The following is a 56,108-nucleotide window of genomic DNA, read 5'->3' as shown; positions in this document are numbered from 1 at the left end:
GGCATCGAACCGCCTGAACGAGCCGACCGCGGCGCTGTGCTCGGCGCTTCATCCTCAAGGCGCGACGCAACTGGCTCAGGCCAGCCCGGCACCGGTTCACCTGAGCCATGCCGATGCCTTCGGCGCCTGCGGTTATTGCCATCTGCTCGAGCATCACGTGGCGCTACCTGGCGTCGCATCGTTCGCGCCCGTTGCTTCGTTCGAGATCGCCCGCGCCGCGCCGTCCACCCTCTCCACACGCTTCACGCCGCTCGGTGCGTTTCCGTCCGGGCGTCCAAGAGATCCCCCCGCTATTTCCTGATTGCTGCTGATTCCGGTCGCGATGCCAGATGCGCTGATTAACTGCGCGCGCGATCGTTCGTTCAACGCATCAAGGAAATGCTCATGTTCAACTTCGCATGGCGAAGGCTGTCCGTGGCCGCCTGCGCCAACGCGCGCCGCCGCGCGCATCACGTCACACTCGGCCTGTTGCCGCTCTCTTTCATTCCATCGATCACACATGCGGACGACGTCATCGCCGACACGACGCTGCCCACGGTCACCGTCAGCGCCGCGGCGAGCGGTGGTGGCGGCGCGGCACAGCCCGCCGTCGATCCCAATCTGCCGGGCTCGGTTGAGACCGTCACCCGCGCGCAGTTCGAAAACTGGAACGTCGCCAACACGGAAGACGTGCTGAAGTACATGCCGAATCTTGCCGTGCGCAAACGCTTCATCGGCGACCTGAACTCAATCATCGCCGTGCGCGGCACCAGCAATACGCAAAGTGCGCGCGGGCTCGTCTATGCCGACGGTCTGCTGCTCAGCAACCTGCTTGGCAACAACTACTCGTTTCCACCGCGCTGGTCGATGGTGTTCCCCGACGAGATCCAGCAGGTCGACGTGATCTACGGTCCGTTTTCGGCGCTGTATCCGGGCAATTCGTTCGGCGCCACGGTGCTGATCAGCACGCGCATGCCGAAGAAATTCGAAGCCGACGCGGACGTCAAAGCGTTCACGCAGCATTTCAGTCTGTTCGGCGTGAACCAGAATTTCAACGGCAGTGAAGCGAGCGCGTCGATCGGCGACCGGATCGGTAAATTCTCGTATCTGCTTGGCGTGAATCATCTGGAAAACACGAGCCAGCCATTGCAGTTCGCGACGCTCGCGAAGTCCGGCACGCCCGCGAAGGCCGGCGATACGCCCGTCACCGGTGCATATTTCTACAACAACCAGACGAACGCGCCGACCGCCGTGCTCGGCGTGAATGGCGAGGGCATCGAGCATACGGTCCAGGACCAGTTCAAGCTGAAGATGCAGTACGACTTCACGCCGACGCTGCAAGCCGGTTTCACACTCGGCTACTGGCATCAGACGTACAGCAGCGCGACTTCGACGTTTTTACGCGACGCGAACGGCAATCCCGTCTACAGCGGCAAGGTCGACATCGGCGGCTACGAGTACACGATCCCCGCCGCCGCGCTTGCACCGAGCCTCGGACAGAGCGAGAACTGGCTGTATGGCGTCTCGCTGAAAACGCGCAACGAGACCGGCTGGAACGGCGAGGCCATCGCGTCGTACTACGACATCAGCAACAGCGTCGCACGCACCGCGAATTCGGGGGCTCCCGGCAACGACGACGGCACCGTGATTTTCGGCGACGGCACCGGCTGGAAGACGCTCGACCTCAGAACCACCTACACGCCCGCCGCCCGCCAGGCGGGGCTCGCGAATCACTGGCTGAGCTTCGGCTATCACTACGACGACTACTTTCTCGACAACGAGAGCTACAACACGTTGAACTGGCGCGACGGACCGGCCCCGACTTTTGCGAACGCGTTCAGGGGCAAGACGCAAACGCAGGCGGTGTACGCGCAGGACGCATGGCATTTCCTGCCGCGCTGGAAGTTCGTCTACGGCGTGCGCTATGAGGACTGGCAGGCGTATGACGGTTCGCAGGCATCCTCCGCCACGACGATCGCTTTAGCCGGTGTGAACCAGCATCACTTCTCGCCGAAGGCCTCGCTATCGTTCGATGTCACCGACGATCTGACCTTGCGCGCATCGGTCGGCCGCGCGTATCGCTTTCCCACCGTCAGCGAACTGTTTCAGGGGCAAATCAACGGTTCGTCGATCGTCAACAACAATCCCCATCTGAAGCCGGAAGACGATCTGTCAAAAGAACTGACGGCCGAATGGGCGCACTGGAACGGACTGTTCCGGTTCTCGCTGTTCCAGGACGACGTCAAAAACACGATTTTCAGTCAGACCGATACAACCGTGATCCCGAGCGTGACGAACTTCCAGAACATCGGCAAGGTGCGCTCGCGCGGCGTCGAGACCAGCTATCAGGGGCAGGACGTGTTCGTGCGCGGACTCGATCTGCTGGCGAGCGTCGCCTGGACCCAATCGAAGATCATCGAGAATGCGCAGAATCCGGCCAGCGTCGGCAAGTATTTTTATCGCATCCCGCTGTGGCGCGCGACCGTCGCCACGACGTATCACATCGACGAACGCTCGGCGATGACGCTCGCAGCGCGCTATTCAGGCCGTCAATACAACACGCTGACCAATACGGACACGAATCCGGACGTGTTCGGCGGCACGAGTTCGTACCTCGTCGCGGATGCGAAGTTCACCTTCAGGCCAACGAAGCTAAGCGAAATCGGCGTCGGCGTCGACAACCTGTTCGATGAGCGTTACTTCGTCTACCACCCGTATCCGGGCCGCACGTTCTACCTCGAAGCGAAGCTGCGCATGTGAACGCCTGCGCGGCTTCAGGTATCGGGTAGCCCCTTGCGCCGCGCTGCCCGAAATGAAAGATCAATGATTTGTACCCAGGAGGATTGAATGTCCACCACGACTGCTCAACACACTGCGTCATCCGCCGGCACGGCAGGCGCAGGCTACCGGACGCTATGGCGCTGGCACTTTTATGCGGGCCTTTTCGTGATGCCGTTTCTGGTGATCCTTGCGATCACCGGCACGCTGTATTGCTTCCAGCCGCAAATCGAGCCGCTGCTTTACCCTCACCGGCTGGTTGTCGAACCGCAGGCCACGCCGCGGCTTAGCCCTGACGCGTTGCTGACGAAGGCCCGCACGGCGATGCCGGCCGATGCGGTAGCCGTGACCGCCGCGATCGCGACGATGCCTGATCGCAGCGCCGAATTCGTCTTTCGCCTCCGTGATGGAGACAAGCAAAGCGTCTATGTGAACCCCTATAGCGGTGAAATTCTGGGCACGCTGAGTGTCGAGCATCGTTTCATGCAGGTGGACCGCATGCTGCATCGCAAGCTGCTGCTCGGCAAGCCCGGCGAGTTGCTGATGGAACTGGCCGCGTGCTGGACACTGGTGATGATCGGCACCGGCGTCGCGCTCTGGTGGCCACGCGAGAAGACAACCCTGCGCGCCGCGCTGCGGCCGCGTTTCACGCTGAAAGGGCGGCCGTTATGGAAGAACCTGCATGCGGTGATGGGCGCCTGGCTCGCGCTCGGCGCGGTGGCTTTCGTGCTGACCGGTCTGCCGTGGTCCGGCTCGTGGGGCAAACAGTTCAAGGCGCTTGCGACCAGCGCGAACCTGGGTGCACCTGCCGGCTCATGGGGCAGCTTGCCGTTGCGCTCCGCGCTGCCCGGCGCTCATGCGGAACACGCCGGGCACACACATGCAGCGCCCGACGCAGCGGAATCGAAGATGGGATCGATGCCCGGCATGGTGATGGACGACCTGCCGCTGCCGTCCACGCCGTGGGCTGTCGGCAACGTCAGGGTGCCGGAGTCCACCGGACGTAACAGGATGCAGGCGTTGTCGCTCGACCGAGTGATTACGCTGGTGGCATCGCTCGGCGTGACGGACGGCTACGACATCGCGCTGCCGACATCGCCCACCGGCGTCTATACGGTCTCGTACTTCCCGGCCGATCCGAAAGCCGAGCGCACCCTCTATATCGACCAGTACAGCGGAGCGGTGCTGAAAGACATCCGCTACGGCGACTACGGCGCGGTTTCGCAGACGGTGTCGTACGGCACATCGCTGCATATGGGGCGATATTTCGGTGTCGCCAACCAGATTCTGTGCGCGGCGATTTCGTTGGGGCTTGCCGGCATGGCGATAACCGGCTGCGTGATGTGGTGGATGCGTCGGCCGCAACGCTTGCCTGGTGCGCCGTCGCGTGAGCGCGCGGCGCCGCCGATGCGCGGCTGGAAAACCGGCCTCGTGTTGCTCGGCATGGTGTTTCCGTTGATGGGCGCGACGCTGCTGGCGGTCTGGCTCGCCGACCGGATGCTTTTCCGCGGCGAACAGGAATTCGCGTCCTGAGTCCGCGGATCCGGACACGGCCTTTTTGGGCCGTCTTACGCGCCGTTCGCGGCCGCCCGCTCCTCGCGCGCGTACTGCGCAGGCGGCCGGCCGACGTGCCGCGTGAAGGCGACGCTGAAGGTGCTGGCGGAGCTGTAGCCGACGCGCTGTGCAATCTCGGCGACACGGCCTGCGTTGCGGCGCAGCAGGTCCTTCGCGAGTGCCATGCGCCAGGTGAGCAGATATTCGATCGGTGCGACGCCGACCGCGCGGCTGAAGCGCTCGAAGAACGTCGAACGCGAAAGCGCGGCCTCCTTCGCGAGCTCGGCGACCGTCCAAGCGTGCGTCGGACGATCGTGCAAAGCACGGATCGCGGCCGCGAGCCGACCGTCCGCGAGCCCGCGCACCAGACCCGGCGACGCGTTCGTTCCTGCCGCGGACCGCAGCGCCTCGATGAGCAGTACCTCCAGCAGCCGTGCGAGCACGACCTCGCGCGCGGGCCGCTGCTCGCGTGATTCCTCTCGCACAAGTTGCACGAGCGTGGCCAGCCGCTGTTCGCCGCGCACATGCACGAGTTGCGGCAGCAGCGAGACCAGCAGGGACGCATCCGGCGAACCGAAGCTGCAGTGGCCCGCCATCATGCGCGCGTCGATCGGGTTGTCCGGGGCGCCGATTCTGAATTCACCGTTGCCCAGCGCGATGGGCGCCGGCGTCTCGACGCCCGGCGGCGGCGGCTCGAGACTGGACATCGCGACGCCGTAAGCCGCTGGAATCAGGACGAAGTCACCCGACAGAAGCTCGATTGGCTGGTGTCCGTCGATCGCGATGCGGCACCCGCCCTCGAGGATCACGCAATAGAACGGCTCGCCGGCATCCGAGCGACTGATGCGCCAGGGGCTGGCGCCGAGGACGAGTTTGGAGAACCGGGCACCCGGCTGCAGCAGCGTCACCACTTCGGCTAATGGATCGATCATCGCCGGACTCCTGCAAATGAAATTCGGATTCTGGATTGTAGCAAGTACGGCCTCGGCGATCTATCGTGTGGGTACACATCCCCATAGGACTTCCCATGAAAACCGTACTGATCACAGGTTGCTCGTCTGGCTTCGGCCTCGAGATCGCGCGCTACTTCCTGGCCCGTGACTGGCACGTCGTCGCCACGATGCGCACGCCGCGCAACGACGTGCTGCCGCCCTCCGATCGCCTGCGCGTGCTGGCGCTCGACGTTACCGATCCGGAAAGCATCCGCCAGGCCGTGGAGGCTGCAGGTGCGATCGACGCGCTCGTCAACAACGCGGGCTTCGGTGCGGCGTCCCCGGCCGAGATCACCCCCATATCGACGGTGCGCGAGGTCTTCGAGACCAACACCTTCGGCACGATGGCCATGACGCAGGCGGTGCTGCCTCAATTCCGGCAGCGCAAGGCCGGCGTCATCGTGAACGTCACGTCGAGCGTGACGCTAAAGGTGCTCCCCCTGATCAGCGCCTACCGGGCGAGCAAGGCGGCAGTGAACGCGTTCACCGAGTCCGTGGCGCTGGAACTCGAGCCGTTCGGCGTGCGCGTGCGCCTGGTGCTGCCGGGTCGCTCGCCTGAGACACGCTTCAGCGAGAATGCGCACGACCGCATGCATGGCCTCGACCACGCGGCCTATGCCGACTTCGTGCAAAAGGTCTTCGCGCGGTTGACGGACACATCGTTGCCGGTCACCCATGCGCGGGACGTCGCCGAAGCGGTGTGGCTCGCAGTGACCGACCCGTCGTCCCCCATGCGCATTCCGGCCGGCGCCGATGCCGAGGCGTGGGCGGCCGAGGCCCGCTGACTGGCGATGCTGCCGCTCCTGCGCAAGGCGATGGCAGCCCGCATCGTGAACGTGTCGAGTGGCGTTGGGTCGCTGACGACGAACTCGGACCCGGCTTTCCCCTATCGCGCGATCTTCGGGCCCGTCTACCCGGTGTCCAGGACGGCGTTCGGAGTAAGCGGGTCGATCAGGCGTCTAACCGGTGAACACTGACACTGACATTTGCTCAAGGCTGAACTGGCTAAACGCGAGGTGCGTTCACTGCCGTACCCGATGCGGATCGGCATGTCCGGCGCGGGTAAGGTAAAACGTGCGGCGCAATTCGAAGCCCAGACGTTCATACAATGCAATCGCAGAACGGTTGTTACCGAACACGTGCAGAAACGGCGTCGCCCCCCGGTGCTCAATTTCCCTGCGCAGGATTTTCACGAGCCGACGGGCAAGCCCTTTTCCACGCCAGTCGTCATCCACGCAAACGGCGCTTATCTCAACGAATTCATCGCGATCATCTGGATCAGTCACCATCATCTGATGCGGTTCGTCGGTCCACCGACGCTGGCAATGATATGGCTCAACTTCGTTCACCTCTTCCTGGTCTCGCTGCTGCCTTTCGCGACGGCGTGGGTCGCGACGACCCGGTTTGCGTCGTCGTCCGTCATGTTTTACGCAGGCCTTTTTATATGCATCGACACGGCGTACAACATTTTCGAATACCAGGTATTGGCCCATGCGGACGCCGCCATGGTGTCCGCGCGTATGCGGCGTACGGCGAGGTACCGGTCGCTCATCGTCCTTGCGGGTTTCACGACCGCCATGCTGGTTGCAATCGTCGCCCCGCACCTTGGGTTCGGTCTGATATGCGCGGCTCTGATGCTCCACCTGCGGCCGGATATCTCCGGGATTGGGGCGTGACGATTACGTACCGGTAGCACCTGTGAAAGAGCCGCTCACCTCAAAAAAGGGCGACCAGGTTCGCGCTCACAAATCGACGACGACGTCCCCGACCGGCTGCGCGCAGCAAACAAGAACGTTCCCTTGCGCAGGCATGTCGAGCGGCTCAGGACCATAGCTGACGGTCCCCGAAACCAGTCCGCTTTCACAGTTATGACAGACCCCGGTTCGACACGACCAGCGAACCGGCACGTCACACGCTTCGGCCATATCCAGAATGCCCGGATACACCGCCGCATTCCAGTGTGCCGCGACGCCGCTGCGCGCGAATGAAACGAGTGGCCCGGTGTCGGCATCTCCTTCCGGCGGGTGCGGCGCACGCGCCCGGGCGCCGACGATTCCAGGTGTCAGCGCCTCACCGCCGTTGAAGATTTCGGCGTGAATCCGCTCAGGCGCGACGCTCAGGGCGGCGAGCGCCATTCTCATGTCCGCCATGAAGCGTGTTGGGCCGCAGAGGTAAAAATCCGCCCCTCGCGGCACGCCTGCCTCGTCGAGCGCCGCCCGCGACAGGTGACCGGTCGCATCAAAATCCTCGCCGATGCGGTCGCGCGAATCCGGCCGGCTGTAGCAGACATAGCTGCGCCCGTGCGCCAGTGCGTGCACGAGACCGCGGGCTTCATCCGCGAATGCGTGGTACTGCCGGTCGCGAGCGCCGTGGAGCCACCACACCGGCCGCGTCGAGCCGGCTGCGGCCAGCGCGTGCAGCATGGCAAGAACAGGTGTCACGCCGATTCCCGCGCTGAGCAGCACCAGCGGACCTTCTCCGGGCTGCAGAACAAAGCTGCCGCGCGGCGCGCTGACGTCGAGTGCATCTCCGACGTGGACATGCTTATGCAGCCAGGTTCCCGCAGCCCCATTCAGCTCGATCTTGACGCTGATCCGATAGCGCTGCGTCGATGCGGCGCCCGAAAGCGAGTAGCTGCGAAAGAGCGGCGGGCCGCCGGTGGGCCGTGGCAGACGCAGCACCACGTACTGACCGGGTAGCGCCGTTTGCAGCGGTTGGCCGCTCGTGTCCTGCAACGTCAGTGAGCGCACATCGGCGGATACCTGTTCGATCGCCGTCACCGTGAGCGGCCGGAATCCGGGTGCGACCGGATGTGCGGCGGCTGCCGGCGCAAGTCCTGCGTTCCCGCTCGCCGTACCCGTCGTCTGGTCCCGCAGCAGCGCCTCGAATGACCCGCGCCACCCGGGCGACAGTGCATCGATGCGTAACGCCTGCTCCAGCCGGTCGCGCGGATGATGAGGCGAATACAGGAGCGCGTTGATCCCGGCGACGCTCACGCGCTCGTCTGCCTCGCCGACTTTCACGATGTCGTCGCCAGCGCCGACGGCGCCCTCCTGCAGGACGCGGAAATAGAACCCGGGCCGTCCGCTGGATGTCAGCAAGGCAGGCATCCGGGGCTCGTTCGTCCGGATACCGACGCGGTAGCAGGTCACCCGAGGTTGCGTCACCTCGAACACGGCGGTGCCGATCCGGTAGCGGTCACCGATGCACACCGCGGAGTCCGGCATGCCTTCGATCGTGAAGTTCTCGCCGAACTGTCCGTAGACGAAGTCGGTCCGCTTCAGTTGCGCCTGCCAATGGCGATACGATTCGATCTGGTAGACGAACACGGCCCGCTGCTCACCCCCGTGCCCAGCCAGATCGCCCTGACCGTCTCCCGCCAGATTCAACCGCCCGGCCCAGCAGCGCCCATGCACCGGCTCCTTCCAGATTCCGGTGTGGACCGTGCGACCTTTCCAGTCGATGTCGCGCGGCAGTCCGACATTCACCGATAGCAGTCGAGCCATGTTTGTCTCCCTGAATCGCGAGAGCGCGGCCGTGATGGCCGCAGTATCTGCATTCGAACTGACAGGCGACGCAAATGCGTTGCTACCCCTGCTGGCGGCCGCCGCGGTCGCCTATGTCAGTGGGGGCGGCCATTGCCGGATTGCGACCTGAGACAGTAAGCGAGGGGCATAACTGAAGTGCCCGCGTTTGCTGGCGCACATACCTGCCATGTGAATGATGCGGTACTGCGCCCATTCTATCCTCGACACTTCGTCTCGCAGGAGTGCCCAGACATGTCACGGAAAGCATCGATCGCAGGCGTGTTGCTCTTCACGTTGCTGGCGCCGTGTTCAGCGACCCGTGCCGACTCCGGGAAGATCGTGGACATCGCATTCTCAAACGGGATGCGAACCAACTTGCAGGGAGCCGTCGATCATCTGGTACGTCTTGTCGCCGACGTCCGCGATGGCGGCAGGCGCCCCAATGCCGGGCGCAATGTCATTCTTCTCTATCATGTTGGCGCGACGGGGAAGAATCTGCAGGAAGTGGCGCTTCAAAAAGTTCTGGAAACCAGGGATCCGGAAGCGGTTGCCGCCATTACCCGTGCGCATTTTGAACTGCTTCTGGAGAAGCCGGATTTTTTGAGCCCCTACGTGAAGGAACTGGCGACGGCGGCTGCCGATCCGGTGGAGGATCTCCGGATTCGCACGATTAATCTGCTCGACCCGCCGCAAACCGTGCTGATGGAAACGCTTGATGATGCGAAGAAGCTTCACGACGCCCTCCAGACTGGCGCGGACCTTCTGCTGGTTTCGCATTCACAAGGCAATCTTTACTCCAACATGGCGGTTTCGGCGCTCCAGAAAAACCTTGGCGACACGCAACGCGCGCGCTTGCATGTGGTTGGAGTCGCAGTTCCCGCAGCCTGGATCGTCATGCCGAACGGATCGAAAGCGCAAACCAACTACATGACAAGCTGGTTTGACGGAATCATCGGCGGACTACGGGGCTACATCAAGGCGAACAATCCCGCCATGGATGTCAGGAATTTCGACCCGCCGCTCAAGCCGAACATGGTGGCCGCGTTCGACTTCCTGGGTGGGCACGACTTCGAATCCATCTATCTGTCCTCCGGCAGCGAGAGCAACAAGATCTTCCTCTCGCTCGTCGACTGCGTGCTCAGGACGGCAAACGGCACCTGCAATCTGGACAATCCGGTGACTTCTTCACCCCCTCCTCCGAAGAAGATCGCGAGCCAGTATTTTCGCAAGCGTCCGGAGAATCCGCCAAACGATGCACCGCCGCCGCCCGTCTCCATGGCTCAAGAGTCGTATCCTGCGAGCGTTATCGAGAAGATTCTCGTCAAATATCCCGAGGGCATGAGACCCGAAGTGCGGCAATTCGCGGAGCGCCTGTGGGCGTTCTGGGTGACGGCAGCGAAGGCAGGTAACTTCGATCAAATCCGGTCCGAAGAGTACGAGATGGCTGCAAGCGAGATCCAGCTGCTGGCCGACATGCAAATTCGATTTCCGGCATTATCCCGCGATGAACTGCTTCGGGACATCCAGGCCGCGTTGTGCCAGGACGCACAGGTTTTTAGCAGCTATGTCCGTGCGGACAGACTGGTAAGCGGCCACCCACTCGAAATCCGGATCGAAAAGTACGTGCGCGATTTCATGAAGCTGTAGCCGGGCAATCCCCCGACGTCATCAACACGCAAAATCGATCGCTGACAGCGCGGCATGGATTCGGGCACCTGCCACGTCTACAGCGTCCGCCTGGTTGTTACACTATGAATGAAAGGCCACTGGCACTGATGCAGTGCGGCTCATTGAAACGCCAGCGACGTAACTTCGCAAAACACAGGACGAGCACTTAAATGACACTTTTGAAGAGAAAATTTGGTCGTACCGGCTGGAATGTGTCGGAAATCGGTTTTGGAGCATGGGCGATTGGCGGCTCGTGGGGCGGCGTCGCCGAAGACGACGCCAAGGCCGCGCTAAACGCCGCGCTCGATAACGGCGTTACGTTCATTGATACGGCAGACGTCTACGGTGACGGTCGTTCGGAACGGATTATCCGGGACGTGTTGCGGCAACGAGGCGGCGAGCGTCCCATCGTGGCGACCAAGCTTGGGCGTCGACTCGACCCGCATGTAACCAGTGGCTATACGAACAGGCGTGAGCTCGCGGGTTTCATCGACCGGAGCCTTTCGAACCTGGGCGTCGATACGCTCGACCTGGTGCAATTGCATTGCCCGCCGACGGAGGTTTATTACCATCCCGAAGTGTTCGACGCGATGGACAGCTTTGTCGCTGCCGGCAAGATCCGCTTCTACGGCGTGTCGGTCGAAAAGGTCGAGGAAGCGCTGAAGGCGATCGAGTATCCCAATGTGGTGTCGGTGCAGATTATCTACAACATGTTCCGTCAACGCCCTGCCGATTTGTTCTTCAGGCAGGCGCAAAAGAAGAACGTTGCAGTCATTGCGCGAGTGCCTCTGGCGAGCGGGATGCTGACAGGCAAGATGTCCGCGAATTCGGTTTTCCCGTCTGATGACCATCGTGCTTTCAACCGCCATGGCGAAGCGTTCGACGTCGGCGAAACGTTCTCCGGGGTGCCTTATGACATCGCGTTGAAAGCGGTCGACGAGCTGCGCGGCCTCGTATCGGTAGACGCCTCCATGGCGCAACTGGCGCTTCGCTGGATTCTCATGGAGGATGCCGTCTCCGTCATCATCCCGGGCAGTAAAAACGCGGTCCAGGCGGCGTCGAACGTCTCGGCTGCGAGTCTCGCGCCGCTGTCCGATGAGGCCATGCAGCGCGTCCGCGAAGTCTATGAGCGCCATATAGCGCCTCAGGTCCACCAGCGCTGGTAAAAAATTTCCAGCCAGTGGAGGGGCGCCGCGTCGCTGTCATTCGACGGGCCCCCTCGGTCGGCGCTGCTCCGTTCCATCATTTGCCGGACGCTCATGGGTTTGCCGGCCGCTTATCGCAGGTGTACGCTTTCCGTGTACCTGGAATCAATAGCCTCTGACCGCCTGGCTGCGATGTGCGGGGTGCGCCGGTAGCGCTCTGCAAGCACTGAGTTTCGACCCGGCCTGCTATGAGTGAAGGCTACAGGTTGTGTTAGTGAATCGTTTGCAGAACTTCCATGTGCGTTGACCAACACCCAGCGCCAGACGTTCGTCAACAGGACGTGCCGATTCCATGAACGCAAAATTTAACCGCATCAGCCTGCACACTTTCCTGGCAGGCTCATTCTTTATGTTCGCTGCAACAGTTCAAGCAGTCGACATCAAGGTCATGAGCGATAGCCCACTCGAGCCTGCGCTAACCAGGGTCGTCGATCTTTATCGCCAGCAGACACATAATCAGGTCAGCCTGGTTTTCGACCCATCGCCTGTTGTGAAGAAAAGGATTGAAGACGGCGAAGCGGCCGACGTTGTTATCGTTCAGCCGGACTTTGCTGAGGACCTTACGAAATCGGGCAAAGCAAGTGCTGGAGACAGACCGGTAATCGCACACGTTGGCGTCGGCCTCGGTAACCGCAAGGACGGCCCGGCGTACGATATTTCAACTGTTGAAAAGCTCAGGAGCACGTTGCTCGGTGCAGACCTCCTTGTCTTTAACAGTGTTAAATCGGGGCAGGCCTTTGCAAGCACCCTTGAGCGGCTGGGAATCGCAGAAACACTCAAGCCGAAGATTGTCCGCACGACGCCCAACGGGATTTTTGAACCTGTGCTAAAAGGCAACGGCAATGATATGGTGGCCGGTACGATACCGCTCATCGCGACGACACCCGGCATAAAGCTTCTTGGCCCGCTTCCGGGTGATCTCCAGAGCACTCTCACGTATACCGCCGTGCTCATGGCGAACACCTCACAACGCGATACAGCTGAAGCTTTCATCAAGTTCCTGGCATCGCCAGAGGCAAAGGAGACTTTCGCCGCGAACGGTGCCAGGTGAATTAACAGACCGCCGAAAAACTCAGCGACCGGGGTTGGCTCGATCTTGTCGCGGCGAGAGGTGGAGAGCGTTTGGGCACACCCTCGCTTGCGAATGGTTCCGGATCATGAGTCCGGGCGGGACGCCATGCAGTATTTCTCTTGAGGAAGACGCGCGACTGCGGCGACAGCAGGAGCTGGGCGCAGGCCGGTAACCGTGCTCGACGTTCCACGAAGATAGCCCTGAAGTGAAGGTCGTCGAGAAATGTCGCTGTCCGGCCATGAGCCGTCCGTCGCGTATGGCCGCTTTGGGCGGACGTAGCTTCTATGTGCCGATTGCAACACCGAAGCTCATATGCTCTCCCCGCCAACCACTTCGTCGAAGAAAGTCTTCCCAGGTCAGTGCGGTCGGATCATTTCGTCGGCTCCATGCCAGGTCCCGGTCGGGTGCGTAGTACCCGTATTCGACCGCGTAGGTAACCATTCCCACGAGCTCGCGTACCAGCCACTCGTCGGCACCGAATGCGGGGAAGTTCTTTAGCAAATCCTCGCGTGTGTATGCAGACGTGTAGTGCGCACGCACCCCCGAAACGCGCACGAAAGTTTCCACAAGTTCGCGCGCAGTCAGTACCTCACCGATGACAGGTAATGTTCGGCCGGAATACGACTCCGGATTGTCGAAGTGCGCCATCACCGCCGGACCGGTCGCGGTCAGCGGATCAACGAACGGCACGGGCGTGTCGGGCGGTAGGTAAACCGGGAAACTCAAGCCGCCGTCAGTTTGGGGGCGGGGCAGATAGTGCTCAAGAAAGTTGCTGTAGAAAAAGGCAAGTTGGATGAATGAACTGTGAAGCGGCAGTGTGCGCAGGTAAGCTTCCACTAGGGCCTTCTCGGTGAAGTGTGGCGCCCACAGAGTGCCGCCAGTGCGATCGTCGACATTTTCGAGACTACTCCAGACGACATGCTCCACGCCCGCGGCGAGCGCCGCGTCAGCCAGCTCCATGCCCAGCGCTAATTCGGGACGGCCCGGCGGCGGTACGGGCGCAATTGGCGGCGTCATCAAAAAAGCGCCGTGCGAGCCTCGCAAAGCCGCGGCAAACTGCGCTTTGCGCCCCGCTTCCAGCGGTGCGACGACGACCTCGGCGCCGCGCCGGGCCAGTTCGCGCATCGGTTCGCTATCGACGCTTCGCGCCAAAGCGCGCACTCGATAGCGACCGCTATCCAGCAGCGTGCTGGCCACGCTGCGGCCTTGCTTGCTGGAGGCACCAGCTACGGTAATCAGAGGCATTGATGATAAATGGGACATGCGATTTCTCCGGACAGGCACGCAACACGCGCGCCGACATGTGCAGTGTGGGCAGAACCTCGCACGGAGTGAAATCGTCGGTCTTCTGGTCTACTATCCATGCAATGGATACCAACCGGTTGGACCTGAATTTACTTGTCACCCTAGAAACCTTGCTGGCAGAGCAGAACGTGACGCGCGCCGCGCGCCGCTTGCATCTGAGCCAACCGGCAGTGAGCGCACAGCTCGCGCGCCTGCGCGATCTGTTCGACGATCCGTTGCTGATTCCGGCGCAGCGTGGCATGACTTCCACAGCAAAGGCCGATGAACTTCTGGCGCCTCTACGTGATGCTTTAGACCAAGTGCGCGCCACGGTGGGCCGTCATGTGCACTTCGATCCTGCGCAGGCCCGCCTGACTGTGGCTATCGCCTGCACGGACTATCTGGAGGCTGCATTGGTGCAGCCGCTGGTATTGCAGTTGCGCCAACAAGCGCCCGGCGTGAGGGTTGCGGTGCGTTTCCTGGACATGCCGCAACTAGCAGCGCAGATGGCCCGCGGGGAGGTAGACCTCGCGTTGATGACGCCCCGCGACGCCCCGACCAACCTGCGCAGCCGTCACCTGTTCGACGAGCGCTACGTGCTGATAGGCCGTCTCGGCCACCCGCGTCTGCGCCGCAAGCTCACGGCGGCACAATTTGCACAGCTGGAGCACATCATCGTGTCGCTGCGCGGCGGCGATTTCTCCACGCCCGTGGATGATATGTTGGCGAGCCTAGGTCTCCAGCGCAACGTGGTGCTGTCCGCGGCCTCGTTCCTGGTTGTGCCTGACATCGTGGCCCGCTCCGACCTCGTCGCTCTAGTACCGCAACGACTCGTGCGCGATCGGGTCGACGCGTTGATGATCGTTGACTGCCCTATTCCCGTGCCGAGCTTCGAGGTGAGCATGCTTTGGCATGAGCGAAGCCACGGACATGCCTCCCAGCGCTGGGTGCGCGAGTCGCTGAGGGCACTGGTCGCCAGCTGGGGCGAACCCGCGAAGATAACGCGACGATAGACCGGTAGTCCCGGGCGGCAGCGCGCGGTGCAACGACTAAGTCGAAGCCAGACCGCCCCTTTGAACGACCGCTTCCCGGTGACCAATCTGGGAATCCGAATGGCGAATATGGGTCGACTGCGGCTAGTCGCAATCCACCCCTGTTTCGCCGATGTTTCAGGATTCGAGCTTGCGCATTTCGAACTCAGCAGCCAGGCTATTAGAGACAGTCAATGCCAGATGTCTCGATGGCATGAGCGTCAGGATGCTGCCCTCAAAGCCGGTTGACGGCACGTGTTTCTGAAAGGAGATTGCGATGGCTGAGCTCGTAACATGCTTGTGGTTCGATCAAGGTAAAGCGCGCGAGGCGGCGGAGTTTTACGCCGCCACCTTTCCCGACAGCCGTGTCGACGCAGGTCATGTATCCCCTATACCGGGCATTGGGCAGGGTCCTGAGCTGACGGTCGAGTTCACCGTGCTCGGCCGGCGCTTCGTAGGGTTGAACGGCGGGCCCAGTTTCAAGGCGAATGAGGCGGTAAGTTTGATGGTCCAGACGGATAGCCAGGAAGAGACCGACCGTTATTGGAACGCCATTACCGGCAGTGGCGGAGAGGAGGCACCTTGCGGCTGGTGCAGGGACCGCTGGGGCTTTTCGTGGCAGATCACGCCGAGGCGGCTGCTCGAGCTCGTCAACGGACCCGATCACGATCCCGCCAGGCGTGCGATGGACGCGATGATGAAAATGAAGAAGATCGATATAACCGCGATAGAGCGCGCAGCGGCTACTGCCAATTAACACGCAGACGCGGCGGTTCGGCCAGTCAATCGATGTTGCTGGCCATGAAGCCTTGACGATTTCAGACTGGCGACAATCCGGCGGTTCACCGCGAAGTCTGGGTGCGATGCATCCATGGTCCGGCGACGCGCAATTGCGCAATGCCAGTTGCGCGCGCCGGACACCGCACCATCAAGGTCAGTGGTTAGCCCACCACTCGGTCGCTTTCTGCTTGTCCCAGGCGGGCAGCACGTCACGTTCGATTGATGCGCTGCTCAGCGCCGGGAAGTCTTTCCTGAACGCCGACACGTCGTCGTCGAACTGGTCCGACACGGTGATGTCCCACGTCCCGCCACTAAAGCCCGTTGCCGCCTGATCGATCAGGGGGATGAGCGGCCCTGCACGGAACTCGCCGTCTTTGCGTTCGACGACCGTGGCGTCGATGTGTCCAAGGTACATGATGGAATTCGGCTTGATTTCGACGACCTCGTGAAGCGGTGTGAAGAACATGCCGTGGAACGGGAATATGCCACTTTGCCCCGTGATTCCGCGCATCACATACTTTCCGGGAGCGAGAGGAAGTCGAATGAAATAGTGGTTACCGGAGTCGCCCGTCGTGGTTGCCTGATCGTCAAACCTGAAATTCAGCCGGTCTTCGCGACTGTCCGCCGCTCCGCGCTCCATGTTCACCACGATGGGGCTCGGCTGATAGCTCGTATGGTACGCATTCTTGAGTGTCACCGTCATCAACGCATACGAGTTCTTCGTCGTATCAACGGAACTCGTTGTCGTCGTCGGTGACATGGTGGAAACGGTCGCGCAGCCGGAAGTCAGCAGCGTGCCTGCGATAGCGAAAATTGCTATGTACTTTCTCATTGCAGACCGGATTGGGAGTAGTGGTTAAAGCCTGGGCCAGAATCTGGATTTCCCGGATGAGGGAATCGCCGCTGTCGATAACGCGGCGTGAATGATGTGCCACCCGGCACATGTCATGTAAACGACAGGCGAGAAAAAAACTTGAGTGTGCCGTTGACCTGGGTACCTGGAATTACGGCCGTCAATCCAGTTGACAGCAGCACTCGGTTCAGCCGCAAAGGAGCGCTCGACGGGACTGTCTACATCGTCGAAAATTGAACTTCATTTCACGGACGATATCGTGCCCATGCTGAGAAGAAGAGCATTCGCCACATTTCTATGCACCGCCTTGTTCGCGGGCGGTGCAGCTTCGGAACAGCTACAGAGACCACCAGGACCGGTGATGATGGTCCATTTCGATTACTACCCCAGGGACCGCGCGCGGATTCACATTCTGGAACATCGGCTGGAAAGCGCGATTAAACATGCGGGTGTTGGCGAACTCGGCGAGACCGAGTTTCATATTGACGGCAACGATGGCTATTTGTATATGTATGGCCCCGATCCCGATCGACTGTATGTCGTGGCAAGTCCAATCCTGAAATCGTCCAGACTGATGGCCGGCGCCGAAGTCACGAAGCACTACGGTTCACGCACGGAAAGTTTCGTGATGCACCGGGACGATATGCGATAGCGATATCTACCCCAGCGTGACAGTCGACATTCACGGTATGCAGGAGACCGTGCTATCTGCTGCCTTCATCGTCAGCGCGAATTCTTCAGCGACACCCTCCCCGCAGACTCACCCCTCACCCCATCCGCGAAAAATCCCTTCTGTGATGCCGCGATTGCGCGCGCCGCCTGCGTCCACGCTGGCTGGCGGGACGCAGATCGGCGGTATGCCGCGGCGCCCGTTCGTCATCGTCCGTACAGTACGTCGCGACTTCGTTGTCCGCTGCCGCGCGGGAAGGCTCGGCGGCAAGACACGACCGGAGAAAATCAGATAACAGCTTATGCATGTTCAATCCCGGAATGGTGAGCCGGATCATCCAGCCGTGGCGACCGGTTCCAGGCGTTGCGCGCCCCGCCGGCGCGATGCGTCGCGCGTGCCGGACGTATCGACGACGCTATGGATCAACGGGTCCATCTCCTTGATGATGTCGGCGAGCACGGTGGTGATCACCGCGAACTCCCTGCCGGACTGCCCTGCCCGGAAACGTCTTCGTAGCGTGTTTGTGTCTGCTGTTTCATGTAGGAAGCGTGAGAAGACCCGGATCAGGAAGCCCGTCGGCGGACCACACACTGGCTTTTCGCCAGCGCAAAAAAAAGCGCCCCGAAACGTGCGCGCCTCCGATTGCTCGTTCAGCGCGAATCACGTTTCGGGACGCCGTTGTCCCTGATGACGGCCCGACGACAGGCAGTCAGCACATATTCGATGTATTGGAGTCGCCATTGACCCTGGCGTGAGACATGCAATTTTCATGCCCCAACACGCGCAGCACAGCGTCCGGGCGAGATTCGGGTGAGCGGAATCTGACCGTCGCGACTTTGCGCAATGTCCCGCGCAGGGAGGCTGCGGGCGCCTCTGCCAGGTCGCGCGGCACACGATTGTCGAGTGAAGAAGACACTCGCGGCCCGCTTGCGCGGGAACGCGCCATGCACTGCATTGAAGACTTAACGATTCACGAAATGAACCATATTGGTGCATTCATGCCGCATGACGCACCATCTTCGCCCATAAAGCGCGCGGCCGAAGCGCCACCGTTCACGACATCAAAGCTCGCAAACGATCTTCTTCGCGCGCAACACCGACGATGGGCTCATGCTCAATTCGCTGACGCCCAGGCTCACGAAAAGCGGAATCATCTCCGGCCTCGCGGCCGCCTCGCCGCACACGGCAACAGGGATACCCGCGTTTCTGGCCGCCTCGCACACCATGCCGATCGCGCGCAGCACGGCCGGATGATCCGTGCGATAGAGCGACGCCAGATCCGGATTCATCCGGTCGGCGGCCATCACGTATTGCGTCAGATCGTTCGTGCCGATCGAGAAGAAATCGACTTCCTGCGCGAGCAGATCGGCGGTAAGCGCGGCAGCCGGCGTCTCGACCATGATGCCGAGCTTCGGCTGCCCCCACGCGACGCCTTCGCGCGTCAGTGCTTCGGCGCAGATGGCGATCAGCGCTTTCACGCGACGCACCTCGTCGACGTCGTCGATCATCGGGATCATCACCTGCACGTTGCCGAGCGTCGCAGCCCGTAGCAACGCGCGCAACTGCGGCATGAACACGTCGGGCCGGTCGAGGCACATCCGCACGCCGCGCCAGCCGAGAAACGGATTGTCTTCCCTGGGGAAGACAATGCCGGGCACTGGCTTGTCGCCGCCCACGTCGAGCGTGCGGATCACGACCGGCCGTGGATGAAACGCCTGCGCGAGCTTCGTGTAGATCGCGGCCTGCTCGTCCTCGTCCGGCATCGTGCGTCGGTCCATGAACAGCAGTTCAGTGCGAAAGAGGCCAACGCCCATCGCGCCCGCCTCGCGCGCGGCGTCGATCTCGGCAAGCGAGCCGAGGTTCGCCGCAATCTCGACATGGCGACCGTCGCGCGTGACAGGCTCGACGTCGCGATACACGCTCAACGCCGCGTGACGGCTCTTTTCCTGCGCGATGCGCGTCGCGAATCCCGCCTCCACGTCCGGTGACGGATCGAACCACACGCTCCCCTGCGCACCGTCGAGCGCGACGCGTGTCGCGCTCCGCAGCACCGCTTCGTCGACCGGCAGGCCGAGCACCGCCGGAATGCCATGCGAGCGCGCCATGATCGCGAGATGCGACGTCGCACTGCCCTTCGTGCAGACAAGCCCGACGATATTCGCGACCTGGGCGCGCGCGAAATCCGGCGCGCTCAGTTCGGCAGCAAGCACGACGCACGGCCTCGACAGACTGGCAAGGCTCACGTCTTCCATGCCGAGCAGCCGCAATGCCACCTGACGCGTGATGCCGTGGATATCGTCGGCGCGACTGCGCAGGTATTCGTCTTCCATCGCGAGAAACGCCGCCGCGAGTTCCTCGCCCACCTGCAATGTGGCCGCCGCCGCATCCCAGCCCGACGCGATACGCTGCTTCACCGCGCCGGAAAACTCGTCGCTTTGCGCGACGTCGGCGAGCGCTTCGACGATATCTTCGTGACAGCCCATCGTCTTGAACTGCTGGTCGAGCGCAGCAATCGATTCGGCGAACGCAACGCTAAAGCGGTCAAGTTCCGTGGCGACTTCGTGCGGCTCGATGAACTGCCGCGTCGCACGAAGTGCTTCGGGCAGGTACACAAACGCTTCACCGCATGCAAGGCCTTCGCTGGCCGGCACGCCGCGCACATGCTGCACGGCGCCAGGCACGGCAGGTTCAGCCTGCGCAACGTGTGAACCGCTGACCGGCGCCGAAGCCTCTTCCGTATGCACCGGCTTTGCAGGCTGAACGCCCGCCGACGGCTCGGTCAGAAACGCCAGCAGCCGGTTCAGCGCCACGCTTTCATCGGAACCGTCGGCGCGCAGCAGGATCTGGTCGTCCTGCTTGATGCCGAGCAGCATCAGCTTCACGGCGCTCTTCGCGTCCGCGCTCGTCGTGCCGCGAAAAATCTGCAGCGAACAGGAAAACTCCTTCGCGAGTTTGGCGAACTGCGTCGCCGGCCGCGCGTGCAGACCTTCGCTTACCTTCACAACGATTTCGGTTTCCAGCATGGCAAGACCTTCCTGTCCAGTCATGTTTCAAAGCGCGTATCTCACAGCCCGTATTTCACAGTCCATGTTTCACACCACGCACGCATCGCGGCGAACTCACCGCGCTCACCGCGATGCGTCACAGATCCGCGATTTCAATCACCGCGCCGCTGCGAATGCTGGCGAGCAGCGCGGCCACATCGACCGGTTGCGCGCAGATTTCACCGGGGCGCTCGGCCGCAGGCGAGCCATTGAAGTTGATCACGACGTGGCCCAGTTCATTCACCTTGTTCCACGCCGTCGGCCCGACCGCCGTCACGAACGCGCTGACATCGCCGATACGCAGTTGCGAGCCGACCTGCGGCGCCTTTTCGTGCGCCGCTTCGACCCGATGCAGCACCGACACCTCAGCGAGTTCCGGCGGCGCGCCGTGTGCATACAGAATCAGCACGCCGCCTTCGAGCAGATCGCCCACTTCCGGACCCACCTCTGAAATCACAGTCTTGTAGTAATGCATGGTCATTCTCTTTCGTTCCCGGACAGCAGTTAGAGTGCAAAGCTCGCGGCCCACGCGATCAGAACCGATATCGGCCCCATGATCTGCCGGCTGATCAGCACAGCCGGCACGCCGATACGGATTGTCTCCGGTTTCGCTTCGCCAAGCGCCATCCCGACCGGCACGAAGTCGCAACCGACCTGCGTGTCGTACGCGAAGAGCGCGGGCAGCGCCATCTGCGGCGGAATCGTACCGTTGCCGATCGCGGGCCCGATGATCGCCGCGCCGATCACCTGCGCGATGACCGCGCCCGGGCCGAGCACCGGCGACAGGAACGGCAGCCCGCAGATCGCCGACAGCACGATCAGGCCGATGATGTTGCCGGCGAGCGGCGACAGCAGATGCGCGAGGCCCGTGCCGATCCCCGTCGAATTGATCACGCCGATCAGCATCGTGACGAACGCCATGAACGGCAGCACGTTGCGGATCACGGTGTCGATCGCCTTGCGGCCGCTGTTGAACAGCACGTTGACGACGCCGCCCATGCCGCGCCCGATCGACGTAATCAGGCCGACGACGCCGCGTGAGTGCTGCGCCGCTTCCTCCAGGACCACGGCCGCGCCGGCCGGCGCCCCGAACGGGGACGTCGCATGCGAGGGGCCGGTCGACGAAGCGGCGGAATCGCCGTCATCGATACTCGTCAGATGCTCAGGTGTCACGCCCGACACGTAGGTGTCTTCGGTGATGAACTGCGCGAGCGGGCCGGATTGCCCGACCGAAGTCAGATTGATCGTCGGAATTTTCTTGCGCGGGTACACGCCGCAGCGGGCGGTGCCGCCACAATCGATCACGACCGCGGCCATTTCCGATTCGGGCGGCGGCGTGCGAAAGCCGTCGACGAGCACGCCGCCCGTCATCTCGGCCAGCACCTTCGCCAGTTCGGGAATGTTGCCGCCGGTGACGGCGACGATCTTGTTGCGCTCCGGCGTCGGCCGGATCAGGAGCGGGCCGCCCCAGCCGTTCGGCCCGCGTTCGACCCGGACGGTTTTATATACGCGTGTGTCCATTTCAGATGCCCCTCTGTCTCGATGTTGTGATGTCCGGTTGCCCGTAACGGCAATGCCTCACAGCTTGATGTTTTCCCGATGCGCCAGCATGCGGGTCAGCGCCTCGGTGAGAATCCCCTTCAGCAGATTCACGAACAGACCGACGATCAGATAGAACAACGCGAGCTTGGGAATCGAAAACGGCGCGGCATGGCTTTCCGCGAGTTTCGCGATGCCGGCGGCCACGCCGAGCCAGACAAAGAGTTCACCCGGATTGCAGTGCGGGAAAAGCCCGGTGATCGGATGACACAGCGAAACGGCCGAGTCGTAGAATGCGGGCTTGTGCTTTTCTTCCAGAAACACGCCGAAGGTGTACGCCATCGGATTGGTGAGGAAGAACATCGCGAGCAGCGGCAGCAGCGTGTAGCGCGTAATGGCGTTCTTCGAGAAGAAGCGCGCGAGCCCCTGGATCCGGTGTTCGCCGACGAGCGCGATGATCGTGTACACCGCGGTCAGCAGCACGATCAGCGTGGGCAGGATGCCCGTGACGAAACCCACAAACGTTTTACCGCCGGCGTTGAAGATGCCGATAAATCCTTCAGCGAGATGCGTAAGCCAATCGAGCATGAACATGGCGAATCTCCCAGATAAACCGAAACGATCGCGAAAAACTCCACACGGCGGTCACCACGCGGAGCCGGACAGAATGCAAAAGCGATAGAGCGGAAAGACAGGAAGTCGTGAGGCCTGACCGCCCGGATCAGGCCGGCGCTTCGGCGGCCTGCGGCGCTTCCCCGGGAGGCGCTTCGGCCGCGCGGTGCGCGCGTTCGAGTGCATCGATGGCGGCCTTCACGATGCTGCCGCGCAGCTTCGCGCGATGCAGGCGCTCGACGAACGCTTCCATCGAAAGCTCTTCGAAGCCGGGGTGAGGTTGAAAGCGCGTGAAGACCGTGAAACCGGACATGCTGAGGAACTGGCAGACCCGCATATCGGCCGAGAGCACGACGATGGCAACCGCGCCACGTCCAAGCCTGACCTTGCAGGAGCCTACGCCAAGAAAGCCGCTATGCCAGCGACGCGCCGCATCCTGCACGGCCTCGCGATAGCGGCGCATCTGATACAGCGAACCCACCAGCTGCAACGCCCAGAATACGGCCAGGGCGAGCAGGGCACCGCGCACATAGTCCATCGTCGTCTCCTGATTCTTGACTGGAGCCTTCGCGCGCCCGACTGCTGCGGCACCGTTCCACGGCGGGCTCTCTACATCCACTTTCGGTGAACATCTTGTACTTTCGATAATACAATTGTTCATTTTCGTTTGCATTGGGGAAAACGCGGGTGATGCGCCCTCTTCCCTTTGCCATTCATCCATCCCGAAGCCGGCGTGCAAGGCACGGGTTGCGGGCACAACGAATTAAAGCAGCGTCATCCTACCGCGCCACGACGCATGACGCTCTCTCCCAATGCAGTCGCGACGTTTTCGGCAACGATTCTCGCGACCTCGTCCTGTGCCTCGACCTGCGGCAGATGGCCGGTGCCGGCAAAACGATGCACGGCGATCCGGCCGGGCAGGCCTTCGGCATGTCGCGCCGGCAGGATGCGATCCTGCAATCCCCACACGACGCGCACCGGTACGCCTGCACTCACCTGCTCCAGCGCGCCGCGTAGATCGAGGCTTTGCGTGCCGTCGGGGAAAAACACGTCGGCGAGGATCGCGAGGCGTTCGCGCACTTCCGCGCTTTCGAGCTGCTGCCGCGCGGTGGCGACAAACGCGTCGTCCATCCGCGAAGGGTCCGCGAAAAGCTGCTTGAGCCATGCAGCGAGACTCGCGCGCTGCGTCGACTGCGTCACGCCGCGAATGAACGCGCCGTTGCATTCCGGCCCGAGCCCCGCGGGTGCGATCAGCGTCAGCGATCTGACACGCACGTGCGCCTGCGATGCAGCGACGGCCAGCGCGATCGCGCCGCCAAACGAATGACCGACGAGGTGACATGCGCCGACACCCCCGGCAAGCAGCGTTTCCTCGACGGCCGACACGATCGCGGCGATCGAACCGGCCGCTTCGCCGGACGATTTGCCGTGCGCGGGCAGATCGACGGCCAGCATCCCAAGGCCCGGATCGGCGATGACGCCGAGACTCCGGCTAAACGGACGCCAGCTGTTCAATTCGGCGGCGAAGCCGTGCAGCAGCACGAGCGGCACGCCGCTTGCGTCCTTGCGCAGCCACAGCGTGTGAAGCGCACGCGCAGCTTGCGTCGCCGGGGTGCTGCCGGGCGTGGGTGGTTTGTCGGCGGGGGCACGCAACACATCCTGTGCGCCGATTCTCCCGTTAGGACCCGTGCCCGCGATGGCGACCAGCTGCAAGCCCCGTTCGCGCGCAACCCGTCGAGCCGCTGGCGTCGCGCGCAGGGTGTCGTCGGGGCGGGCGGGCGTCTGCGCGTCCGAAGACCCGGATGCCACTGCGGGCGTGTCTGCGGGCGAGGCTTCTTCCTGCGCCGACGATGAAACATCCGCCGCCCCGCCGTGCTCCTGAAGCGCTTCCCCGCTCGCGTAGATCCACGCGACCGCCGTGCCAACCGGCACCGTCTTGCCGACCGGCGCACTGATCTGGCGGATCAAGCCGCTCGCGGGCGCGTCGATTTCCATCGTCGCCTTGCTGGTCTCGATCTCGAAGATCAGCGTGCCTTCGCGCACCTCGTCGCCCTCGCTCACATGCCACGCCGCGATCATCCCTTCGGTCATGTCCATGTCGACACGCGGCAGGATCACTTCTGTCGGCATGTCAGGTCCTCCGGCCAGTCGCGCGCCGCGCCGCCGCGACGATGTCGTCGACCTGCGGCACCGCTGCCTTTTCCAGCTCGGGGTTGTACGGCAGCGGACAATCCGCGCCGCCAAGCCGGATCACCGGCGCATCGAGATAGTCGAACGCCTCGCTCTCGCACGCAATCGAAGCGATCTCGGCGCCGATGCCCAGTTGCTGCACGCCTTCGTACACGCAGATGAGCCGCGACGTCTTGCGGATACTCGTGATGATCGCGTCGCGATCGATCGGCCGCACGCTGCGCAGGTCGATCACTTCCGCGTCGATGCCTTCCTGTTCGAGCACCGCCGCGGCTTCGAGCGAGCGGATCGCCATCATCGATGTCGCGACGATCGTCACGTCGCGGCCCGCGCGCCGGATCGCGGCCTTGCCGATCGGCTCGGTGTAATAGCCTTCAGGAACGGGCCCTTTGCTTTTGTAGAGCAGCTTGTGCTCGAAGATCATCACCGGGTCCGGATCTTCCAGTGCGGCCAGCAGCAGGCCCTTGGCGTCGTGCGGCGTGCTCGGCTGGATCACCTTCAAACCCGGCACGTGGGCGAACCACGCTTCGAGACTCTGGCTGTGCTGCGCCGCCGCGCCCGTTCCCGAGCCCGCCGGAAAGCGCATGACGAGCGGCACCGACACTTCGCCGCCGAGCATGAAGCGCATCTTCGCGGCCTGATTGACGATCTGCTCCATCGCGAGCGTCGCGAAATCGGAGAACTGGAATTCGTAGATCGGGCGCGATCCGGTCATCGCCGCACCGACCGCGATGCCCGCGCCGCCGAGTTCCGAGATCGGCGTATCCATCACGCGGTCGGCGCCGAAGCGCTGGTACAGGTCGCCCGTGACCTGAAACGCGCCGCCATACACGCCGATGTCCTCGCCCATCAGGAATACGCGCTCGTCGCGCTCCATCGCGATCGCCATGCCTTCCTGGATCGCCTGCGCATACGTGAGTTCACGTACTTCTTCACGCACTTCGGTGCTCATGGCTGGCTCCCGGCAGCGGCCGTGCTGGTTTGCGGGCCCGCTTCGGAATAGACGTAGCGGGTCAGTTCGGAAAGCTTCGGCGAAGGGCTCGCCTGCGCGAATTCGAGTCCTTCCTGGATCTGCGCTTCGACTTCGTCGTAGAGCGCGGCGAGCGTCGCTTCGTCCGACATGCCGTGTTGCAGTAGCGTCTGCTGGAAGCGCGCGATCGGATCGCGCTCGCTCCACGCGTCGATTTCCTCGCGCGTGCGGTAGCGGTTGCGATCGCTTTTCGAGTGACCGCGCAGCCGGTACGTTTCGCATTCGAGCAGCGTCGGGCCTTCGCCCCGGCGCGCGCGCGCCACTGCCTGCTCGCTCGCTTCGAGGACGTCGACGAAACTGTTGCCGTCGACCGTGACGCCCGGAATGTCATAGGCGAGCGCGCGTTGCGCGATGTGCGGCACGGCCGTCGAGCGTTCGACCGACATCGACATGCCGTACCTGTTGTTCTCGCAGACGAAGATCACTGGCAGCTTCCAGATCGCCGCGAAGTTCAGCGATTCGTGGAACGCGCCTTCGTTGTTCGCGCCGTCGCCGAAAAAGCACATCACGACGGAATCCTTGTGCTGCCTTTTAACCGACAGCGCCGCGCCGACCGCGATCGGCATGCCGCCGCCCACGATGCCGTTCGCGCCGAGGTTGCCGCGCGTCACGTCGGCGATGTGCATCGAGCCGCCGCGGCCGCGGCAGTAGCCGGTTTCCTTGCCGAAGAACTCGGCGAACATCCGCTTCGGATCGGCGCCCTTGCCGATGCAGTGCCCGTGGCCGCGATGCGTCGAGGTGATGTAGTCCGCGTCGGTGAGTGGCAACGTCGCACCGATCGCGCTGGCTTCCTGGCCGATCGACAGATGCATCGTGCCGTGGATCAGTCCGCGCATATATGCCTGCTCGGCGCTTTCCTCGAAGCGGCGCACGAGGATCATCTTGCGCAACGCCGCGCGCAGCACTTCGGGTGCGTGATGGCGCAACACCGACGGCATCGCGGCGGACGGGCGCGACGGCGACTCTACGACCTCATTCATGTCTTTTCTCCTGTCGACCGGAGTTCGCGCTTTAGCTGTCGATCAGAGTTAGCGCTTTAGCGCTTACTCTGATCCCATGCAAAGCTCTTACTCCGGTCCCATGCAAGTCGCTTGCGGTCGACCGGAGTTCGCGCTTTAGCTGTCGATCAGAGTTAGCGCTTTAGCTGTCGACCGGAGTTGACGCTTTAGCGTCTTACTCCGGTCCCATGCAAAGCACTTACTCTGATCCCATGCAAAGCTCTTACTCCGGTCCCATGCAAGGCACCTGCTCCGGTCCCATGCAAAATGGCTGCTGCGTGATCGAAGCTCAGGCCGCGGCGGCGGCCTTGCCGAACACCATCTCATCCTGACGACGACGCAGCGCGACGATCTGCGACGTGGCATCAACCGCGCAGTTGCGATACGTGAGCAACTCGCCGCGACGGACCGGCTGCGTGACGCGGCCGTTCTCGATCAGCCCGCACGGCACCGCGTCCTGCGCGCGCGCATCGCCCACCGACATCGCCCACGCGCGATACGTGTATTCACCGATCGCATCGAGCCGCTCGCCCGGCTGCAGATCCTTCTTCGCGACCGCGCAGACCTCGACGACCGGCACCGGTAGCGGCTCCATGTCGGCGCGGCCGTAGAGCACGACGCGCGCGCACGTCAGCGGCACTTCGAGGCTCGTCAGGTGATACGGGCGATAGAACGTGTAGTACGGCCCCTCGCCGAGACGCAGGTCTTCCATGCGCTCGCGCAGCCGCGGATGCGCCATCTCGGCGACGACGAACACACCCGGCGCCACACCCTTGCCGATCGTGTAATCGACCACGCCCTTGCGCGAAAGAATGCCGCCGTCTTCCACCGGGCACAGCACCTTGTGCAGCTGGTCGAGCGTCGCGGACGGCCCGTGCATGCCCGGCACGTCCGGCGTGAGTCCGGTCGCGTTGCCGATCGCGGCCATCTCGACGGCCGTCTTCGAGCCGTCGACGAATTCCACGAGCATGCGCGGGTTCATGTTGCGGCGACGCGCCTCTTCCATGTAGGCGTCCGGCGTCGCTTCGATGTTGAGCGGATTGTTCTTGCCCTTGCCGGCCGCGACGATCGGATAGCCAAGCGCGCTCACGAACTGGATCAGCTCGATGGTCGAGCTGGGTTCGTCGCCGGCGCCCAGCGAATACACGACGCCAAGCCGCTCCGCCTCGCGACGCAGATACGCGCCGATCGTCACGTCCGCCTCGACGTTCATCATCACCAGATGCTTGCCGTGCTCCATCGCGACGAGACCGATCTGCGCGCCGACCGCGGGCTTGCCGGTCGCGTCGATGACGACGTCGATCTGCTCGCTCGTGCACACCGCATTCACGTCCTGGGTGATCGCGATGTGGCCGGCTTCGATCGCCTGCGTCAACGCGCTTTGCGTATCGACGACGCGATAGCCCTCGTCGGCGCCGTTCGCGACCTTCACCGCCGCGCACGCCGCCTCGGTACGCAACTCGGCGATCGCGCCGATTTCGAGGCCGTGCATCTGCCGGACCTGGGTCACGATATCCGTGCCCATCTCGCCGCTGCCGATCAGACCGATACGGATTGGGCGGCCAGACGCGGCGCGCTTTTCGAGGTCGGCGGCGAGGCCGCTGGGGGTGATGTTGTGCATGAGCATGTCTCCACAAATGCTGCGCGCGAAACGCGCGGGAAGTGTTCGAGGACTTTCGTCTGTTACAGCCACGACAGAACTTATGTATTTCAGAATAGCAGTATGTTCACTAAAAGGCCAAGTCCGGATTGAGTGGAAACGCAGTTTTTTGGGGTGGGACTTACCCTGGACCCGACGTAGAGGGACCAGGATGAAATGGGGGCGTGAGGGCACAGGGATGTGCCTGATGGGACAGCCGGCTGATGCCGATGGATGCGGGACGCGAGCGCCTCGCCGGCGGTTCATCCGCGCGGATGGGTGCGCTGGGCGGGCGTGTGCGCAGGTGCGCCGCGCGGGAATGGGAAGCTGATGGGGATGCGCCGCGTCAAGCGTGTCTGGAGGCGCGCTCCGCGCTATTTCCGCGCTGTGGAGCGGCAAGAAAGATGCGACCGGCCGGTTCGGGAAACGCAGGACCGTTCAACTGCGACGACCCTCCCGCATCCCAAGGCGCGAAAACGGTCCGGCGGGGCTCGACCCCAAGGCGTCGGCTCCAGAAGCCGGCCAGCCGGCAGCATGGCCAGCCGCCTGCACGGCCTTCAGATGCGAATCAGACGATTCCGCCCGGGCCTGCGAGCTTGAGTACGTCTTTTGCGGTGTACTCGTCGGTGATGAGCACCGTGGGTTTCAGCAGCTTCAGGGCGCCGGCCAGTGCCTGCACCTTGTTCGCGCCGCCCGCTGCCAGCACGCGCACCGGCACTTTCTTGATGATGTCGAGCGGCACCGACATCACGCGTTCGTTGATCGGATGGTCGACAAGCTCGCCGTTCGCGTCGAAAAAGTTGAACAGCAGGTCACCGACCGCGCCCGCCTTGATGACCGACGCGCGATCCGCATTGCTGATGAACTTCGACAGGTGCGCCGTCGCGTCCGGACCCGTCCCCGCCGCGCCAAGCACGACTGCATCCAGCGATTTCGCGAGCTCGAAGATATCGCCGAGCCCGCAGCGCTCGATCAGGGTTTCGCGCGTGGCCGCGCTGTCGACGACAAGCGGCGCGGTCATCAGGTAGCAGTCCGCCTGATACAGCGAAGCAAAGCGCCACGCGAATTCGGCCGGATTGAACTTGCGCGCCTTCATGATGCCGCCGAGCAGCGACACCACCGAGACGTCTTCGACCGTGCGCTCGTTCATGAACGCGAGCGAACTGACGAGCGTGCGCCCCCAGCCCACGCCAATACGCATGTTGGGCCGCACGAGCGACGATACATAGGCGCCCGTCGCCGCGCTCACCGGGCCGGTCGCATCCGCGCCCCGCGACGACAGCGGCACGACGATGACCTCCTCGACCCCGAAGCGCTTTTCAAGCAGACGCTCGGCCTCGACGCATTCGGCGAGACGGTCGCCGATCGAAATCTTCACCTCGTTGCGCTCGCGCGCGGCGGCGAGCAACCGCACCACCGTCACGCGCCCGACACCGAGTTTCAGGGCGATTTCGTTCTGCGTCATCTCCTCGACAAAGTACATCCACGCCGCGCGCAGACGCAGCCGGCGCGCGGGATTCTGCTCGTCGCTTTCGATCGCCTCAGGGGCAATACTCGCTTTCGCCAAGCTCGGCTCCTATGATGAATAAAGTCAGTCTTGCGACTGAACACTTGTGCTATCTTAACTTCAAATGTTGCAACCCAGAGACGCCCATGGAGTCGAAATCGCCCTTGCCGCAGCACCTTAGCCGCGACATCAGCCAACTGGGGCTCGCACTGAGGGACTGTGCGCGTCAGCTTCGTTATGCGGCACGCAATGTGCCCGGGCCGATCAAGAGCGACCGGCCTGCCACCGTCACCACGCGCTCGCCTGCCACGCAAACTTCCAGGGCGCCCTCGCATCTCTCGCTGGAATCCGTCGCGCAACTCGCGGATGGCCTGATCGAAACTGCCGAGTCGTTTGCCGGCCACGCCATGCCGCCGCTCCAGGATCACTGGAAATCTCCGGTTCCGCTCGATGCACTGACGGGCTATCTCAGCCAGTCGGGCAATCAGGCGAAAACGTTGCGCAAGTTTTCGACGACGTATTACGCGGCAGCCAAACGCATGATCATGCAATGCGGCGCCACCGACGTGCTCATCTTCGAACATCGCATCAGCAGCGCGTTCGAGGCCATGAACGCGTCGCGCCACGCGCCCGGTACGCAGTTGACCCAGGTTTGCGCCGATACCGCGACTTCGCGTAGCACGCTGTGCCGCGTGGGCGCGCAACTCGTCCTCTCGCTGATCGACCAGCAGCCGATCCGCAGTACGCGCTTCGATGTCCTTCCCGATGCGAGCGCGCCCTGGTGGCTCGTGACCGAGCCGAACGCATACGTATTCCTGATGCTGACGATCGCCTCGCTCGCGAAAGACCTCTGCCCCACCGGGCTCGTGACCGAACCGGACGCCGTAATCCGGTTTTTCGCCGACGTGACCGGCGCGCGCGAAGCCGCGTTCCGCCGCGCGCTGAAGGAACGCGAACCGCTCGATGCATTGAGCGACGAAATCGAACATGTCGTCACGCATCTTTGCTGAAACCTGCGCGCGCAATCCTTGCGCGCGTGCACGGGAGCCTTGATGGGCCAGCCGATCAGTAGCATTCACCCGCGGGAATCCGGCACGTGGGACCACGTGCGGAAGCTCACGCCCTGCCGCCAGTTGTTGCAGCAATGCTGCGACGAATATCGCGAGCGGCACGGCGTGCGCATCGAAATCGACGAGCGCCAGTTCACCAGCGCGTTTTTCGCGTGGCTCGACGTGATCTCGCACCACGCCGGCTACCGCCGGCGGAATGCACCCGACTACTTCCAGTTCGCCTTCGGCGTGCTGCTGCGCGACCTGCTGCGCGACAAAGCCGTTCACGTGAGCACGGAGCCCTCCCCGCACCTGCAACCCACGGCGAACGATATCGCCAGCTGGTGGCCGGCAGGCTACCTGCTCACCTGGTTCTGCATCGGCACGCTCAAACACGTGATGCGCGAAGAGTGCGCGCTGGAGGTCCAGCCGGCCGACGCGCTCTCGCACCGCGACGTGTGGCAGTCGTTTCGCGAAAACATCGTCGAGGAGCCCAGCCTCGCGATCGCATACTTCGACCGGTTCATGGGCAGCGAGCCCAACTGGCGCGAACCCGGCCAGGTGCTCAACCGGCCCGGCGCTGCAAATTCCGGCGCACATACGTAATCCCCTCCCCGATTTCCAGGTTCGAGAATAAAGCCGTGCGAGTACCGGCGGCAGTCAGCCGGATGGCCAGGTGACACGTGCGTGCCCCGTGTAAACCCGGCCAGATGGCCTGGCCCGTCCGGCCGAAGCGACGCGGGGGCTCGCGTGGCGTAAAATACGCGCTTTCCTGACAATCTCGCCAACATGACGCTCGCCTCCACTCTTGAGATCATCGCCGAACTGAAGGCCGGCCGGATGGTGATTCTCGTCGACGAAGAAGACCGCGAAAACGAGGGCGATCTCGTGATCGCCGCCGAATTCGTCACACCGGAAGCGATCAATTTCATGGCCCGTTACGGCCGTGGGCTGATCTGTCTGACGTTGACGCAGGAGCGCTGCAAGCAGCTCAACCTGCCGCTCATGACATACCGCAACGGCACGCAGTACGGCACGGCGTTCACGGTCAGCATCGAGGCGGCCGAAGGCGTGACAACCGGCATTTCCGCCGCCGACCGCGCCCGCACGATCGCGGCGGCCGTCGCGCATGACGCCCGCGCCGAGCACATCGTGCAGCCCGGCCACGTGTTCCCGATCATGGCGCAGCCCGGCGGCGTACTGGTGCGCGCCGGTCACACCGAAGCCGGTTGCGATTTCACGGCGCTCGCGGGCCTCACGCCCGCCGCGGTGATCTGCGAGATCATCAAGGACGACGGCACGATGGCGCGTCTGCCCGACCTCATCGCGTTCGCGCAGGAGCACAACCTGAAGATCGGCACGATCGCCGACCTGATCCATTACCGTAGCCGCACCGAATCGATCGTCGAGCGCATCTGCGAGCGCACGATGCAAACCGCGCACGGCCCGTTCCGCGCGGTGATGTATCTCGACCAGCCTAGCGGCTCGCCGCATATCGCGCTGGTGCGCGGCACGCCCTCGCCGGATCGCGAAACTCCGGTGCGCGTTCACGAACCGCTGTCGGTACTGGATCTGCTGGAAGTGGGCGCATCCACTCACTCATGGACGCTCGACGCCGCCATGAAGGAAATCGCCGAACGCGATCTCGGCGTGGTGGTGCTGCTCAACTGTGGCGACTCGAAGGATCATCTGATCGACGTCTTCAAGGCGTTCGACGAAAAGGAACGTGCTGAGGCACTCAAGCGCCGTCCGGTCGATTTCAAGACGTACGGCATCGGCGCGCAGATCCTGCGCGAACTGGGTGTCGGCAAGATGCAGGTGCTGTCGAACCCGCGCAAGCTGGGCACGATGTCGGGTTATGGCCTCGAAGTCACGTGCTTCGTGCCTATGCCAGGCGCCATCGCGGCGTGCCCGCCTGGCGCCCCGGCCTCGCAGGACATCCAGGCCTGATATCCGGAAACTCACCGCTCACACGCGTTCATCCCAAACACTACGGACCTCAAATGGAAATCGGACAATATCAACCGAATCTCGACGGCGACGGCCTGCGCGTCGGCATCGTGCAGTCGCGCTTTAACGAACCCGTTTGCAACGGCCTCGCTGACGCCTGCATCGAAGAACTCGAACGCCTCGGCGTCACCGGTGAAGACGTGCTGCTCGTCACCGTGCCGGGCGCACTGGAAATCCCGCTCGCGCTGCAAAAGCTGGCGGAGAGCGGCCAGTTCGATGCGCTGATCGCGCTCGGCGCCGTCGTGCGCGGCGAGACGTATCACTTCGAACTCGTGTCGAACGAAAGCGGCGCCGGCATCACGCGCATCGGCCTCGACTTCGGCATTCCCGTCGCCAACGCGGTCCTCACGACCGAAACGGACGAACAGGCCGTCGCGCGCATGACCGAAAAGGGTCGCGACGCAGCGCGTGTCGCCGTCGAAATGGCAAACCTCTCGGTTGCGCTCGAACAGCTCGGCGGCGATGACGACGAAGATGAAGACGAGGAAGACGAAGAGGAACGGGCATGAAGAGCGCTCGCCGACGTTCCCGCGAACTGGCCACGCAAGGTCTCTACCAGTGGCTGCTGTCGGGCTCGCCTATCGGTGAAATCGACGCGCAGCTGCGCGGCGCGCAAGGTTACGACAAGGCCGACCACGCGCATCTGGAGGCGTTGCTGAGCGGCGTCATCCGCGACTCGGAAGCACTGTCGATCGACCTGATGCCGTGCCTCGACCGTCCGATCGACCAGCTCTCGCCGGTCGAACGCGCGGTACTGCTGGTCGCTGCGTTCGAACTGAAGAATCACGTCGATATTCCATATCGCGTGGTGATCAACGAAGCCGTCGAACTTGCCAAGACGTTCGGTGGCGCGGACGGCTACAAGTACGTCAATGGCGTGCTGGACAAGCTGTCGGTACAACTGCGCGCCGCCGAGACACAGGCCGCCCGCAAGCACTGATCCAGCGAGGCCGGAACGCGTGCAGCCCGATTCGACCCGGGCCGCGCCGGCCGGTCGCGACACTGGGAAACTGAATGTATCCGCATGAACACTCTGTCTGAACCACTGGTGCGGCTTGCCGCCCGCGTCGACGCCATCCAGCCGTTTTATGTGATGGAGCTGGCCAAAGAGGCCGCATTGCTGGAGCGCCAGGGGCGCGACATCATTCACATGGGAATCGGCGAGCCCGATTTCACCGCGCCGGAACCGGTCATCGAGGCCGCCACCAGCGCGCTGCGGCGCGGCGTCACCCAATACACGAACGCGCTCGGTCTGCCTGCGTTGCGCGAGGCGATCGCCGCGCATTACCAGCAGGTTTATGGCATTACCGTCGATCCTGCACGCATCGTGGTCACGGCGGGCGCGTCGGCGGCGTTGCTGCTCGCATGCGCGGCGCTCGTCGATCGCGATGACGAAGTGCTGATGCCCGATCCGTCTTATCCCTGCAACCGGCATTTCGTCGCCGCTGCCGAAGGTCGGGCTGTACTCGTGCCGAGCGGCCCCGCGGAGCGCTTCCAGCTAACCGCGGCCGACGTCGAACGCCTGTGGAACGATCGCACGCGCGGCGTGCTGCTCGCGTCGCCGTCGAACCCGACCGGTACATCGATCGAACCTGCCGAACTCGAACGCATCGTGAAGGCGGTCCGCAAGCGCGGCGGCTTTACGATCGTCGATGAAATCTATCAGGGCTTGAGTTACGACGCGCCGCCGGTGTCGGCGCTGTCTTTCGGCGACGACGTCATTACCGTCAACAGCTTCTCGAAGTACTTCAACATGACCGGCTGGCGGCTGGGCTGGCTTGTCGTACCGCCGGCGCTGGTCGGCCCGCTGGAAAAGCTCGCTCAGAACCTGTTTATCTGCGCGTCGGCGCTGGCGCAGCATGCCGCACTCGCCTGCTTCGAACCGGACACGATCAGGATCTACGAAGGCCGTCGCCTTGAATTCAAACGGCGCCGCGATTTCATCGCGCCCGCGCTCGAGTCGCTCGGCTTCTCGGTACCGGTGATGCCGGACGGCGCGTTCTATGTGTACGCCGACTGCACGCACGTCGCCCACCCCGCCGCGAGCGACAGCGCCGCGCTCACCCGGGCGATGCTGCACGACGCAGGCGTCGTGCTGGTCCCGGGGATGGACTTCGGATTGCACGCGCCGCACTCCTATATCCGGCTCTCCTATGCGACAGCGTATGCGAAGCTCGAAGAAGCTGTCGAGCGGCTCGGCCGGTTGTTCAATCGCTGACCCCGACGCCGGGCTGACCTCACGGGCTCCGTCGGGAAGCGCGCAGCAACGAAAAAGGGCACCTCCAGGAGGTGCCCTTTTTCTTGCCCGCTCCAGCCTGCGCTGGCGGATCTAATGCATACCAAGCGACGTATCAGGCGCCCAGTTCCGACGAAGCAACATGCTTCGTCGCGCTGGAACTTGCGTCATCCTGCATCGGCGTCTTGTCGTGCGACGCAGGCGTCGTGACCCTGGCCGTCGTCAGCGGATGCCCGCCGTCGAGCGTCACCTGTACGCGCTTCGTCGAAGCGGTTGTCGCGGCCGGAGCCAGCGTCGTCGATGCGGTAGTCGTGGTCGGTGCCTGCGGTGCGTTGACCGGCACCTTGCGGCCACGCGCCACGTCACGCAGACGGGCGCGCTCGGCCATTACCTTGGCGCCATAACCACCGTCGTCCTGCGACGTCGAGCCGACATACAGACGCAGTCCGCCCGGCAGCGAACCGCCGCGCGCCACGCAATCCTTCAGCACGAGTGCGCCGACCTTGATGTTGGTCAACGGCTCGAGCGCGGCGCTCTGGCCACCAAAGTACTCGAACTTGTCGGAATGCACCTTCGACATGACCTGCATCAAACCTTGCGCGCCGACGCCGCTTTCCGCATACGGATTGAAACCGGATTCGATGGCCATGACAGCCAGCAGCAACAGCGGATCGAGACCGACTTCGCGACCGGTGTCGAACGCGGCCTTCACGAGCTCGCTGACGGGCTCCTGAGCGACGCGATAACGGCGCGACAGATACGACGCGACCAGATCCTGCTCGCGGGTCGAGACCAGCACGCGATCGTCGCGTGCATCGGCGGAGACGCGCTGCGCCGGAATCAGGCGGGCGAGCGAGCCGACCGTCGGCAACGTACGCGGATCGAGGCCGTTCAGCGCCACGGCGCTGAGGCCAGCCGTGCCGCTGCCATCGAAGGCACCGTCATAACTGGTGTTGGCGGTCGTACCGTTGCTGCCGGTGTCGACGCTGACTGCCTGATTTGAAGACAGGCTGTCGTCGGACTGGCCGGTTGCGGGCCCAAACGACGGCAGCGGGTTGCCTTGCAGCAGACGGGCCGGACCCGCCTTCACTGCAGCGGAAATAACCGGCATCAGCTTTGCGGCGAGAGTGCCGCGCCAGGTGGGCATCAGCCACAAGGCCAGTGCCAGCACGACGGCAAAACCGCCGACAATGCTGAACAGGTGATGACTCATACGCGTCCCACGTCGCAATGCACCGCGCATAACCTGCGCGAGACGCTCGTCGGGACGCCACGATAACCAGGCGTTCATTCAGATCTCCCAATTTGCATGAAGCGGCGAACGCGCCGGCAAGCCGACGTACAGCCATTCGCAGAATCAAGACGCCGCGCGCTCTGGTCGGGGCGGCAGCGGCGTCGGGAAAACGGCATACACCGTTCGGGGAGCCCATCTAAAGTTCCGGCGGCATGCTGTTTGCAGCATGCGGGCGGAGGCTCCCACACGAAAAAACCAGCGCGAAAAAGGCGCCGGCGAGGAAAACAGACAAGACCGTGAAGTACCGAGCAGGGATCGGCAAACGGCGACGCGTTGCGTCAGAAGACCGGGGGTAATGGTTAAAACGTGCAAACCCTGCAACCAATGTGGACGGATTCTAGCAGGGTTTTATAGATCGTCAACACTATGAATAGTCAAATCTATAACTAATTGTAATAATGAACAGTGTTCAGTGACCTCTAAACCGCGCAGCGAGCGCGTTTCCGGGCAGTCACAAATTTGCCCTTCAACGTGCGCTGGCCAACGCAGGTAAAATCGACAATCGATCTGGCGCGGCGATTGCCTGCCGTGTCCTCACCTTGCGGCGTGCCGCCGCCCCTGATCAGGACCCGATGAAATACAAAGACCTGCGCGACTTCGTCGGTCGCCTCGAGACGCTCGGCGAGCTTCGCCGCGTTCCGCAGCACATCTCGCCCGTTCTCGAAATGACGGAAATCTGCGATCGCGTGCTGCGCACCGGCGGTCCTGCGTTGCTGTTTGAAAGCACCCGGCAGCACGCGTTTCCTGTTCTAGGTAACCTGTTCGGCACGCCGCGGCGCGTGGCGCTCGGCATGGGCATCGATGCCGGCGCTGAAAACGGCGATAGCGCCGCGCTGGAGTCGTTGCGCGACGTCGGGCGCCTTCTGTCCGCCCTCAAGGAGCCGGAGCCGCCCAGGGGGCTGAAAGACGCCGGCAAACTGCTCTCGCTGGCCAGGGCCGTCTGGGATATGGCGCCGAAGACCGTCAGTTCACCGCCCTGCCAGGAAATCGTCTGGGAAGGCGACGACGTCGATCTCGCGAAGCTGCCGATCCAGACCTGCTGGCCCGGCGACGCCGGTCCGCTCATCACGTGGGGACTGACCGTCACACGCGGTCCGAACAAGACGCGGCAAAACCTCGGTATTTACCGGCAGCAACTGATCGGCCGCAACAAGCTGATCATGCGCTGGCTCGCGCATCGGGGCGGCGCGCTCGATTTCCGCGAGTTCGCGCTGCGGAACCCGGGCAAGCCGTATCCGGTCGCGGTCGTGCTTGGCGCCGATCCGGCCACGATTCTCGGCGCGGTGACGCCGGTGCCGGACACGCTCTCCGAATACCAGTTCGCAGGATTGCTGCGCGGCGGCCGCACGGAACTCGCGAAGTGCATCACGCCCGGCGTCGACACGCTACAGGTGCCGGCACGCGCCGAGATCGTGCTCGAAGGCTTTATCCACCCGCAAGCCGGCACGCCCGAAGCGGCGCCGGCCGGCGCGCCGCCGCGTCCGTCGAAGGGCGCTTCCGCCGCTTACGAGCATGCACTCGAAGGTCCGTACGGCGATCACACCGGCTACTACAACGAACAGGAATGGTTCCCGGTGTTTACCGTCGAGCGCATCACGATGCGTCGCGACGCCATCTACCATTCGACCTATACCGGCAAGCCGCCTGACGAGCCCGCTGTGCTCGGCGTCGCGCTCAACGAAGTGTTCGTGCCGCTCCTGCAGAAGCAGTTCACCGAGATCACCGACTTCTATCTGCCGCCCGAAGGATGCAGCTACCGGATGGCCATCGTCCAGATGAAGAAGAGCTACCCGGGACATGCCAAACGGGTGATGTTCGGCGTGTGGAGCTTCCTGCGACAGTTCATGTATACGAAGTTCATCGTCGTGGTGGATGAAGACGTGAACATCCGCGACTGGAAAGAAGTGATCTGGGCGATCACCACGCGCATCGACCCTTCGCGCGATACGGTGCTCGTCGATCGCACACCGATCGACTATCTGGATTTCGCGTCGCCGGTTGCGGGGCTCGGTTCGAAGATGGGACTCGATGCGACCAATAAATGGCCCGGCGAAACCGACCGGGAATGGGGCCGCCCCATCGCGATGGACGACGCGGTCAAGAAGCGCATCGATGCGATGTGGCAGGAACTCGGCCTCTGAGGCCGGCGCGGCACAACAGACAAGAAGCGGTCTCTAACGGCGGACACGGTACGTCGCCTACGGTCGCTGGAAGACGTGGGACAGGAACAATACGGGGAAAGGGCAGGGATGCACGCGTTATCAATGTTGTCGGACGGTTTTTTTCTGTCTCTTTCGCTGTGCCTCGATATCGGTCTCGTCAACGTCGCGATTATCTCGCTGACGTTGTCGCACGGATTCAAACCCGGCTTCTGGCTCGGGCTCGGCTCGTGTTTCGGCGATCTGATCTATGCAGCGCTTGCGCTCGCCGGCATGGCGGCGTTGCTTCAGTTCGAATCGGTGCGATGGATCGTGTGGATCGGCGGTGCGGCCATCCTGCTGTTCCTCACGTGGAAGATGGCGCGCGAAGCGCTCTTCCCTGCTTCAGCGCCGCCGGTCGAAGGCGAGTCCGATGCGAACGCACCGCATCTCAGCGCGTGGCGCGGGTTCATGCGCGGCACGTTGCTCGCAATCTCGTCGCCGTCGGCGATCCTGTGGTTTGCGGCGGTGGGCGGTGCGCTGATCGCCAGGGCCGGTGCGACGACCGTGACCACCGCGCCGGTTTTTCTCGGCGGCTTTTTCCTCGGCGGGTTGTGCTGGAACGTGTTTATCTGCGGGCTCGCGAGCCACGGACGCAAACGCGCAGGCTCGGGTTTGCTGCGCGCATGTCATGTGCTGTCGGCACTGCTCTTCGCGTACTTCTCGTACAGCGTGATCGTGAACGGATATCGCGATCTGATCGTGCACACCAGCAGCATGGCGGCCGGTTAGCAACGGAAAAAGCGAGCCGTGGGCTCGCCTTTTCTGAACAGGGCACGAGGCCGGTTAACCGAGAAACTGGCCGAGCCGTTCGAGATCGACGTTGCCGCCGCTGATCACGACGCCTACGCGCCTGCCCTTCACGGGCACGATGCCATTGAGCACCGCCGCTGCGGCAAGACACCCGGTCGGTTCGACCACGATCTTCATCCGCTGCGCGAAAAAGCGCATCGCGTCGACAAGCTGCGCGTCGCTGACCGTCACGATCTGTTGCACGAGGCGCTGAATCACTTCGAACGTATAGACGCCGAGTTGCTGCGTGGCGGCGCCATCGGCGATCGTCTTCGGCACATCGATGCGCACGCGTTCACCACGTGCGAGCGATTGCTGGCCATCGTTGCCCGCCTCCGGCTCGACGCCGGTGATCTGGCATTGCGGGCTCAATGCCGCGGCGGAAAGCGCGCTGCCCGACAGCAGACCGCCGCCGCCCAGACACACGAACAGCATGTCGAGCGGGCCTGTTTCCTCGATCAGTTCCTTGACGGCCGTGCCCTGCCCGGCCATCACGTGCGGATGATCGTACGGTGGAATCAACGTCATGCCGCGCTCTTCGGCGAGCCGGCGGCCGATCGCTTCACGATCTTCCTTGTACCGGTCGTAGACGATCACTTCGCCGCCATATCCCCTGGTGGCCGCGACCTTCGCGGCAGGCGCGTCGTGCGGCATGATGATCGTTGCGTGAATGCCAGCCAGACGCGCGGACAACGCAATCGCCTGTGCGTGATTGCCCGACGAGAACGTCAGGACGCCAGCTTTGCGCTGTTCTGCATCGAAGTGCGAAATCGCGTTGTACGCGCCACGAAACTTGAACGCGCCCATGCGCTGCAGGTTTTCGCATTTGAAGAAGATCGACGCACCTGTGCGCTCGTTCGCGGTAGTCGACGTGAGAACAGGTGTGCGGTGCGCGATGCCTTCGATACGCGCGGCGGCGTCGACGACATCGTCATAGGTTGGAACAGGAAGCGCTTGCATCGGCGGAAGGACGCGGGGCGTGGTTGGTTGCACAGGCGCCCATTGTCCCAGCTTCGATCGTGTTTTGGAACGCGAAGCGCGTGTCGCTATATCGACCGGCCGATGCGCATATGAAAACGGCGCAACGCGGCGTTCAAGCCGGCGTTGCGCCGTTCACGAAACCTCACCGTAGAGCCGCGCTCACATCATATCGCGTGGGGCGGCACGTGTGCGGTATCAGTAACGCGGGCCGTAGTAACCACGGCGGTAATAGCCGTGATGATAGTAAGGCCGGCCGTATCCATAATATCCACCGACGACAACCGGCGGCGGCGCATAGACCACGGGCGGCGGCGCATACACAACCGGCGGGGGCGAATAGTACACGGGCGGCGGCGCGGAGTAGACCGGATAGGCTGGAATGCCGATACCGACACCGATTGACACGTGTGCTTCAGCAGCAGTCACAAGCCCCGCGCCAAGCGCGGCAGCAACGATAAACGGGACGATCTTTTTCACTTCTATTTCTCCTGGCGCCCTCGCCCCTATGGCGTGGTCGCATGACGGGCTCAGCCCTTACAGTTCAATGTATCGAAAAAGGCTTCGCAGCGTCGGGGGTATTTGTTGCAAATTGCAATGACGGATGCAAACGCGCAGAGCGCCTGCGTGCCTCACGTCATACATATGTCCGCTTCCCTTTCGAAAATCAAGGGTTTGCGGCACGTCGATCATGACCGGCGACATTTTTACCGGTCGCGTTGCAAGCTTACCGGTCACATCGGTAATGTTTAATTACAAATTCGCTGCAGCTGCCGCACGATTCCGTTGCCTTCGCGCATCGATTTTCGTTCGCGCGGTGGCCGCGCGATGGCCGTAAACGCAAAGTGCCCGGCAGAAACGCCGGGCACCGGTTCGAAGTCAGCGTGTCGTCAACCGACCTTCACATACGTAAATTCCCGTGAGACGCTGGGTGGTACATAAGCGCCGCTAATCTGTACGCGTGGTGTCAGCCGCTTCTTTTGATCCCACCAGCGGCGCCGCTGTGAGTGTGTCAGAAACCGCAAGTGCTTTCGGTAAGAAAAAATACTCATCGTGTACCTCCCGAAAATCTGGCTGCGCTACAGAAGAAACAACAACGGGGACTGCCGGAAAATCTGATGTACGGATTCATTGTGAGCAGTTTTCGGACCCGACGGCAATCCCCTGTCAGATACATACGACGGCCTGTCATATTCGCCACGTACTGATCTGAAGAATGCCCGGCGCGCATGAAACCGGTTCACGTCCTTTGCTGGCAAGGTGCCGACGCGAGCCGGCATCGTGATGAATGCGATACTCGCCGTTCCGTCATTGTTCTGTCCGGAGCTGAAAATCATGTCTCTGCCCCCATTGCCGCGTCTGGGCTTCGTCGGTGCGGGCCGGCTCGCGCACTGTCTCGCGCACGGCTTCTCGCGCGCCGGCTATCCGGTCACCGCAATCGCAAGCCGCTCGCGCGATTCCGCGCAGACGCTTGCAGGTCAGATCGGGCATTGCGCCGCGTACGACCACCCGCAGCAGGTTGTCGACGCAGCCGATATCGTCTTTTTAGCCGTCCCTGATGACAGTATCGGTACGACAGCCCACACAGTGCGCTTCGATTCCGCTGCGCAGGGCTGCTCCGGTGCATGGGCGCTCGTGCATTGCAGCGGCGCTTCGCCCGTCGATCTGCTGGCGCCGGCACGCGATCAGGGCGCTTTGATCGGTGGCTTTCATCCACTGTACCTGTTCGGCGGAAACCTCGCAGATATCGAGCGCATCGCCGGATGTTCCGTCTCGATCGAAGCCGACGGCGCGCTGAAGGACGCGCTCGTCGCACTGGCGGGCGCGCTGCGCTGCCATCCGCTCTCGATTCCACCGGGCGGCCGCATGCTGTATCACGCGGCCGCGCACTACGCGGCGAGCTTCGCGTTGTGCGGCCTCGCGGAGTGCGTCGAACTGTGGCGCACGCTCGGTTTCAACGAAGACGACGCGTTGCGCGCCGTGCTGCCGATGCTCGCCGGCACGATCCAGACCGCCGGCGACAAGGGCTTGCCGGGTGCGCTGGCCGGACCGGTTTCGCGTGGCGATACCAGCGTCGTCGAAAAGCAGCTTGCGCTACTCGAAGGACTCGGCGGCGACCACGCTGCGCTCTACGCGCTGATGACGCGCCGCGCGGTCGCGCTGGCGCGCCGCCGGCCGGTACCACCAGCCGCGATCGACGCAATCGATACCGTCGTGGAAAACTCGCTTGCCCGTTCGCTCGACCGGCTGACCGGCCAGGGATCGCAGGCGGCCCGTAAGCCGTGATAATGTGACGACCGGCGCGAATGCAGCGGGATCAGGGTGCGCGTCCATGCGCACCATCTGCACGCACTGGTTCGAATACAACAGTTGCCTGATGAAGCCGGCTCGCCACGTGCGGCCGCTACGAATAACTAAAGAAGGAAAGGACACGAGATGGTCGGCGATATCGCCCGTTTTCTGCTCAATACCGTTTTCACCCTGTTCGGCGCGGCGCTGCTGTTGCGTGCCTGGCTGCAGGTTGTCCGCATGCCGCCGTACAACCCGGTGTCGAACGCCGTGTTGCAGGTCACGAACTGGATCGTGCTGCCGTTGCGGCGGATCATTCCCAGCACCCGCAGCATCGACTGGGCCAGCCTCGTCGCGGCCCTCATCGCGGCGGTGATCTATGTGGTCGCGATGGTGTGGCTCGCGGGCGTCGATCCGCTCGGCCTGATGCCGACGCTCCTGATCGTCGCGCTGCTGACGATGATCAAGTGGGCGCTCAACCTGATCATCTGGCTGACGATCCTGATGGCGTTGCTGTCGTGGCTCAATCCGCGTTCGCCGGCCATGCCGATCCTGTATCAGCTGACTGCGCCGTTTCTGAATCCGCTGCGCCGGTTCGTGCCGCAACTGGGTGGGATCGATCTCTCGCCGATCCTGCTGTTCGTGATCGTGCAGGTGCTGTTGATGGTGGTAACGCGTGCGGCTGTTTCGCTGACGCTGTTTGGGATCTGATTGCGAAGTCTCCCACGATCTTGATAGCTGACGGTTCCGGTGCCAACCGTCAATAGTCGTTACGACATGCACCTGCCGCCGCGCGACTCGATAGCGGGTTCGTGCGCGGCCTGCCGTTCTTCATCATCGGGAATCGCGCCACGCGCCAGTCCAGATCGACATTCGACCGGGTGATCGCCAGCGATCCCCCTCGCCCGGTCTCGGCACAGTCTTTACCGCAAGTTCAATCGCCGGCCACGGATGCTGGATGACATGACGACGGTAACACTTGCCAGGACCACCGCCAGGCAGACACCGGGTTCGGGTTCTGCGTCCTACGCTGGTTGCACTGCTCGGCGCTGTCTGGGTGGCGCATCGATCCCCATCGACATTGCTCCGCACAGAGAAATACGCCGAAATGCCATATGATGTTCATCATGAAGAAGCAGCCAGTCAATCGGAAAACCGTCAGCCGTAAGGAAATCACGCACGAACGCATCGTCGAGGTTGCCGCGCGCGCGATTCGGCGCAGCGGTTACGACGGCACGGGAGTGGCCGACATCATGAAGGAGGCCGGTCTGACGCATGGCGGCTTCTATGCGCACTTTCCATCGCGCGAGGTGCTGCTTGCCGAAGCGGCTGACCGCGCCGGCGCTGAAGCCGTGGCCCTGTCGAAGCAGATCGCCGCCTCCGTGTCGCCAGAGCAGGCGTTGCCGTCAATGGTGCGCGCCTATCTGTCGAAGGAGCATTGTGAAAATATTGAGACTGGCTGCCCAGTCTCCGCTCTCGGCTCGGAAATGCCGCGCCAGGCGCCGGCGGTGCGGCGCGCAGCCACCCGCCGCATCAAGGAGATGATCGATGTCGTGGCGCGTCAGTTGCCCGATTGGGGCCAGCCGGGCGCGCACGAACAGGCACTTGTGATGGTGGCCACCATGGTTGGCACCATGGTGCTGGCGCGTGCCGTTGACGACTCCAGGCTGTCGGAAAATTTTCTCGAAGCAACATTGAAACAACTCGCGCCCACTGATGCATGAATCCCGTCGGCCCGGTGCTGGTTTTCGCTGGATCAAAAATATGATGACAATCATATTTTTAAAAAATGAATGCCCGACCAGTCACGTAAAGACATCCCTCAATATCGGAAGGACATCATGGAAACCAGAATAGCGCTCGTCACGGGCGCCTCGTCAGGAATCGGCGAAGCCACGGCAAGGCGGCTTGCGAAGGCCGGATACAAGGTCTATGGCACCAGTCGGCGTGGTGCACAAGCCGGCCAGCAGACGTTCGAAATGCTGTCACTTGACGTGACTGACGAGGAATCGGTTGAAGCCGCCGTCAAGGAAGTTCTGCGCCTGCACGGCCACATCGACCTGCTGGTGAACAACGCTGGCTTCGGCGTCGCCCCTGCCGCTGCGGAAGAGAGTTCGATTGACCAGGCCCGCGCGATCTTCGATACGAACTTCTTCGGGATTATCCGTATGACGCGTGCCGTGTTACCCCATATGCGGCAACAAGGTCGCGGCCGCATCATCAACATCGGCTCTGCGCTGGGTTTCCTGCCCATGCCCTATATGGCGCTGTATTCCGCCACCAGGCATGCGGTCGCAGGCTATTCGGAGTCGCTCGACCATGAGTTGCGCACGATGGGCATCCGGGTATCGGTCATTGAGCCTGCCTATATCAAGACGCCTTTCGACGCGAACTTCATGGCGCCCGACAGCCCCCTCGACGAGTACCGCGAGGTGCGCTCGGCCGTGGATAAGCGAGTGAAGGAGGTGGTCGAGGGCGCTGACGGTCCTGAGGTTGTGGCCGAAACCGTGCTGCAGGCCGCCCTCGCGGCTCGCCCGAAACTCCGCTATGCAGCCGGTGGACTCGCCGGCCGTCTGCGATTGCTACGCAGATTTGCGCCCGCGGGCCTGGTAGACGCCGGTATTCGCAAAGATCTGCGGCTCGCAACGTAGACGGCGTTACTGCCCCCTGTTCAAACGGCAGAGCACAAGGACGTGCTGGCATGGTCATCGAGGTCGACACATGCCGTGTTGCCACCGGTCTGCACTTCTACATCCGTGCTACCGCCTGAGAAACAACCTGACGCAACGAGAAACTGACAAGGAACCGTGATGAAGGCATTCGTCGTCGATCGATATGGACGCAAGAATGGCGTACGAGCTGGCGATATGCCGGTCCCGGAGCCGCGCGAGGATGACGTATTGATCCAGATTCACGCCGCTGGCGTGAACCCTCTCGATTCCAAAATCAGAGACGGAGAGTTCAAGCTCATTCTGCCTTACCGTTTGCCCCTGATTCTGGGCAACGATGTTGCCGGGGTCGTTGTCCGCGTCGGATCGCGCGTGCGGCGCTTCAAGCCGGGCGATGAGGTCTATGCCCGGCCGCACAAAGACCGGATCGGTACTTTCGCGGAATTCATCGCGATCAAGGAAGACGGCGTGGCGCTCAAGCCCAACGCACTCACGATGGAAGAAGCAGCTTCGATCCCGTTGGTGGGCCTGACCGCCTGGCAGGCGCTGATCGAAAAAGCGCAGTTGAAGAAAGGACAAAAAGTGCTCATACACGCCGGCTCCGGCGGCGTTGGCACCTTTGCCATTCAGCTGGCGAAGCACGTGGGTGCGACCGTCGCGACGACAGCGAGCGCGGGGAATGCGGAATTGGTGAAGCAACTCGGTGCGGATATCGTCATCGATTACAGGAAAGATGACTTTACCGCCGTACTGAAAGACTGCGATGTGGTGCTGGATACGCAAGGCGGCAATACCCTCGAGAGGTCGCTGCGAGTGCTCAGGCCGGGTGGCAAACTCATCGGGATCGCCGGTCCGCCCGATCCCGAATTCGCGAAAGAGATGGGTGCCTCCTGGTTCCTGAAAACGGTGATGCGCTTTCTGAGCTATCGCATCAGAAAAGCGGCGAAACGTCATGACGTCAGCTATTCATTTGTTTTCATGCGCGCGGATGGAGACCAGTTAAGCCAGATCGCCACGCTCATCGACGCAGCTGCGATAAAGCCCGTGATCGATCGGGTTTTCCCGTTCGAGTCAACCAGCGAGGCTCTGGCTTACGTGGAAACAGGACGCGCAAAGGGTAAGGTTGTCATCAAGATCCGATAGAAGAGCCACTCATGTGACTTCAGAATGTTAAGCATATGCCGTAAACAACGGGGGAACATTTAAGTAAAGTGCGCCGTCCCCGGCGCTTTCCCGGAGATTAGAGTGCAAGGCGTCGTATATCTGCTAGATCAACCGCTCAAGGCGTTGAAGCTGAGCACCGCCCTTGAAGGGAAGTATTTTTTGCGGCCCGTCCACAGTTCAACGATGACGAGCACTCGCATAGGCGCACCTGAGCCGACAGTAGTCCGTTTTTTTCAGACGCAGACCGCGCAATCGTGTTCTGTTTCTGTCCGATAGACAATACGACAGACGGTGCTGTTGGCGTTGCCTGGAGACGCGCCAACCAATGTGTCGAACCTGATTCTCGTGTCGAGGAAGTTGGACGCTTCGTCTGGTCGAACAACGCGTTCGAAACATCGATTGGTGAAATGTCCATGTTCCTGCGTGGCTCCACTACGCTGACGGAAGATTGCTATCAAGATATCGGTCGCCTCAAAGCAGCGGTTGATGCGAAAGGCATGGTTGTGTTTTCATCTGAGCCGGGTGGTGAGCGCGCTGGACGCGCCTTGGCGGCTTACATGCTGGGCTTGGCGTATCACCGTGTTCTGGAAGAAGCGATCAACGATCTCGCAGAAACATGCCGAAACGGCTCGCTCGAAATTCGCGCAGAACCGATGCATGCTGAGATTTCCCGTTTTTTGGCCAGCTACTACTTCGAAGCGCCGGCTCGCGTCGCAACCACTGAAGTTGGCCCGCTGTACGTGGCGATTCGCGATCGACTGCTTCTCGGGCCACTTTGCCGGGAATTAGTTGATCAACTAAGCCGAATCGCCGAGATTAGCCGGATGCAGCGTACGGCAGCGGAATCTGCCTTTGAAACGAAGCTACAAAAGCGGCTTGCAATCTTCGGTGTATTGATTGGATTGCTTGGGCTAGCTCAACTGACCCAAACCACGCCATCTCAAGTTCAGTCGTTCGCCGTCGGATGGAAGTCATTCTTCACTGGCAGCCCAGTACCATCGGGTTCACCGGCAACGCCGACTTCAGAAGCGAAAGAGCCCGGCGGACATACGAAACTTGAGCAAACCAGATCAAGGCGGTCGCGCCACGACGCATATGAACAGGCGGATCCTCACTGATAAGAACGGCTCAAGGATTGGCCACAGACGGTCACTGAACGCGTGCAATAAGCTTCGCGTATCTACTACACGACACCTGCGCTCGCGAATCCAGCAAGAATTTTCGAAGTGCATACACTTTTCACTCCACCCGCCAGAATCCCCGTTTGCATGAATCGCGCGAAACCGCGTAAAATAGCGCGCTCTGCGGGCGTCGTATAATGGCCATTACCTCAGCTTCCCAAGCTGAAGACGTGGGTTCGATTCCCATCGCCCGCTCCACATTCAGCTGATCTCCAGCGGAAATCCAGCACGAGAGCCGCCTCATCGAAGGCGGCTTTTTCGTCAGGGCGACGGCAAACGCACCACCGTCGATATTCCCGCTGACGTATCACGGCGCGGCCAATGCGGCCATCGCACCCGGCGCCTTCACCCTTGCAGTCATCGACGATGATCCACGACCCGAACGAAACCCGTCCGCCCGCCTCCGAGGCCACCGACGATCTCTCCAGCGAAACCGCAGCCAGCGAAGCCGGCAGCGCACACTCGCCTGAAGCGCTGCATCTACGTCGCATCCGCAGCTTCGTCACCCGTGCGGGGCGCGTTTCGACGGGCCAGCGTCGCGCGATGGACGAGCTCGGTCCGCGCTTCGTCGTGCCGTTTTCCGGCGAACAGCCCGACTGGAACATCGTGTTCGGTCGCGAGGCGCCGCGCGTGCTGGAGATCGGGTTCGGCATGGGCGCGACGACCGCGGAGATCGCCGCGCATCGCGCCGGCGACGACTTCCTCGGCGTCGAAGTGCATGAGCCTGGCGTCGGTGCGCTGCTGAAGCTGATGGGCGAACAGTCGCTGTCGAATATCCGCATCATCCAGCACGATGCGGTGGAAGTGCTCGAACAGATGAGCGCGCCGGAAAGCCTCGACGGCGTGCACATCTTCTTCCCCGATCCGTGGCACAAGGCGCGCCATCACAAGCGCCGTCTGATCCAGCCGAAGTTCGTCGCGCTGCTCGTGTCGCGGCTCAAGCCGGGCGCCTATCTGCATTGCGCCACCGACTGGCAGAACTACGCCGAACAGATGCTGGAAGTGCTCGGCGCCGAACCCGCGCTTGAAAACACCGCGGAAGGCTACGCGCCGCGTCCGGACTATCGTCCGGTGACGAAATTCGAGCGTCGCGGTTTGCGGCTCGGGCACGGTGTGTGGGATCTCGTCTTTCGCCGGCGCTCAGGCGGTTGAACGCAGCCGGATTTCGCCGGACATGAAAATGAACAAGGACCGCTCCACACCAGGCGGTCCTTTTTCATTCAACGTGCGCTATGGAAGTGCGCAATCTCAATCGGCCCAGCTCAACCCGCCGCTATAACCGATCAGCAAAATCAGCAGACCAAAGCCGATCCGGTACCACGCGAATACCGTGAAATCGTGCGCCGCGATGTAACGCAACAGCCAGCGCACGCACACAAACGCGCTGATGAACGCGGCGATCAGGCCGACTGCAAAAAGGCCGAGCGCATCGGTGGTCAGCGTGTGCCAGCTTTTGACCATCTCGTAGAGCGTCGCGCCGAAGATGATCGGAATCGCGAGGAAAAACGAGAACTCGGTGGCAACGCGCCGGTCGAGACCGAACAGCATCCCGCCGATGATCGTCGAGCCCGAGCGCGACATGCCCGGCACCAGCGCGAAGCACTGCGCGACGCCGACCTTGAGCGCGTCGAGCGGTGTGAGATCGTCGACCGAATGCACGCGCGGCGCGGTGCCCCCGTCACGCTGACGCGCCTCGGCCCACAGGATCACGAGACCGCCGGTCACGAGCGCCAGTGCAACCGGCACCGGTGAGAACAGCGCTGCCTTGATCGCTTTTTCGAACAGCAGACCGAGCACGATCGCGGGAATCGTCGCGATGATCACGTTCAATGTGAAGCGCCGCGCGAGGGGCTGCGATGGCAGACCGCTCACGACGCTGCCGATCTTGCGACGGTACTCCCAGCACACCGCGAAAATCGCGCCGAGCTGGATCACGACGTCGAACGTCTTCGCGTCTGGGGGATTGAAGTTGAGCAGACTTCCCGCAACGATCAGATGCCCGGTGCTCGACACCGGCAAAAACTCCGTCAAGCCTTCGACGACGCCAAGAACCAGCGCCTTGCAGATCAATATCCAGTCCATCCGGGGCCCTTTTTCTGAAGGTGTTCTGATTGGGCCAGCCAGCGTCGCGCGGCCCCGCCGGCCGCGCATCCGTCATTTTTCGACGATCTGCACGCGTATGCCGTTTGTAAGGATAGTGATTGTACCGGGTTCGTAATTCACACCGGCAAATTGCAACTGTTCGGGCTTGAAGGTGTAGATCGGATAGTTGGTCAGCAACTGCGTCGCGAGCAGCGCGGCGGCGGCGTTGATCTGCTGCGTGTAGGCCTGCGCGTCGCCGCTGACCGTGACGTTGTCGACCGTCGGCTGCTTCAGCACTACCGCGCGCATCGTCGCGTCGTACGCAAGCTCACTCGATAGCGTGAATACACCGTTCACCGGTTGCGGCATGAACGGGCTCACCAGCCGCGCATCGAGCTTCACGGACACACGGTTCGTGTCCGGCAGAAAGCCAACGACAGGATTCGTCAACGCGACATCGAACACCTGCGAGACCGTCCGCTGATACGGAAACTTGCGTTGTACCGCTTCCTGCACCTGCTGCGGCGAGAACGTGTAGTGGTCCGGAATGAACGGAAACGTCGATGCGGCACACGCGGCCAGCGAAACGCTGACGCCAGCCGCGGCGCACGCGGCGAGCAGGAACCGGCGCCTCGCTGGCGCGGCGGCTTGAGTCATGCGAAACCCCCTGTTGAAACCATGTCGAACGTGCAACGGATCGGGATGAATGCCGTCTGGGTCAGCACGCCTTGCTGCGCTCACGATAACGATTGATGTGGCCGCGAAGGCTGCGTATCGGCTTCGAGCGTCGTGAGCCACGCGAGCGCTTCAGTGCGCGACGTGCCGCACATGTCCGTTTGCGGTTGTAGCCCGGAGCAGCATGCGGGCCGCTCCGGCGCTCCGAAAATCGCACAGCGCAGATCGTCGCCGAGCTGCACGCACCGCACGCCAGCGGGTTTGCCGTTCGGCATGCCGGGAATCGGGCTCGAAATCGAAGGCGCGATGCAGCACGCGCCGCAATCAGGGCGGCACGCGTGGTCCGGCACGGCAAACGGAGAAACCTGCAAGGAAGCAACCATCACGACGAAAATTCCTGGAACACCAACCTTCTAACAGAGGCGAGCATGCGCCCGACCCGCATTGTGCCATCGCCGCGCGTGCGACCTTTTTACACAATGTTCATCGCGAGCGCTCACGTACACTCGTCGGGTTCGAAACGCCACGCCCACAAGGCGCCCGCGCTGTCCGACGCGCCTCGATTCGTGAATGCCGATGGCGCGCGGTTCGTTCAGCGCCGCGCCATCACACCATTTCCATGACCGCCGCCGACACCGACACGCTCTTTCGCCCCGACCTCCTCGCGAAGTACAACGCAAACGGCCCACGGTATACGTCCTATCCAACGGCACTTCAGTTCCGCGACGATTTCAGCCTGGCCGATTACACACGCGCCGCAGCCGATCCTGGCGCGGCAGGCACCGACCTTTCGCTGTATTTCCACATTCCGTTTTGCGACACCGTCTGCTTCTATTGCGGCTGCAACAAGGTCGTGACGAAGAACCGTGCGCATGCGCGTCCCTATCTCGACCGGTTGAAACGTGAGGTCGCGTTGCAGGCGGCGTTGTTCGATACGAAGCGTGTCGTGTCGCAACTGCATTGGGGCGGCGGCACACCGACGTTTCTCTCGCACGACGAAATGGCCGAACTGATGGCGGCCACGCGCGAACACTTCCAGCTCGCGCCCGACGCGCACGGTGAATATTCGATCGAGGTCGACCCGCGCGAGGCTTCGCCGGAAACGGTCGCGCACCTGCGCTCGATGGGCTTCAACCGTTTGAGTCTCGGCGTGCAGGACTTCGATCTGCGTGTGCAGCAGGCCATCAACCGCATCCAGCCCCTCGAAATGACCAGCAGCGTGATGCACGCGGCGCGCGCGCACGGTTTCCATTCGATCGGGGTCGATCTGATCTACGGGTTGCCGCATCAAACCGTCGACAGCTTCAGCAACACGCTCGACACCATGCTCGCGCTCGCGCCCGACCGGCTATCGGTGTTCGGCTACGCGCACATGCCGCAACGCTTCAAGATGCAACGCCAGATGGACCCGGCAACGCTGCCCTCGCCGGAAGTGCGGCTCGCGATCCTGCGTCGCGTGGTCGAGCGTCTGACCGGTGCGGGATACGTGTACATCGGCATGGATCACTTCGCGCTGCCCTCCGATGAACTCGCACGCGCGCAGGCGCAGCGCACGCTGCATCGCAATTTCCAGGGCTACAGCACGCGGGCGGAATGCGATCTGATCGGCTTCGGCGCATCGTCGATCGGCAAGGTCGGCGATGTGTACGCGCAGAACGAAAAAGAACTGCCCGCATGGGCCGAAGCGATCGATGCGGATCGCCTCGCGATCACGCGAGGCGTGCGTCTGACGCACGACGACCGCCTGCGTCGCGATGTCATCACGCAATTGATGTGCAATCTCGAACTGCGTTTCGACGAATTCGACGCGACGTACGGCATCGATTTCACCGAGACGTTCGCGCCGGAACTCGCCCACCTGCAATCGTTCGCGGACGACGGGCTCGTGTCGATCGGCGCGCGACGTCTGGATGTGCTGCCCGCGGGCCGGATGCTGGTGCGCAATATCGCAATGGTGTTCGACCGCTATCTCGGCCAGCAGACGCTGGAGCGGTTTTCGCGCACGCTTTGAGGGCCGTCGCGGCCGTGGCGGGCCGCCCGGCAACTTGCCCGGAGACGCGTTTTCAGCCATAATCCGCGTTTCCCGCAGCGCCAGGTTACTTCCGCGCGAGGAAATATCAAGGCAACATCGACGTATTACCCATAAGCACCCACAAGCCCAGGTGGTGAAACAGGTAGACGCAGGGGACTCAAAATCCCCCGCCGCAAGGCGTGCCGGTTCGAGTCCGGCCCTGGGCACCAGAACATCGCTTCATGCAGTAAAAAAAGCAGTAGCAAAAACCCGCGCCCATCATGACGATGCCGCGGGTTTTGTTTTTTACGCCTGAAAGTTCCGCCCGGCGTCACTGCTCAGCCCACGCGTGCATCGCCCGCCGCGCCCGCGTCCCACCGGCCGAAAAGCCCCGCCAGCCAGTCCACGAACACGCGCACCCGCGGCGACAGCTGCCGGTGATGCGGATACATCGCCGATACCGGCATCGTCGGCAGTGGACAGTTTTTCAGCACTTCGCGCACCGTGCCGTTCGCGATGGCCTGCATCGCGTGATATCGCGGCACCTGCACGAGCCCCATTCCCGCGACACAGCACGAGAAGTACGCATCCGCGTTCGATACCGAAATGCGCCCCTTCATCTCGATCTCGCGCCGCACGCCGTCGATCACAAATTCGAACGGCCACGCACGCCCCGTCGCGGCCAGCGTGTAATTCACCGCCCAGTGGTCTTTCAGGTCCTCAAGTGTTCGCGGTTCGCCGTGACGGTCGAGATAAGCGCTGCTCGCGCACGTCACCTGCGCCATGTCGGCAAGCCGGCGCGCCACCATCGTCGAATCCTTCGGCGTGCCGGCCCGCAGCACGCAGTCGAAGCCCTCGCGCACCATGTCGACGGTGCGATCGCCAAAGCCGATATCCAGATCCAGCTCCGGGTACCGTTCGCAGAACGCAGCCAGCTCGGGCAGCACGATCTCGTGAGCGAGCGTGGCCTGCATGTCGACCCGCAGCTTGCCCTTCGGCTTCAGCGAAGCCTCCGTGAATACCGACTCCGTCTCCTCCAGATCGGCCAGTAGCCGCACGCAGCGCCGGTAGTAGGCGTCGCCGTCGAGCGTCGCGCTGACACTGCGCGTCGTGCGCTGAAGCAGACGCACGCCAAGCCGCGCTTCGAGCTGCTTGATCGCGTGCGTAACAGTGGCGCGCGGCAGGTTCAGCGCATCGGCCGCAGCCGTGAAGCTGCCCAGCTCGACGATCCGCGTGAATACCTGCATCGAATGAAAGCGGTCCATACAATTGTTGATCAAGATTGCACAGTTATGGCAATCCTACCGTATTTATCCAATTCGATAGCGCGTGCAGAATGCATTCACAGCATCACTGAACCCCTTTCGAACCCATTCAAGGAGCAGCATCATGAGCAAGATCGCACTTGTTACCGGAGCATCCCGCGGCATCGGCGCCAGCATCGCGAAACGTCTGGCGCACGACGGCATGACCGTCGTCGTGAATTACTCGAATCGCGTCGAGGAAGCTGACGCAGTCGTTGCGGAAATCGCCGCGGCGGGCGGCAAGGCGTTCGCCATGAAGGCGGATGTGTCGAGCGCGAAGTCGGTGCGCGAGATGTTCGACGCGGTCGAAACGCAACTCGGCAAGATCGACGTTCTCGTGAACAACGCCGGCATCATGCCCGCTGTGAAACCGCTCGCCGAACACGACGACGACACGTTCGACCGCGTTTTCGCGATCAACCTGAAGGGCAGCTTCAACACGATGCGCGAGGCCGCAACGCGCCTGAACGACGGCGGCCGGATCGTCAACTTTTCGACCAGCGTCATCGGTCTCGCCTTTCCGGGCTACGCGGTCTATGCGGCCACGAAGTCCGCAATTGAAACGATGACGAACATCCTCGCCAAGGAAATGCGCGGTCGCAGCATCACCGTCAACGCGGTCGCGCCGGGACCGACGGCCACGGACCTCTTCCTCACGGGCAAGTCGCAGGAAACGATCGACAAACTTGCCAAGGCCGCGCCGCTCGAACGCCTCGGCACGCCGGATGACATCGCTGCCGCCGTCGCCTTTCTCGTCGGTCCGGATGGCGCGTGGATCAACGGCCAGACGCTGCGCGCCAACGGCGGAATCGTCTGAAGCGAAAACATGCGCGAACGGCGAGCGCGCCACGTCTCGTGCGTGCCGCCTGCGAATGCGCCGGCACGCCGATCGACAAATCTGCGGCGCAGCCGCACGCCCCACTCATACGCAAGAGAAGGAGCAGAAACATGAAACAGGTCATTCTCGTCACCGGCGCGTCGACCGGGATCGGCAACCTTACGGTTCGCGCGCTCGCCGCGCACGGTCATACGGTGTACGCCAGCATGCGCGACGTCGCCGGCCGCAACGCCAGCCGTGTGCGCGAACTTCGCGATTATGCGTTTGCCGGCGGCTTCGATATCCGTGCTTTAGAACTCGATGTGCTGTCGCAGGAATCGGCCGATAGTGCTGTCGCTGAAATCATGAAGGCCAGCGGCCGGCTCGACGTGATCGTGCATAACGCCGGTCACCTCGTGATCGGCCCGACCGAAGCGTTCTCGCCGGAAGAGATCGTCCGCGTGTTCGATACCAACGTGCTCGGCGCGCAACGCGTCAACCGTGCCGCGCTGCCGCATCTTCGGGCACAGCAGTCGGGTTTGCTGGTGTGGGTAAGCAGCACGACGACGCGCGGCGGCTACCCTCCGTTCATGGGCCCGTATGCCGCCGCGAAGGCCGCGATGGATTCGTTTGCCGTGACGATGTCGTATGAACTCGCGCGCTTCGGCGTGGAGACGTCGATCGTCGTGCCCGGCGCGTTCACGAGCGGCACCGCGCACTTTCCGAATGCCGGCAAACCGGCCGACACGGCAACCGCCGCCCAATACGCCCGCTACGACGGCCTGCTCGACCAGGTGGGCGCGCGACTCTCGGCGTTGTCGCCGGCAGATGCGGACCCCGTTGCGGTCGCAGAAGAAATTGCGCGCGTCGTCGACCTGCCGGCTGGCGCGCGGCCCGCGCGCACCGTGATCGACTTTATCGATGATGGCGCCGCCGATGTCATCGCGCTTGGTGAATCAAAGCGTATCGAATTCGCGGGCCGCATCGGCATCGCCGATCTGCTGACGCCGAGCGTGCGAACGTGAGCATCGCTGCTGCTGAACGCGACGTCACGGTCGAAGCGCTATCGCGCTTTCTTGCTGAACGGCTGTCTGGTCCAGCGTGGCAATGGCCGCGTTGAACCCGCGAGCCGTGACGTCATCGCACGATGGCACGCTTACGCGTTGCCGGCCCGTGCGAGCTTAGCCGCGGAGCGCCGCTTCGTGATATAACCCGCCCACATCAGGATCAGCCACACGGGCACGAGCAGCACTGAAACGGCGAGCCCGGGCGTCATGACGAGAATCACGAGGATCATCGCCATGAACGCGAGACAGATCCAGTTGCTGACCGGATACCAGAGCGACTTGAAGACGAGCGTTTCGCCTGCCTGCACCATCGCCCTGCGCGACTTCAGATGGGTCAGGC

Annotated in this window: 55 protein-coding genes, 2 tRNA genes and 1 pseudogene (2 of these 58 only partly in view); 33 read left to right on the top strand and 25 right to left on the bottom strand. The window is 62.7% G+C overall.

The window, feature by feature from the left end:
- From LPA34_RS08915 to LPA34_RS08905, 3 genes are all read left to right on the top strand, one after another.
- Positions 1–301, top strand: the 3' portion of a protein-coding gene (locus LPA34_RS08915; RefSeq protein WP_228977099.1) for a DUF2946 domain-containing protein. 92 nt of this gene lie to the left of the window's left edge; 301 of the gene's 393 nt are visible here — the last part of the coding sequence; its start codon lies off the left edge, out of view; its stop codon occupies positions 299–301.
- Between the two features lie 83 nt (positions 302–384).
- Positions 385–2,739 carry a TonB-dependent receptor gene (locus LPA34_RS08910; protein WP_228977098.1) on the top strand — a complete coding sequence of 785 codons (2,355 nt, stop codon included), beginning with the start codon at positions 385–387 and terminating at the stop codon, positions 2,737–2,739.
- An 87-nt stretch (positions 2,740–2,826) separates the two neighbouring features.
- A complete protein-coding gene (locus LPA34_RS08905; protein ID WP_228977096.1) occupies positions 2,827–4,290 on the top strand; it encodes a PepSY-associated TM helix domain-containing protein in 1,464 nt (487 codons plus the stop codon).
- A 35-nt stretch (positions 4,291–4,325) separates the two neighbouring features.
- Here LPA34_RS08905 and LPA34_RS08900 read toward each other — a convergent pair whose 3' ends face one another.
- A complete protein-coding gene (locus LPA34_RS08900) occupies positions 4,326–5,243 on the bottom strand; it encodes an AraC family transcriptional regulator (RefSeq protein WP_228977094.1) in 918 nt (305 codons plus the stop codon).
- Between the two features lie 95 nt (positions 5,244–5,338).
- Between LPA34_RS08900 and LPA34_RS08895 the strand changes: the two genes are divergently transcribed.
- On the top strand, positions 5,339–6,088 hold the full coding sequence (locus LPA34_RS08895; RefSeq protein ID WP_228977093.1) for an SDR family oxidoreductase: 750 nt from the start codon (positions 5,339–5,341) through the stop codon (positions 6,086–6,088).
- Between the two features lie 6 nt (positions 6,089–6,094).
- Complete coding sequence (locus LPA34_RS08890; protein ID WP_228977092.1) at positions 6,095–6,280, top strand: hypothetical protein; 186 nt, start codon at positions 6,095–6,097, stop codon at positions 6,278–6,280.
- 45 nt (positions 6,281–6,325) lie between these two features.
- Here LPA34_RS08890 and LPA34_RS08885 read toward each other — a convergent pair.
- Positions 6,326–6,568, bottom strand: a pseudogene (locus LPA34_RS08885) (GNAT family N-acetyltransferase); the annotation flags it as partial.
- A 30-nt stretch (positions 6,569–6,598) separates the two neighbouring features.
- On the opposite strand from LPA34_RS08885, the gene LPA34_RS08880 reads away from it, so the two are divergent.
- Complete coding sequence (locus tag LPA34_RS08880; RefSeq protein WP_228977089.1) at positions 6,599–6,979, top strand: TMEM175 family protein; 381 nt, start codon at positions 6,599–6,601, stop codon at positions 6,977–6,979.
- A gap of 66 nt (positions 6,980–7,045) precedes the next feature.
- On the opposite strand, the gene LPA34_RS08875 is transcribed toward LPA34_RS08880, so the two are convergent.
- Positions 7,046–8,809, bottom strand: a complete 1,764-nt coding sequence (locus LPA34_RS08875) for an MOSC and FAD-binding oxidoreductase domain-containing protein (protein ID WP_228977087.1) — start codon at positions 8,807–8,809, stop codon at positions 7,046–7,048.
- Between LPA34_RS08875 and LPA34_RS08870 the strand changes: the two genes are divergently transcribed.
- The 4 genes from LPA34_RS08870 to LPA34_RS08855 all read left to right on the top strand — a co-directional run bounded on the left by LPA34_RS08870 (position 8,808) and on the right by LPA34_RS08855 (position 12,754).
- The gene (locus LPA34_RS08870) at positions 8,808–8,960 is read left to right on the top strand and encodes a hypothetical protein (RefSeq protein WP_228977085.1); all 153 of its coding nucleotides are present in this window, start codon (positions 8,808–8,810) and stop codon (positions 8,958–8,960) included. The two genes, LPA34_RS08875 and LPA34_RS08870, sit on opposite strands and share 2 nt — an antisense overlap.
- A gap of 122 nt (positions 8,961–9,082) precedes the next feature.
- Positions 9,083–10,477, top strand: a complete 1,395-nt coding sequence (locus LPA34_RS08865; protein ID WP_228977083.1) for a hypothetical protein — start codon at positions 9,083–9,085, stop codon at positions 10,475–10,477.
- Between the two features lie 191 nt (positions 10,478–10,668).
- Positions 10,669–11,664 carry an aldo/keto reductase gene (locus LPA34_RS08860; RefSeq protein ID WP_228977081.1) on the top strand — a complete coding sequence of 332 codons (996 nt, stop codon included), beginning with the start codon at positions 10,669–10,671 and terminating at the stop codon, positions 11,662–11,664.
- Positions 11,665–11,995: 331 nt separating this feature from the next.
- Positions 11,996–12,754 (top strand): molybdate ABC transporter substrate-binding protein, encoded by a 759-nt coding sequence (locus LPA34_RS08855; protein WP_228977079.1) that lies wholly within the window; start codon positions 11,996–11,998, stop codon positions 12,752–12,754.
- Between the two features lie 303 nt (positions 12,755–13,057).
- On the opposite strand, the gene LPA34_RS08850 is transcribed toward LPA34_RS08855, so the two are convergent.
- Positions 13,058–14,038 carry an NmrA/HSCARG family protein gene (locus LPA34_RS08850; RefSeq protein WP_061939274.1) on the bottom strand — a complete coding sequence of 327 codons (981 nt, stop codon included), beginning with the start codon at positions 14,036–14,038 and terminating at the stop codon, positions 13,058–13,060.
- Between the two features lie 104 nt (positions 14,039–14,142).
- Here LPA34_RS08850 and LPA34_RS08845 point away from each other — a divergent pair, with 104 nt between their 5' ends.
- Together LPA34_RS08845 and LPA34_RS08840 are read left to right on the top strand one after the other, a co-directional pair.
- Complete coding sequence (locus LPA34_RS08845; protein ID WP_089165707.1) at positions 14,143–15,072, top strand: LysR family transcriptional regulator; 930 nt, start codon at positions 14,143–14,145, stop codon at positions 15,070–15,072.
- Positions 15,073–15,367: 295 nt separating this feature from the next.
- Positions 15,368–15,847 (top strand): VOC family protein, encoded by a 480-nt coding sequence (locus tag LPA34_RS08840; RefSeq protein ID WP_228977077.1) that lies wholly within the window; start codon positions 15,368–15,370, stop codon positions 15,845–15,847.
- A 177-nt stretch (positions 15,848–16,024) separates the two neighbouring features.
- On the opposite strand, the gene LPA34_RS08835 is transcribed toward LPA34_RS08840, so the two are convergent.
- Positions 16,025–16,630, bottom strand: coding sequence for a hypothetical protein (locus LPA34_RS08835; RefSeq protein ID WP_228977075.1), 606 nt, complete (start codon positions 16,628–16,630; stop codon positions 16,025–16,027).
- Positions 16,599–16,805, bottom strand: a complete 207-nt coding sequence (locus LPA34_RS08830) for a hypothetical protein (RefSeq protein ID WP_228977072.1) — start codon at positions 16,803–16,805, stop codon at positions 16,599–16,601. Before LPA34_RS08830 ends, LPA34_RS08835 begins: the two co-directional genes overlap by 32 nt.
- Positions 16,806–16,892: 87 nt before the next feature.
- On the opposite strand from LPA34_RS08830, the gene LPA34_RS08825 reads away from it, so the two are divergent.
- Positions 16,893–17,375, top strand: a complete 483-nt coding sequence (locus tag LPA34_RS08825; protein ID WP_228977071.1) for a hypothetical protein — start codon at positions 16,893–16,895, stop codon at positions 17,373–17,375.
- Between the two features lie 351 nt (positions 17,376–17,726).
- Here the strand turns inward: LPA34_RS08825 and LPA34_RS08820 are convergent, their stop codons facing one another.
- From LPA34_RS08820 to LPA34_RS08770, 11 genes are all read right to left on the bottom strand, one after another.
- Complete coding sequence (locus tag LPA34_RS08820; RefSeq protein ID WP_228977175.1) at positions 17,727–17,864, bottom strand: hypothetical protein; 138 nt, start codon at positions 17,862–17,864, stop codon at positions 17,727–17,729.
- Between the two features lie 590 nt (positions 17,865–18,454).
- A complete protein-coding gene (ptsP, locus tag LPA34_RS08815) occupies positions 18,455–20,440 on the bottom strand; it encodes a phosphoenolpyruvate--protein phosphotransferase (protein ID WP_228977069.1) in 1,986 nt (661 codons plus the stop codon).
- Positions 20,441–20,534: 94 nt separating this feature from the next.
- Positions 20,535–20,918 carry a PTS glucitol/sorbitol transporter subunit IIA gene (locus LPA34_RS08810; RefSeq protein ID WP_228977067.1) on the bottom strand — a complete coding sequence of 128 codons (384 nt, stop codon included), beginning with the start codon at positions 20,916–20,918 and terminating at the stop codon, positions 20,535–20,537.
- A 23-nt stretch (positions 20,919–20,941) separates the two neighbouring features.
- On the bottom strand, positions 20,942–21,958 hold the full coding sequence (srlE, locus tag LPA34_RS08805; RefSeq protein WP_228977065.1) for a PTS glucitol/sorbitol transporter subunit IIB: 1,017 nt from the start codon (positions 21,956–21,958) through the stop codon (positions 20,942–20,944).
- 57 nt (positions 21,959–22,015) lie between these two features.
- Entirely contained in the window at positions 22,016–22,570 is a 555-nt protein-coding gene (srlA, locus tag LPA34_RS08800; RefSeq protein WP_228977064.1) for a PTS glucitol/sorbitol transporter subunit IIC, read from the bottom strand.
- Between the two features lie 127 nt (positions 22,571–22,697).
- On the bottom strand, positions 22,698–23,126 hold the full coding sequence (locus LPA34_RS08795; protein WP_228977061.1) for a transcriptional regulator GutM: 429 nt from the start codon (positions 23,124–23,126) through the stop codon (positions 22,698–22,700).
- Between the two features lie 236 nt (positions 23,127–23,362).
- On the bottom strand, positions 23,363–24,718 hold the full coding sequence (locus tag LPA34_RS08790; RefSeq protein ID WP_228977059.1) for an acetoin dehydrogenase dihydrolipoyllysine-residue acetyltransferase subunit: 1,356 nt from the start codon (positions 24,716–24,718) through the stop codon (positions 23,363–23,365).
- 1 nt (position 24,719) lies between these two features.
- Positions 24,720–25,730, bottom strand: coding sequence for an alpha-ketoacid dehydrogenase subunit beta (locus LPA34_RS08785; protein WP_267478868.1), 1,011 nt, complete (start codon positions 25,728–25,730; stop codon positions 24,720–24,722).
- Positions 25,727–26,788 (bottom strand): thiamine pyrophosphate-dependent dehydrogenase E1 component subunit alpha, encoded by a 1,062-nt coding sequence (locus tag LPA34_RS08780; RefSeq protein WP_228977057.1) that lies wholly within the window; start codon positions 26,786–26,788, stop codon positions 25,727–25,729. Before LPA34_RS08780 ends, LPA34_RS08785 begins: the two co-directional genes overlap by 4 nt.
- A 307-nt stretch (positions 26,789–27,095) precedes the next feature.
- The gene (locus LPA34_RS08775; protein WP_228977053.1) at positions 27,096–28,427 is read right to left on the bottom strand and encodes an NAD(P)H-dependent oxidoreductase; all 1,332 of its coding nucleotides are present in this window, start codon (positions 28,425–28,427) and stop codon (positions 27,096–27,098) included.
- 586 nt (positions 28,428–29,013) lie between these two features.
- The gene (locus LPA34_RS08770) at positions 29,014–30,012 is read right to left on the bottom strand and encodes a sugar-binding transcriptional regulator (RefSeq protein ID WP_228977050.1); all 999 of its coding nucleotides are present in this window, start codon (positions 30,010–30,012) and stop codon (positions 29,014–29,016) included.
- Between the two features lie 86 nt (positions 30,013–30,098).
- On the opposite strand from LPA34_RS08770, the gene LPA34_RS08765 reads away from it, so the two are divergent.
- The 6 genes from LPA34_RS08765 (at position 30,099) to LPA34_RS08740 (ending at position 35,229) form a co-directional block, all read left to right on the top strand.
- On the top strand, positions 30,099–30,962 hold the full coding sequence (locus LPA34_RS08765; protein WP_228977047.1) for a hypothetical protein: 864 nt from the start codon (positions 30,099–30,101) through the stop codon (positions 30,960–30,962).
- A gap of 42 nt (positions 30,963–31,004) precedes the next feature.
- Positions 31,005–31,607: a hypothetical protein gene (locus tag LPA34_RS08760; protein ID WP_228977044.1), complete on the top strand. Its 603-nt coding sequence runs from the start codon at positions 31,005–31,007 to the stop codon at positions 31,605–31,607.
- A gap of 183 nt (positions 31,608–31,790) precedes the next feature.
- Positions 31,791–32,951: a bifunctional 3,4-dihydroxy-2-butanone-4-phosphate synthase/GTP cyclohydrolase II gene (gene ribBA, locus LPA34_RS08755; protein ID WP_228977042.1), complete on the top strand. Its 1,161-nt coding sequence runs from the start codon at positions 31,791–31,793 to the stop codon at positions 32,949–32,951.
- Between the two features lie 53 nt (positions 32,952–33,004).
- Positions 33,005–33,520, top strand: a complete 516-nt coding sequence (gene ribH / locus LPA34_RS08750; protein WP_228977039.1) for a 6,7-dimethyl-8-ribityllumazine synthase — start codon at positions 33,005–33,007, stop codon at positions 33,518–33,520.
- Positions 33,517–33,951, top strand: coding sequence for a transcription antitermination factor NusB (gene nusB, locus LPA34_RS08745; protein ID WP_228977037.1), 435 nt, complete (start codon positions 33,517–33,519; stop codon positions 33,949–33,951). The genes ribH and nusB overlap by 4 nt, the downstream gene beginning before the upstream one ends.
- Positions 33,952–34,035: 84 nt before the next feature.
- Positions 34,036–35,229, top strand: a complete 1,194-nt coding sequence (locus tag LPA34_RS08740) for a pyridoxal phosphate-dependent aminotransferase (protein ID WP_228977035.1) — start codon at positions 34,036–34,038, stop codon at positions 35,227–35,229.
- Positions 35,230–35,362: 133 nt separating this feature from the next.
- Here the strand turns inward: LPA34_RS08740 and LPA34_RS08735 are convergent, their stop codons facing one another.
- On the bottom strand, positions 35,363–36,538 hold the full coding sequence (locus LPA34_RS08735; RefSeq protein ID WP_228977032.1) for a transglycosylase SLT domain-containing protein: 1,176 nt from the start codon (positions 36,536–36,538) through the stop codon (positions 35,363–35,365).
- Between the two features lie 575 nt (positions 36,539–37,113).
- Between LPA34_RS08735 and LPA34_RS08730 the strand changes: the two genes are divergently transcribed.
- Positions 37,114–38,682 (top strand): UbiD family decarboxylase, encoded by a 1,569-nt coding sequence (locus LPA34_RS08730; RefSeq protein ID WP_228977031.1) that lies wholly within the window; start codon positions 37,114–37,116, stop codon positions 38,680–38,682.
- Between the two features lie 108 nt (positions 38,683–38,790).
- Positions 38,791–39,471, top strand: a complete 681-nt coding sequence (locus LPA34_RS08725) for a LysE family translocator (protein ID WP_228977029.1) — start codon at positions 38,791–38,793, stop codon at positions 39,469–39,471.
- 54 nt (positions 39,472–39,525) lie between these two features.
- Here LPA34_RS08725 and LPA34_RS08720 read toward each other — a convergent pair whose 3' ends face one another.
- Together LPA34_RS08720 and LPA34_RS08715 are read right to left on the bottom strand one after the other, a co-directional pair.
- Positions 39,526–40,491, bottom strand: a complete 966-nt coding sequence (locus LPA34_RS08720; protein ID WP_228977027.1) for a threo-3-hydroxy-L-aspartate ammonia-lyase — start codon at positions 40,489–40,491, stop codon at positions 39,526–39,528.
- Positions 40,492–40,707: 216 nt separating this feature from the next.
- Entirely contained in the window at positions 40,708–40,989 is a 282-nt protein-coding gene (locus LPA34_RS08715; RefSeq protein WP_228977025.1) for a hypothetical protein, read from the bottom strand.
- Between the two features lie 855 nt (positions 40,990–41,844).
- Between LPA34_RS08715 and LPA34_RS08710 the strand changes: the two genes are divergently transcribed.
- The 8 genes from LPA34_RS08710 (at position 41,845) to trmB (ending at position 48,964) form a co-directional block, all read left to right on the top strand.
- Positions 41,845–42,795, top strand: coding sequence for a Rossmann-like and DUF2520 domain-containing protein (locus LPA34_RS08710; protein WP_228977023.1), 951 nt, complete (start codon positions 41,845–41,847; stop codon positions 42,793–42,795).
- A gap of 150 nt (positions 42,796–42,945) precedes the next feature.
- Positions 42,946–43,509, top strand: a complete 564-nt coding sequence (locus LPA34_RS08705) for a YggT family protein (protein WP_228977022.1) — start codon at positions 42,946–42,948, stop codon at positions 43,507–43,509.
- Positions 43,510–43,913: 404 nt separating this feature from the next.
- Positions 43,914–44,522: a TetR/AcrR family transcriptional regulator gene (locus tag LPA34_RS08700; protein WP_228977020.1), complete on the top strand. Its 609-nt coding sequence runs from the start codon at positions 43,914–43,916 to the stop codon at positions 44,520–44,522.
- Positions 44,523–44,639: 117 nt separating this feature from the next.
- Positions 44,640–45,449: an oxidoreductase gene (locus LPA34_RS08695; RefSeq protein WP_228977018.1), complete on the top strand. Its 810-nt coding sequence runs from the start codon at positions 44,640–44,642 to the stop codon at positions 45,447–45,449.
- A gap of 159 nt (positions 45,450–45,608) precedes the next feature.
- Entirely contained in the window at positions 45,609–46,610 is a 1,002-nt protein-coding gene (locus LPA34_RS08690; RefSeq protein ID WP_228977016.1) for an NADP-dependent oxidoreductase, read from the top strand.
- Positions 46,611–47,038: 428 nt separating this feature from the next.
- Positions 47,039–47,749, top strand: a complete 711-nt coding sequence (locus LPA34_RS08685) for a hypothetical protein (RefSeq protein WP_228977014.1) — start codon at positions 47,039–47,041, stop codon at positions 47,747–47,749.
- A 186-nt stretch (positions 47,750–47,935) separates the two neighbouring features.
- Positions 47,936–48,010 (top strand) — tRNA-Gly (locus LPA34_RS08680).
- A 168-nt stretch (positions 48,011–48,178) separates the two neighbouring features.
- Positions 48,179–48,964 (top strand): tRNA (guanosine(46)-N7)-methyltransferase TrmB, encoded by a 786-nt coding sequence (gene trmB, locus LPA34_RS08675; protein ID WP_228977011.1) that lies wholly within the window; start codon positions 48,179–48,181, stop codon positions 48,962–48,964.
- Positions 48,965–49,060: 96 nt separating this feature from the next.
- Here the strand turns inward: trmB and LPA34_RS08670 are convergent, their stop codons facing one another.
- From LPA34_RS08670 to LPA34_RS08660, 3 genes are all read right to left on the bottom strand, one after another.
- Positions 49,061–49,894: an undecaprenyl-diphosphate phosphatase gene (locus tag LPA34_RS08670; RefSeq protein WP_228977010.1), complete on the bottom strand. Its 834-nt coding sequence runs from the start codon at positions 49,892–49,894 to the stop codon at positions 49,061–49,063.
- A gap of 72 nt (positions 49,895–49,966) precedes the next feature.
- Positions 49,967–50,551, bottom strand: a complete 585-nt coding sequence (locus LPA34_RS08665) for a DUF1439 domain-containing protein (RefSeq protein ID WP_228977009.1) — start codon at positions 50,549–50,551, stop codon at positions 49,967–49,969.
- A gap of 80 nt (positions 50,552–50,631) precedes the next feature.
- Complete coding sequence (locus LPA34_RS08660) at positions 50,632–50,952, bottom strand: YkgJ family cysteine cluster protein (RefSeq protein WP_228977167.1); 321 nt, start codon at positions 50,950–50,952, stop codon at positions 50,632–50,634.
- A gap of 236 nt (positions 50,953–51,188) precedes the next feature.
- Between LPA34_RS08660 and hemN the strand changes: the two genes are divergently transcribed.
- Both hemN and LPA34_RS08650 read left to right on the top strand, forming a co-directional pair.
- Positions 51,189–52,580, top strand: a complete 1,392-nt coding sequence (gene hemN, locus LPA34_RS08655) for an oxygen-independent coproporphyrinogen III oxidase (protein ID WP_228977008.1) — start codon at positions 51,189–51,191, stop codon at positions 52,578–52,580.
- A gap of 145 nt (positions 52,581–52,725) precedes the next feature.
- Positions 52,726–52,810: transfer RNA gene (locus LPA34_RS08650), tRNA-Leu, on the top strand.
- Between the two features lie 108 nt (positions 52,811–52,918).
- On the opposite strand, the gene LPA34_RS08645 is transcribed toward LPA34_RS08650, so the two are convergent.
- On the bottom strand, positions 52,919–53,845 hold the full coding sequence (locus LPA34_RS08645; RefSeq protein ID WP_228977006.1) for a LysR family transcriptional regulator: 927 nt from the start codon (positions 53,843–53,845) through the stop codon (positions 52,919–52,921).
- A 124-nt stretch (positions 53,846–53,969) separates the two neighbouring features.
- Between LPA34_RS08645 and LPA34_RS08640 the strand changes: the two genes are divergently transcribed.
- The gene (locus LPA34_RS08640) at positions 53,970–54,701 is read left to right on the top strand and encodes an SDR family oxidoreductase (RefSeq protein ID WP_228977004.1); all 732 of its coding nucleotides are present in this window, start codon (positions 53,970–53,972) and stop codon (positions 54,699–54,701) included.
- A 131-nt stretch (positions 54,702–54,832) separates the two neighbouring features.
- Positions 54,833–55,726 (top strand): SDR family oxidoreductase, encoded by an 894-nt coding sequence (locus LPA34_RS08635; protein ID WP_228977002.1) that lies wholly within the window; start codon positions 54,833–54,835, stop codon positions 55,724–55,726.
- Between the two features lie 131 nt (positions 55,727–55,857).
- On the opposite strand, the gene LPA34_RS08630 is transcribed toward LPA34_RS08635, so the two are convergent.
- Positions 55,858–56,108, bottom strand: partial view of an amino acid permease gene (locus tag LPA34_RS08630; protein ID WP_228977000.1) — the 3' portion only. It continues 1,129 nt past the right edge of the window; 251 of the gene's 1,380 nt are visible here — the last part of the coding sequence; its start codon lies off the right edge, out of view; its stop codon occupies positions 55,858–55,860.

Origin of the sequence: Paraburkholderia gardini (assembly GCF_907164575.1) — a bacterium.
Lineage (GTDB): Bacteria > Pseudomonadota > Gammaproteobacteria > Burkholderiales > Burkholderiaceae > Paraburkholderia > Paraburkholderia gardini.
This window is presented reverse-complemented; position numbering and strand designations above follow the sequence as displayed.

Coding starts and splice junctions, on each gene's coding strand:
- LPA34_RS08775 (WP_228977053.1), bottom strand. CDS start 28,427: ATGCACAACATCACCCCCAGCGGCCTCGCCGCCGACCTCGAAAAGCGC.
- LPA34_RS08865 (WP_228977083.1), top strand. CDS start 9,083: ATGTCACGGAAAGCATCGATCGCAGGCGTGTTGCTCTTCACGTTGCTG.
- LPA34_RS08785 (WP_267478868.1), bottom strand. CDS start 25,730: ATGAGCACCGAAGTGCGTGAAGAAGTACGTGAACTCACGTATGCGCAG.
- ptsP (WP_228977069.1), bottom strand. CDS start 20,440: ATGACTGGACAGGAAGGTCTTGCCATGCTGGAAACCGAAATCGTTGTG.
- trmB (WP_228977011.1), top strand. CDS start 48,179: ATGATCCACGACCCGAACGAAACCCGTCCGCCCGCCTCCGAGGCCACC.
- LPA34_RS08710 (WP_228977023.1), top strand. CDS start 41,845: ATGTCTCTGCCCCCATTGCCGCGTCTGGGCTTCGTCGGTGCGGGCCGG.
- ribBA (WP_228977042.1), top strand. CDS start 31,791: ATGACGCTCGCCTCCACTCTTGAGATCATCGCCGAACTGAAGGCCGGC.
- LPA34_RS08740 (WP_228977035.1), top strand. CDS start 34,036: ATGAACACTCTGTCTGAACCACTGGTGCGGCTTGCCGCCCGCGTCGAC.
- LPA34_RS08855 (WP_228977079.1), top strand. CDS start 11,996: ATGAACGCAAAATTTAACCGCATCAGCCTGCACACTTTCCTGGCAGGC.
- LPA34_RS08695 (WP_228977018.1), top strand. CDS start 44,640: ATGGAAACCAGAATAGCGCTCGTCACGGGCGCCTCGTCAGGAATCGGC.
- srlE (WP_228977065.1), bottom strand. CDS start 21,958: ATGGACACACGCGTATATAAAACCGTCCGGGTCGAACGCGGGCCGAAC.
- LPA34_RS08810 (WP_228977067.1), bottom strand. CDS start 20,918: ATGACCATGCATTACTACAAGACTGTGATTTCAGAGGTGGGTCCGGAA.
- LPA34_RS08765 (WP_228977047.1), top strand. CDS start 30,099: ATGGAGTCGAAATCGCCCTTGCCGCAGCACCTTAGCCGCGACATCAGC.
- LPA34_RS08910 (WP_228977098.1), top strand. CDS start 385: ATGTTCAACTTCGCATGGCGAAGGCTGTCCGTGGCCGCCTGCGCCAAC.
- LPA34_RS08645 (WP_228977006.1), bottom strand. CDS start 53,845: ATGGACCGCTTTCATTCGATGCAGGTATTCACGCGGATCGTCGAGCTG.
- LPA34_RS08895 (WP_228977093.1), top strand. CDS start 5,339: ATGAAAACCGTACTGATCACAGGTTGCTCGTCTGGCTTCGGCCTCGAG.
- nusB (WP_228977037.1), top strand. CDS start 33,517: ATGAAGAGCGCTCGCCGACGTTCCCGCGAACTGGCCACGCAAGGTCTC.
- LPA34_RS08780 (WP_228977057.1), bottom strand. CDS start 26,788: ATGAATGAGGTCGTAGAGTCGCCGTCGCGCCCGTCCGCCGCGATGCCG.
- LPA34_RS08635 (WP_228977002.1), top strand. CDS start 54,833: ATGAAACAGGTCATTCTCGTCACCGGCGCGTCGACCGGGATCGGCAAC.
- hemN (WP_228977008.1), top strand. CDS start 51,189: ATGACCGCCGCCGACACCGACACGCTCTTTCGCCCCGACCTCCTCGCG.
- LPA34_RS08880 (WP_228977089.1), top strand. CDS start 6,599: ATGCGGTTCGTCGGTCCACCGACGCTGGCAATGATATGGCTCAACTTC.
- LPA34_RS08870 (WP_228977085.1), top strand. CDS start 8,808: ATGTTTGTCTCCCTGAATCGCGAGAGCGCGGCCGTGATGGCCGCAGTA.
- LPA34_RS08905 (WP_228977096.1), top strand. CDS start 2,827: ATGTCCACCACGACTGCTCAACACACTGCGTCATCCGCCGGCACGGCA.
- LPA34_RS08845 (WP_089165707.1), top strand. CDS start 14,143: ATGGATACCAACCGGTTGGACCTGAATTTACTTGTCACCCTAGAAACC.
- LPA34_RS08835 (WP_228977075.1), bottom strand. CDS start 16,630: ATGTCACCGACGACGACAACGAGTTCCGTTGATACGACGAAGAACTCG.
- ribH (WP_228977039.1), top strand. CDS start 33,005: ATGGAAATCGGACAATATCAACCGAATCTCGACGGCGACGGCCTGCGC.
- LPA34_RS08900 (WP_228977094.1), bottom strand. CDS start 5,243: ATGATCGATCCATTAGCCGAAGTGGTGACGCTGCTGCAGCCGGGTGCC.
- LPA34_RS08735 (WP_228977032.1), bottom strand. CDS start 36,538: ATGAACGCCTGGTTATCGTGGCGTCCCGACGAGCGTCTCGCGCAGGTT.
- LPA34_RS08760 (WP_228977044.1), top strand. CDS start 31,005: ATGGGCCAGCCGATCAGTAGCATTCACCCGCGGGAATCCGGCACGTGG.
- LPA34_RS08860 (WP_228977081.1), top strand. CDS start 10,669: ATGACACTTTTGAAGAGAAAATTTGGTCGTACCGGCTGGAATGTGTCG.
- LPA34_RS08640 (WP_228977004.1), top strand. CDS start 53,970: ATGAGCAAGATCGCACTTGTTACCGGAGCATCCCGCGGCATCGGCGCC.
- LPA34_RS08890 (WP_228977092.1), top strand. CDS start 6,095: ATGCTGCCGCTCCTGCGCAAGGCGATGGCAGCCCGCATCGTGAACGTG.
- LPA34_RS08840 (WP_228977077.1), top strand. CDS start 15,368: ATGGCTGAGCTCGTAACATGCTTGTGGTTCGATCAAGGTAAAGCGCGC.
- LPA34_RS08850 (WP_061939274.1), bottom strand. CDS start 14,038: ATGTCCCATTTATCATCAATGCCTCTGATTACCGTAGCTGGTGCCTCC.
- LPA34_RS08670 (WP_228977010.1), bottom strand. CDS start 49,894: ATGGACTGGATATTGATCTGCAAGGCGCTGGTTCTTGGCGTCGTCGAA.
- LPA34_RS08665 (WP_228977009.1), bottom strand. CDS start 50,551: ATGACTCAAGCCGCCGCGCCAGCGAGGCGCCGGTTCCTGCTCGCCGCG.
- LPA34_RS08690 (WP_228977016.1), top strand. CDS start 45,609: ATGAAGGCATTCGTCGTCGATCGATATGGACGCAAGAATGGCGTACGA.
- LPA34_RS08685 (WP_228977014.1), top strand. CDS start 47,039: ATGTCCATGTTCCTGCGTGGCTCCACTACGCTGACGGAAGATTGCTAT.
- LPA34_RS08790 (WP_228977059.1), bottom strand. CDS start 24,718: ATGCCGACAGAAGTGATCCTGCCGCGTGTCGACATGGACATGACCGAA.
- LPA34_RS08700 (WP_228977020.1), top strand. CDS start 43,914: ATGATGTTCATCATGAAGAAGCAGCCAGTCAATCGGAAAACCGTCAGC.
- LPA34_RS08875 (WP_228977087.1), bottom strand. CDS start 8,809: ATGGCTCGACTGCTATCGGTGAATGTCGGACTGCCGCGCGACATCGAC.
- LPA34_RS08730 (WP_228977031.1), top strand. CDS start 37,114: ATGAAATACAAAGACCTGCGCGACTTCGTCGGTCGCCTCGAGACGCTC.
- LPA34_RS08725 (WP_228977029.1), top strand. CDS start 38,791: ATGCACGCGTTATCAATGTTGTCGGACGGTTTTTTTCTGTCTCTTTCG.
- LPA34_RS08705 (WP_228977022.1), top strand. CDS start 42,946: ATGGTCGGCGATATCGCCCGTTTTCTGCTCAATACCGTTTTCACCCTG.
- LPA34_RS08660 (WP_228977167.1), bottom strand. CDS start 50,952: ATGGTTGCTTCCTTGCAGGTTTCTCCGTTTGCCGTGCCGGACCACGCG.
- srlA (WP_228977064.1), bottom strand. CDS start 22,570: ATGTTCATGCTCGATTGGCTTACGCATCTCGCTGAAGGATTTATCGGC.
- LPA34_RS08795 (WP_228977061.1), bottom strand. CDS start 23,126: ATGGACTATGTGCGCGGTGCCCTGCTCGCCCTGGCCGTATTCTGGGCG.
- LPA34_RS08720 (WP_228977027.1), bottom strand. CDS start 40,491: ATGCAAGCGCTTCCTGTTCCAACCTATGACGATGTCGTCGACGCCGCC.